The sequence below is a fragment of the Acidobacteriota bacterium genome (genome assembly GCA_009861545.1).
Lineage (GTDB): Bacteria > Acidobacteriota > Vicinamibacteria > Vicinamibacterales > UBA8438 > WTFV01.
Window position 1 is genome coordinate 1 of record VXME01000091.1, and the last position, 57,671, is coordinate 57,671.

At 68.1% G+C, this 57,671-nt stretch carries 41 protein-coding genes (1 of these 41 running past the window's edge); 35 read left to right on the forward strand and 6 right to left on the reverse strand.

Annotated elements, in window-relative coordinates; all coding sequences use genetic code 11:
• From F4X11_14745 to brxL, 16 genes are all read left to right on the forward strand, one after another.
• The coding region (locus F4X11_14745; protein MYN66266.1) for a PQQ-binding-like beta-propeller repeat protein at window positions 1-1,850 on the forward strand (1,850 nt) is incomplete at its 5' end.
• 76 nt (window positions 1,851-1,926) lie between these two features.
• Complete coding sequence (locus F4X11_14750) at window positions 1,927-2,727, forward strand: hypothetical protein (GenBank protein ID MYN66267.1); 801 nt, start codon at window positions 1,927-1,929, stop codon at window positions 2,725-2,727.
• A 3-nt stretch (window positions 2,728-2,730) separates the two neighbouring features.
• A complete protein-coding gene (locus F4X11_14755; protein MYN66268.1) occupies window positions 2,731-3,288 on the forward strand; it encodes a DUF1788 domain-containing protein in 558 nt (185 codons plus the stop codon).
• The gene (brxC, locus tag F4X11_14760) at window positions 2,943-6,794 is read left to right on the forward strand and encodes a BREX system P-loop protein BrxC (protein MYN66269.1); all 3,852 of its coding nucleotides are present in this window, start codon (window positions 2,943-2,945) and stop codon (window positions 6,792-6,794) included. Before F4X11_14755 ends, brxC begins: the two co-directional genes overlap by 346 nt.
• A 28-nt stretch (window positions 6,795-6,822) precedes the next feature.
• Complete coding sequence (locus tag F4X11_14765; protein MYN66270.1) at window positions 6,823-7,932, forward strand: ATP-binding protein; 1,110 nt, start codon at window positions 6,823-6,825, stop codon at window positions 7,930-7,932.
• Window positions 7,932-8,651, forward strand: a complete 720-nt coding sequence (locus tag F4X11_14770) for a hypothetical protein (GenBank protein MYN66271.1) — start codon at window positions 7,932-7,934, stop codon at window positions 8,649-8,651. Before F4X11_14765 ends, F4X11_14770 begins: the two co-directional genes overlap by 1 nt.
• Window positions 8,644-9,936 (forward strand): transcriptional regulator, encoded by a 1,293-nt coding sequence (locus tag F4X11_14775; GenBank protein ID MYN66272.1) that lies wholly within the window; start codon window positions 8,644-8,646, stop codon window positions 9,934-9,936. Before F4X11_14770 ends, F4X11_14775 begins: the two co-directional genes overlap by 8 nt.
• A gap of 102 nt (window positions 9,937-10,038) precedes the next feature.
• The gene (locus tag F4X11_14780; GenBank protein ID MYN66273.1) at window positions 10,039-13,161 is read left to right on the forward strand and encodes an N-6 DNA methylase; all 3,123 of its coding nucleotides are present in this window, start codon (window positions 10,039-10,041) and stop codon (window positions 13,159-13,161) included.
• Entirely contained in the window at window positions 13,158-14,909 is a 1,752-nt protein-coding gene (locus tag F4X11_14785; GenBank protein ID MYN66274.1) for a hypothetical protein, read from the forward strand. The genes F4X11_14780 and F4X11_14785 overlap by 4 nt, the downstream gene beginning before the upstream one ends.
• Window positions 14,909-19,462 (forward strand): hypothetical protein, encoded by a 4,554-nt coding sequence (locus F4X11_14790; GenBank protein ID MYN66275.1) that lies wholly within the window; start codon window positions 14,909-14,911, stop codon window positions 19,460-19,462. Before F4X11_14785 ends, F4X11_14790 begins: the two co-directional genes overlap by 1 nt.
• Window positions 19,463-19,551: 89 nt before the next feature.
• Entirely contained in the window at window positions 19,552-21,258 is a 1,707-nt protein-coding gene (locus F4X11_14795) for a hypothetical protein (protein ID MYN66276.1), read from the forward strand.
• Window positions 21,248-24,055, forward strand: coding sequence for an AAA family ATPase (locus tag F4X11_14800; GenBank protein ID MYN66277.1), 2,808 nt, complete (start codon window positions 21,248-21,250; stop codon window positions 24,053-24,055). The genes F4X11_14795 and F4X11_14800 overlap by 11 nt, the downstream gene beginning before the upstream one ends.
• Window positions 24,056-24,058: 3 nt before the next feature.
• Complete coding sequence (locus F4X11_14805; GenBank protein MYN66278.1) at window positions 24,059-25,324, forward strand: transcriptional regulator; 1,266 nt, start codon at window positions 24,059-24,061, stop codon at window positions 25,322-25,324.
• A 67-nt stretch (window positions 25,325-25,391) separates the two neighbouring features.
• Window positions 25,392-27,170 (forward strand): AAA family ATPase, encoded by a 1,779-nt coding sequence (locus F4X11_14810; protein MYN66279.1) that lies wholly within the window; start codon window positions 25,392-25,394, stop codon window positions 27,168-27,170.
• Window positions 27,171-27,225: 55 nt separating this feature from the next.
• Window positions 27,226-29,580 carry a BREX-1 system phosphatase PglZ type B gene (pglZ, locus tag F4X11_14815; GenBank protein ID MYN66280.1) on the forward strand — a complete coding sequence of 785 codons (2,355 nt, stop codon included), beginning with the start codon at window positions 27,226-27,228 and terminating at the stop codon, window positions 29,578-29,580.
• The gene (brxL, locus tag F4X11_14820; GenBank protein ID MYN66281.1) at window positions 29,577-31,637 is read left to right on the forward strand and encodes a BREX system Lon protease-like protein BrxL; all 2,061 of its coding nucleotides are present in this window, start codon (window positions 29,577-29,579) and stop codon (window positions 31,635-31,637) included. The genes pglZ and brxL overlap by 4 nt, the downstream gene beginning before the upstream one ends.
• Window positions 31,638-31,685: 48 nt before the next feature.
• Here the strand turns inward: brxL and F4X11_14825 are convergent, their stop codons facing one another.
• Both F4X11_14825 and F4X11_14830 read right to left on the reverse strand, forming a co-directional pair.
• Entirely contained in the window at window positions 31,686-33,191 is a 1,506-nt protein-coding gene (locus F4X11_14825; GenBank protein ID MYN66282.1) for a hypothetical protein, read from the reverse strand.
• Window positions 33,192-33,308: 117 nt separating this feature from the next.
• Complete coding sequence (locus F4X11_14830) at window positions 33,309-34,097, reverse strand: hypothetical protein (GenBank protein ID MYN66283.1); 789 nt, start codon at window positions 34,095-34,097, stop codon at window positions 33,309-33,311.
• Window positions 34,098-34,160: 63 nt separating this feature from the next.
• Between F4X11_14830 and F4X11_14835 the strand changes: the two genes are divergently transcribed.
• From F4X11_14835 to F4X11_14855, 5 genes are all read left to right on the forward strand, one after another.
• The gene (locus F4X11_14835) at window positions 34,161-35,372 is read left to right on the forward strand and encodes a hypothetical protein (protein MYN66284.1); all 1,212 of its coding nucleotides are present in this window, start codon (window positions 34,161-34,163) and stop codon (window positions 35,370-35,372) included.
• A gap of 4 nt (window positions 35,373-35,376) precedes the next feature.
• Window positions 35,377-37,011 (forward strand): DUF1592 domain-containing protein, encoded by a 1,635-nt coding sequence (locus tag F4X11_14840; protein MYN66285.1) that lies wholly within the window; start codon window positions 35,377-35,379, stop codon window positions 37,009-37,011.
• A 34-nt stretch (window positions 37,012-37,045) separates the two neighbouring features.
• Complete coding sequence (locus F4X11_14845) at window positions 37,046-38,401, forward strand: DUF1552 domain-containing protein (protein ID MYN66286.1); 1,356 nt, start codon at window positions 37,046-37,048, stop codon at window positions 38,399-38,401.
• A gap of 94 nt (window positions 38,402-38,495) precedes the next feature.
• Window positions 38,496-39,854: a hypothetical protein gene (locus F4X11_14850; GenBank protein ID MYN66287.1), complete on the forward strand. Its 1,359-nt coding sequence runs from the start codon at window positions 38,496-38,498 to the stop codon at window positions 39,852-39,854.
• A gap of 179 nt (window positions 39,855-40,033) precedes the next feature.
• The gene (locus F4X11_14855) at window positions 40,034-42,022 is read left to right on the forward strand and encodes a PQQ-binding-like beta-propeller repeat protein (protein MYN66288.1); all 1,989 of its coding nucleotides are present in this window, start codon (window positions 40,034-40,036) and stop codon (window positions 42,020-42,022) included.
• Between the two features lie 129 nt (window positions 42,023-42,151).
• Here the strand turns inward: F4X11_14855 and F4X11_14860 are convergent, their stop codons facing one another.
• Both F4X11_14860 and F4X11_14865 read right to left on the reverse strand, forming a co-directional pair.
• On the reverse strand, window positions 42,152-42,673 hold the full coding sequence (locus F4X11_14860; GenBank protein MYN66289.1) for a hypothetical protein: 522 nt from the start codon (window positions 42,671-42,673) through the stop codon (window positions 42,152-42,154).
• The gene (locus tag F4X11_14865) at window positions 42,666-43,010 is read right to left on the reverse strand and encodes a helix-turn-helix transcriptional regulator (protein MYN66290.1); all 345 of its coding nucleotides are present in this window, start codon (window positions 43,008-43,010) and stop codon (window positions 42,666-42,668) included. The genes F4X11_14860 and F4X11_14865 overlap by 8 nt, the downstream gene beginning before the upstream one ends.
• Window positions 43,011-43,186: 176 nt before the next feature.
• Here F4X11_14865 and sufB point away from each other — a divergent pair, with 176 nt between their 5' ends.
• The 11 genes from sufB to F4X11_14920 all read left to right on the forward strand — a co-directional run bounded on the left by sufB (window position 43,187) and on the right by F4X11_14920 (window position 54,164).
• Entirely contained in the window at window positions 43,187-44,629 is a 1,443-nt protein-coding gene (gene sufB / locus F4X11_14870; protein MYN66291.1) for a Fe-S cluster assembly protein SufB, read from the forward strand.
• A 114-nt stretch (window positions 44,630-44,743) separates the two neighbouring features.
• The gene (gene sufC, locus F4X11_14875) at window positions 44,744-45,505 is read left to right on the forward strand and encodes a Fe-S cluster assembly ATPase SufC (protein ID MYN66292.1); all 762 of its coding nucleotides are present in this window, start codon (window positions 44,744-44,746) and stop codon (window positions 45,503-45,505) included.
• Between the two features lie 10 nt (window positions 45,506-45,515).
• A complete protein-coding gene (sufD, locus tag F4X11_14880; GenBank protein MYN66293.1) occupies window positions 45,516-46,868 on the forward strand; it encodes a Fe-S cluster assembly protein SufD in 1,353 nt (450 codons plus the stop codon).
• 51 nt (window positions 46,869-46,919) lie between these two features.
• On the forward strand, window positions 46,920-48,245 hold the full coding sequence (locus F4X11_14885) for a cysteine desulfurase (GenBank protein MYN66294.1): 1,326 nt from the start codon (window positions 46,920-46,922) through the stop codon (window positions 48,243-48,245).
• A complete protein-coding gene (locus F4X11_14890; protein MYN66295.1) occupies window positions 48,242-48,691 on the forward strand; it encodes an SUF system NifU family Fe-S cluster assembly protein in 450 nt (149 codons plus the stop codon). The genes F4X11_14885 and F4X11_14890 overlap by 4 nt, the downstream gene beginning before the upstream one ends.
• 436 nt (window positions 48,692-49,127) lie before the next feature.
• A complete protein-coding gene (locus F4X11_14895) occupies window positions 49,128-49,538 on the forward strand; it encodes a DUF59 domain-containing protein (GenBank protein MYN66296.1) in 411 nt (136 codons plus the stop codon).
• A gap of 30 nt (window positions 49,539-49,568) precedes the next feature.
• The gene (locus tag F4X11_14900; GenBank protein ID MYN66297.1) at window positions 49,569-51,116 is read left to right on the forward strand and encodes a BCCT family transporter; all 1,548 of its coding nucleotides are present in this window, start codon (window positions 49,569-49,571) and stop codon (window positions 51,114-51,116) included.
• A gap of 4 nt (window positions 51,117-51,120) precedes the next feature.
• Window positions 51,121-51,636 (forward strand): DinB family protein, encoded by a 516-nt coding sequence (locus F4X11_14905; GenBank protein MYN66298.1) that lies wholly within the window; start codon window positions 51,121-51,123, stop codon window positions 51,634-51,636.
• 3 nt (window positions 51,637-51,639) lie between these two features.
• Window positions 51,640-51,825 (forward strand): hypothetical protein, encoded by a 186-nt coding sequence (locus F4X11_14910; GenBank protein ID MYN66299.1) that lies wholly within the window; start codon window positions 51,640-51,642, stop codon window positions 51,823-51,825.
• A gap of 372 nt (window positions 51,826-52,197) precedes the next feature.
• Complete coding sequence (locus tag F4X11_14915; GenBank protein MYN66300.1) at window positions 52,198-52,980, forward strand: hypothetical protein; 783 nt, start codon at window positions 52,198-52,200, stop codon at window positions 52,978-52,980.
• A gap of 95 nt (window positions 52,981-53,075) precedes the next feature.
• Window positions 53,076-54,164 (forward strand): hypothetical protein, encoded by a 1,089-nt coding sequence (locus F4X11_14920; GenBank protein ID MYN66301.1) that lies wholly within the window; start codon window positions 53,076-53,078, stop codon window positions 54,162-54,164.
• 55 nt (window positions 54,165-54,219) lie between these two features.
• Here F4X11_14920 and F4X11_14925 read toward each other — a convergent pair whose 3' ends face one another.
• A complete protein-coding gene (locus F4X11_14925) occupies window positions 54,220-55,215 on the reverse strand; it encodes a hypothetical protein (GenBank protein MYN66302.1) in 996 nt (331 codons plus the stop codon).
• A 279-nt stretch (window positions 55,216-55,494) separates the two neighbouring features.
• On the opposite strand from F4X11_14925, the gene F4X11_14930 reads away from it, so the two are divergent.
• Window positions 55,495-55,920 (forward strand): glyoxalase, encoded by a 426-nt coding sequence (locus tag F4X11_14930; GenBank protein ID MYN66303.1) that lies wholly within the window; start codon window positions 55,495-55,497, stop codon window positions 55,918-55,920.
• A gap of 40 nt (window positions 55,921-55,960) precedes the next feature.
• On the opposite strand, the gene F4X11_14935 is transcribed toward F4X11_14930, so the two are convergent.
• Window positions 55,961-57,100, reverse strand: a complete 1,140-nt coding sequence (locus tag F4X11_14935; protein ID MYN66304.1) for a hypothetical protein — start codon at window positions 57,098-57,100, stop codon at window positions 55,961-55,963.
• A 170-nt stretch (window positions 57,101-57,270) separates the two neighbouring features.
• Between F4X11_14935 and F4X11_14940 the strand changes: the two genes are divergently transcribed.
• A complete protein-coding gene (locus F4X11_14940) occupies window positions 57,271-57,453 on the forward strand; it encodes a hypothetical protein (GenBank protein ID MYN66305.1) in 183 nt (60 codons plus the stop codon).
• Window positions 57,399-57,671, forward strand: the 5' portion of a protein-coding gene (locus F4X11_14945; GenBank protein MYN66306.1) for a hypothetical protein. The gene runs 183 nt beyond the window's last position; only the first 273 of its 456 coding nucleotides appear in the window; it begins with the start codon at window positions 57,399-57,401; the stop codon falls past the right edge of the window. The genes F4X11_14940 and F4X11_14945 overlap by 55 nt, the downstream gene beginning before the upstream one ends.

Sequence of the window (57,671 nt, forward strand, 5' to 3'; positions counted from 1 at the left end):
CGTGGACTGGCGACCCGTTTCGTGCCGCAAACGTCCTGCGGCGCAGACTCCTAGACCGGATCGACCGGACCAATGTCGCGCGCCTGCGGGTGGCCTGGCGGCGGCCGGCCATCGATGCGTCGTTGACCGAGCCGTTTCCCGAGTTGGAGCCGTCCGGCTACCTGCGGGCCACCCCGATCCTGATCGACGGGGTCCTCTACGCGTCGAATGCCGTCGGCCTCGTCGAGGCGTTCGATCCGGGCACCGGCGAGACCCTCTGGCTGCAGCGGCCGCCGCTCCCGACGCTGGCGGGGGTGGCGGGCCGCGGGGTTCACGGCGTGGCGTTCTGGTCGGAGGGTGCGGACCGGCGCATCTTCTCGTTCCGCAACCGGTTCCTGTATGCACTCGACGCGGAGACGGGGGAGTCGATAGCCGGGTTCGGCAACGGCGGCCGCGTCGATCTGACCCCTGCCGGTGCAACGACCGCCCGCGGCGGGGCGAGCCCGATCGTGGTGGGCGACGTCATCGTGGTGGCGGGTGTGGTGGACGGCGCCGGCGACAGCGGCGTGCGCTGGCGCAACAGCGCGTCGGAGAACGTGCGGGGCTACCACGCGCGGACCGGCGCGCTGCGGTGGACGTTCCACGTGGTGCCGCGTCCGGGCGAGCTCGGCGCCGATACCTGGGGCGCGGGTTCCCTCGGGGCGTCGGGCGACCTCGGGTCGTGGTGCTGCCTCAGCGCCAACCCCGAGCTGGGATACGTCTACGTGCCGCTTACCGCGCCGACCGCCGCCTACTACGGCGGCCACCGGCCCGGCGACAACCTCTTCTCCAACAGCCTGGTCGCGCTCGACGCCGCCACCGGCGAGCGGGTCTGGCACTTCCAGATGGTGCATCACGACCTGTGGGAGTACGACACGGTGGGGCCCCCGACACTGGGGGAGATTACCGTCGACGGCCGCCGCATCCGCGCCGTGATGCAGCCGAGCAAGACCGGATTCCTGTACGTGTTCGACCGGGAGACGGGTGAGCCTGTCTGGCCGATCGAGGAGCGCCCCGTGCTGCCGTCGACCGTGCCGGGCGAGCGGGCGTCGCCGACCCAGCCGTTTCCGACGAAGCCGCCGCCGTTCGCGCACCAGGGCGTCAGCGAGGAGGACCTGATCGACTTCACGTCGGACCTCGAGGAGCAGGCCCGAGCCGTCGCCGACCGTTTCGTCCTCGGACCCCTCTTCACGCCGCCATCGGTCGTCAGCGACGAGCCCGGCGGCGCCGACGGTACTTTGGCCCTCCCCGGCTCGTGGGGATCGGGCAACTGGAACACCGGCGCGTTCGATCCCGAGACCGGCTTCTACTACGCCTTCTCGCACCTCGTCCCGCGCGTCTACCGGCTGGCGGACGCCTCCGGGGAGGAGAACGCCGAGATGGCGTACCACAGCCCGAACCGCGACGCGCCGTACCTGGACGGCATCCCGCTGATCAAGCCGCCCTGGGGCCGAATCTCGGCGTTCGACATGAACCGCGGGGAGCTCATATGGCGGGTGGCCAACGGCCGCGGCCTGCGCGACCATCCGGCGCTGCGCGGTCTGGACTTGCCGCCGCTCGGCATCGCCAGCCGCCCGGTGACGCTGGTGACCGCCACGCTGCTGTTCATCGGGGAGGGCGGCAACGTCTTCGGCGGCATCCAGGAGAACATGTGGGGGCCGACCTTCCGGGCCTACGACAAGGCGACGGGATCGGTGGTCTGGGAGATGGAGCTGCCGGCCGGGACCACGGGCGGGCCGATGACCTACCTGCACGAGGGGCGGCAGTACATCGTGGTCCCCGTCGGCGGACGTGACCGGCCGGCGGAGTGGGTGGCGCTGGCCCTGCCGTAATCTTGGTTGCTTTTCTAGCCGGCAAACTTGCCGGCGCGAATCATGCAATCCTTGACGCTGGTGCGCGTGCTGGGGCATGATGTCCAGGATGCTCCAGCACGTTGAGGATCCGGACATCGAGTCAAGGGCCGCCAGGGCCGGATTGAAGTTCGGGGACAAGAGTGTCCACACGAGCCGCACCATCATGCTCGCGGACCTCGGCGAGCTTCTCGCGGCCGTTCCGCCGGAAGCGGCACGAGCAGACTACGCGGCGGCGATCATCGACGAGAACGTGCTCGGCAAGGCGACCATCGCGACGCGCCGCTGGACGGGACAGCGTCTCGGCGAGCTGTACGCGCTCGACCCGCGCCTGCCGATTTTCAGGGTCGTGCGGCGACTCTGGTCCGTCGACCTGCCGGGACGTCCGCTGCTGGCGATGCTGTGCGCGCTGGCGCGCGATCCCCTGCTGCGCTCGACGGCCTCGGCCGTGCTCGCTCTGCCGGTCGGAACGGAACTCGTCAGATCGCGATTCCTGGATGAGATACGAAAGGTCGTCGGTGCGCGGCTGAACGAGTCGGTGCTCGACAAGGTAGCGCGAAACGCGGCGAGCTCGTGGGCGCAGGCAGGACACCTGCAAGGCCGCATGCGAAAGATACGCACCAGCGTGACGCCGACCCCCGGCTCCGTGGCGATGGCTCTCTGGCTCGGTGCCCTCGAAGGGCTCGGCGGCCCGGCGTTGCTCGATTGCCACTGGACGCAGGTACTCGACCGTGCTGGCCAGGATCTCCTGCCGATGGCGTTCGAGGCGAAGCGACTCGGTCTGATCCACGCGCGCGCCGGGGGGGGCGTCGTCGAGATCAACGCCAGCCGGTTGGATCCCGCGGCAGCCAGGACTTGAGCAATGGGCAAGATCGAAGACCTGGCGGCCGTCTACGAGCGACATGTGAGCGTGCCTTGGCAACGCAGCGTGTCCGGCGCGCAACGGGTGATGCTGGTGGTCTACGACAAGGAGCTCGAACGCACGCTGAGAGACCGAATCGGTGAATTCGAGCAGGCGACGCGCCGTAGCGAGCACGACTGGACGCTCGTCGACTGCACGCGTTGGTTCGCCGAGTGGATGGCGCAGGACGAGTACCGCGAAGCCTGGTTCGAAGATCCGGATCTGCTCGGAATGAAGCTGCAAGGCGAGTTTCGCGAAGCGGTCGCCAGCAGGCTGCGAACCCGACTCGAGGCGGCCGGCGACAACACTGTCGTCGCGTTGCTGGGCGTGGCCTCCCTCTACGGCTTTCTGCGCGTTTCGGAGGTGATTCGTTCGGTGGAGCAGACGATTCACGGACGATTGGTGGTGTTCTTTCCGGGCACCAAGAACGAGAGCAACTATCGGCTGCTCGATGCCCGCGACGGCTGGAACTACCTGGCCCAGGGGATCACGCTGCACGATGGAGGACCGGCGTTGTGAAGATTCACGAGGTGCTCGATCGCGACCCGCGCACCACACGGCTCGCCAACAACGGGCAGGCGCGGATCGTCGACGTCGCCGACGCCCCGGCTCTCGAGGAACTGCGTGCGGAGCTCGAGACGTTCGTTTGCGACGGGCAGTTCGGCGACGCTCTCCAGCGCATTCTCGACCGTTATCTGGCGAACCTCGGGACCCCGAAGCAGGACTCGGCCTGGGTCAGCGGTTTCTTCGGCAGCGGCAAGTCGCACCTCCTGAAAATGCTCACCCACCTGTGGGTGAACACCCCGTTCCCGGATGGGACGACCGCGCGCAGTCTCGTTCGCGGCGGTTTGCCCGATGAAGTGCAGGCGCAGCTTCGCGAGCTGGACACCCACGCGCACCGGGCCGGGCGGTCTCCCGTGGCCGCAGCGGGAACACTGCTCGGCGGCAGCGTCGATCACGTCCGTCACAGCGTGCTGTCCATTCTGCTCCGCGCCCGCGGCCTGCCCGCGCTGTATCCCCTGGCGCGCTTCTGTTTCTGGTTGCGCGAGCAGGGACTGCTCGACGGCGTTCGCGCGGCGGTCGAGGCAGCCGGGAAGGACTGGCTGCGCGAGCTCAACAACCTCTACGTAAGTCCCGTCATTGCCGACGCCATCGTTGCCGCGGATGCCGGCTTCGCAGCGGACGGCAAGGCGGCGCGGCAGCTTCTGACGCGGCAGTTCCCGCCGTTGAGGACCGACATCTCGACCGAGCAGTTCATCGAGGCCGCCCGGCTCGCCCTGTCGGAGAACGGCGAGCTGCCGCACACCGTGCTCGTGCTGGACGAGGTGCAGCAGTACATCAACGAGGCCCAGGATCGCTCGGCCGCCCTCACGGAAGTGGCCGAGGCGGTGCAGACCCAGTTCTACAGCCGGGTCATGCTGGTGGGCGCCGGACAGTCGGCGCTCTCGGCCGGCACCCCGGCGCTGATGTGGCTCCGCGACCGCTTCCGGATCGCCGTGGAGCTCACCGATGCCGACGTCGAGGCGGTGACCCGCAAGGTGCTGCTCCACAAGCGGCCGAGCGCCGGCCCGGCGATCGAGGAGATGTTCGAGCGGCACGCGGGCGAGGTTGCTCGCCACCTGCAGGGCACCCGGGTGGGGTCGCGGCCCGAGGATACGCATATCCGGGTAGCCGACTATCCGCTGCTCTGCACCCGCCGGCGTTTCTGGGAGGCGTGCTTCCAGGCGGCCGATGCCGCCGGAAGCCACAGTCAGCTCCGATCGCAATTGCGCATTCTGCACGACTCGCTCGAGAACGTGGCCCATCGCTCGCTGGGCGCCGCGATTCCGGCGAGCGATCTGTTCAGCGCGCTGGCGCCGAGCCTGGTAAGCACGGGGGTGCTGCCCAACGAGCTCAACACCCGGATCCAGAAGCTCGACGAGGGCAGCAGCAACGGGGGACCGCTTCAGCGAGACCTCTGCGGCCTCGTCTTTTTGATCGGAAAGCTGCCGCGGCAGGAGGGTACGGATCTTGGGGTGCGTGCCAATGCGGGCACGTTGGCCGACCTTGTCATCGACGATATCACCACCGACTCCGGTACCCGACGCCACGAAATCGCCCATACGCTCGAGTTGCTGGTTAAAGACGGCGTACTGATGAAGGTCGGCGAAGAGTATCGACTGCAGACGACCGAAGGCGCCGAGTGGGACCGCGCCTTCCGCGAGCGCCGGCAGGCGCTGACCGAAGTCGAGATCGCCACCCGCCGTGATCAACTCTTCGCCCACGCCGTCCTGGAGGTGCTCGGCGGAATCAAGCCGGTGCAGGGGCAGGCCAAACTGCGCCGCAAATTGGCGATGCATACCGGTACCGAGCCGCCGCCCGCGAATGGCGAGGTCGTCAGTATCTGGCTGCGCGACGGCTGGTCGTGCGGCCGGAACGATGTGGAGAACGAGGCGCGCCGGCTTGGCGCCGACGACCCGACGCTGCACGTTCATCTTCCGAAAAAGAGCGCCGACCTGCTCAGGGGCCACATCCTCGACGTCGAAGCGGCTCGGCAGGTGCTCGATCACTACGGTGTTCCGGCCTCGCCTGAAGGGCGGGAGGCCCGCGAGAGCATGGAGAGCCGTCGCGCCGGCGCTGCCCAGGACCGGGACGCGATCGTCAGCGACGTGCTGCGCGCGGCGACGGTTCTTCAGGGCGGCGGCTCCGAGGTATTCGGGGAAGGCTTGGGCGAGAAGCTCAGGACGGGCGCCGACGCGTCCCTCGCGCGTCTCTTTCCGAGGTTCGACGACGGTGATCATCGCGGGTGGGAGTCGGCGGTCACGCGCGCCAGGCAGGGCTCGGACCAGCCGCTCAAGGTAGTCGGCTGGGATGGGGCGACCGACGGCCACCCGGTCGCCAAGGAGGTGCTCGGCACGGTCGGCGCCGGCGCCCGGGGCACCGCGCTCCACAAGCTGCTCAAGGCCGCCCCCTACGGCTGGCCGCAGGACGCCGTCGACGCCGTGCTCATCGCGCTGCATCGCGCCGGGCATCTGCGCGCGACCCGAAACGGACAGCCGGTGGCCGCGGGCGCTCTCGATCAGGCCGGCATCAAGGCGGCGGAGTTCCGTCCGGAGAAGGTTCGCCTGACCACCGGTCAGCGGATTGCGTTGCGGGGGCTGTTCGGGAAGCTAGGAGTCAACACGAAGAGCGGAGAGGAAGAGAACCGTGCGCCCGAATTCCTCGGCGCACTCGGTGTGCTCGCAGGACGCGCGGGCGGACCGGCGCCGCTGCCGCCCGCTCCGGATACGACGGTCATCGAGGACATGAAGCGGTTGGCCGGTCCCGAGCAGCTCGCGGCGATTCACGCGCGGAAGGGCGAGCTGGAGCGGCGGATCGAGGACTGGAACACGCTCGCCGAGCGCGCCGAGGTCAGGATGCCGGGCTGGAAGCTGGCGCTTGCGTTTCGTCGCCAGGCGGATGGGCTGCCGGTCGCCGCGAGTGTCGGCGCGGACATCGACGCCATCGCTGCGCACCGCTCGTTGTTGACGGGGAACGACCCGGTCGGGCCGATCGTCGCCACGTTGGCCGCCGCTCTGCGCGAAGCACTCGTCGGGAAGCACAAGGACCTCACCGGGGCGATTGAGACCGCCGGCGCAGCGCTCGCCGGCGATGCGACCTGGTTGGGGCTCGACACGACGGCACAGGCCGAGATCCGCCGCCGTCTCGGTCTCGACGCGCCGCCGCCGCTCAACGTCGCGACGGACCGTGATCTGCTGCGCACGCTCGACGCCCGATCGCTCGCGGCGTGGCGGTCCGAAATCGACGCGGTGGATACCCGGGTCGGGCGGGCCCTGCAGGAAGCAGCCGAGCGGATCGATGCGAGCACGCCGCCCGGTGGCACGGATGCGACGGGCGATACGAATCCGCCGACGCCGCCCCGCACGACGACCATCCACGTACGCCGAGGTACGCTGCCGGACGAACCGGCGGTGCGGGAATGGTTGCGGGAGCAGGAACAGAGATTGAACGATGCTGTTCGTCACGGGCCGGTAATCGTGCGCTGACGCTGCTGGGTGGAAACGAGGGCGGCACATGCTTGGCACTCTCCAACTGGAAAAGTTCCGTGGGTTCGAGACGTACGCGTTGACCGATCTCACGCGCGTGAATCTGCTCGTCGGCAAGAACAACTGCGGCAAGACGTCGATTCTCGAGGCGATCCATTTTCTGGTTTCAGGAGGGGATCCGTTCGTTCTCACGGGGACAGCGAATCGGCGCGGTGAAGTGAGCGACACGGGCGCCACAGCGCGAGGATGGCGACCCGATGTCTCCCACTTCTTCTTCGGCCATCGTCTCGAGCCGGGGGCGGCCTTTCGTCTTCTTGGCGACGGCTACGAGCCGGTTTCAGTTGAGGTTCGCCTTGCTGAGGCCGCCGACGACTACGGGTCTCGATACGGCGATGACGATTCGGAGCGCGCCTTCCCGCTCGTTCTTCAGTTGGAGCGAAACGCGCAAAAGAGTGTTCTTCCGCTCAGGGAAAACGGATCCCTGATCGAGTCCCGAATTCGATTTCGATCGCCGCGACGGACTCTTGCCGGTCCGTTACCGCGAAGGCCCGAGGACCTGACGCCGCCGTTCGAATTCGTCACTCCGGACTCGCTCGATCCGGATCGCATGCGAACCATCTGGGACAGGGTCCTGACCGAAGATCGGGAATCGGAGGTCATCGATGCCGTGAAGCTCCTGGACGGCGACCTGAAGTCCATTCGCTTCCTGACGAGCGATGCTTCGCGGGCGCGGTCGGACCGGGCAGGCGTGTTGCTCGGTTTCGAGGGGGGCGGCCCGCGTGTGCCCCTGGGGAGCTACGGCGATGGGATGCGGCGGCTTCTTGCGCTTGCCCTTGCGTTCGTACAAACCGCAGGCGGCGTACTGCTGGTCGACGAGATCGACACGGGGCTGCATTGGACGGTGATGGAAGACATGTGGCGACTGGTCGTCGATACCGCGCGCAAGTCGTCGGTGCAAGTGTTCGCGACGACGCACAGCTACGACTGTATCCGCGGGCTCTCGTCACTCGTTGAATCCCATCCGGATCTCGCCGGCGACGTTTCCATCCACAAGATAGGGCGGTCCATCCGCAAGGCGGTGCACCTCGACGCGGACGATATTCGGGTGGCTGTCGAGCAGAACATCGAGATGCGTTGATGGCGACCGAAACCGCGCGATCCGTCCTTCGTGTGGAGGGGTCCGATGACCTGCATGCGCTCGTGCACCTGCTCCGCCACCATGGCATCGATCATGACCGGTGGGCCTGGTTTCCTTCGATCGTGACTGCCGGCGAGGGCGCGGACGCCCCGGGGGACGGCAGGATCGCGCTCCTGCGGGGCGTTCGGACGGCGGTAAGGCTGAGCGAGGGCAAGGCCGTCGGCTTCGTACTGGATGCGGACGATTCCGTCGAGAATACGTGGCGGGCGATTTCCGACCGCCTCGAGAGAGCCGGGGTGGTACCGCCGCCGGCCATTCCCGTGGAAGGCTTCGTCGGGGAATCCGCCGAGTACAACACCAGGGTCGGCGTATGGCTGATGCCGGACAATCAACAGGAAGGGGTGCGGGGAGAGGGAACGCTCGAGCGCTTTCTTGAAGCTCTCGTTCGGGGGGAGGACCCCTTGCTTCCATATGCTCGGCAAGCCACAACGCAGGCGAAAGCAGTTCATGGAGCGGGCTATCCGGACGGCGACGTCAGGAAGGCGATGCTGCATGCGTGGCTGGCCTGGCAGGAGGAGCCGGGGCTGCCGTACGGCACGGCGATCCGGGCCCGGTACTTTCGTCACGACAATCCGGCAGCCGAGCAATTCGTTGCCTGGTTTCGTCGCGTGTTCGAGGGGGGTTTCGCGCTCGCTGCCGAGGATGCTCGCCATGCTTGACTCGCCTGCAGCACTGCTACGGAGCATCGGGCTCGGAGAGGGCGCGCATCTCGAGCTGAAGGAGGTCGTGTTCGCCGGAGAGCGGGTCAAGGGACCTGGGCGCGAGCAGCTCGCCGACGAACTCGCGGCGTTCGCCAACGGTCACGGCGGCGTGCTTGTGCTCGGCGTCGATGACCGTACGCGGGACATCGTGGGCATTGCGCTGGAGCGGCTCGACGCCGCCGAACAGTACGTGACCGCGATTGTCGACGATTCGATCAAGCCGCCGATCTATCCCTTGATCGAACGGCTTGAGCTGCTGGATTCGGAGGGCGTGGCGCGACCGGTCCTGCGCGTCGAGGTCTCGCCGAGCCTGTTCGTGCACGAGAGCCCCGGCGGGTTTCTGCATCGCGTCGGCAGCGCGAAGCGGAGGATGGAGCCCGACTTCCTGGTCCGTCTCCATCAGCAGCGCAGCCAGTCCCGGCTGATCCGGTTCGACGAACAGCCGCTTCACGATGCGTCATTCGCCGATCTCGATCGCGCGCTGATCGACCGTTTTGCGGTCGACGGCATGGGCGACGACAGGGAGACCCTGGCGTGCAAGCTCGGCATGGCCGCAAGGTCAAGCGCGCGCGGTCCCCTCCCCACCGTCACGGGGATTCTGCTGGGGACCACGGAGCCGATCGAGCGGCTGCCGCATGCCTATGTGCAGGCGGTGGCGTACCGCGGGCGCAGTGTGCCCGAGTCGCTGGAGTCCCCCTGGTACCAGCTCGATGCCGCCGACATTTCGGGGCCGGTCGACCGGCAGATCGCCGGGGCCTGTCTGTTCGTCGCCCGCAACCAGAAGGTGCGTGCAAGAAAGACGATGGGGCGTATCGACCTGCCGCAGTACGATATGGCGGCGGTGTTCGAAGCCGTCGTCAATGCGGTAGCGCACCGCGACTATGCCATGCACGGCGCGCACATCCGCCTGCACCTGTATTCGGACCGCGTCGAATTGTCCTCGCCCGGCGCGCTTCCGAACAGCATGACGGTGGATGATCTTCCATACCGGCAAACGAGCCGCAACGAAACCCTCACGGGCCTGCTCGCGAGGTGTCCCATCCCGACGGGGATTCCAGGGCTGGAGACACCGAGGCAGACGCTGATGGACCGCCGCGGCAATGGGGTTCGGGTCATTCTGGAGAACAGCGAGAAGTTGTCGGGGAAGCGGCCCGTCTACGAGACCTTCGGCGACGAGTTGCGGTTGACGATCTACGCCGCCGACCCGGCCGCCGGAGGGGCGGCAGAGTTGCCGCCGGAGTGAGCGAGAGTGGAACCGCTATCCGTTGACCTCCGAAACCGGCTCGCCTCGACCATCAAGGCCGCGCGGCGCGCGGGCGAATCCGGCGCCCGCAACGCGCTCGGCATGCTCGCGGTCGGCGACGCCCGCGCGCACCCATCGATGTCTTCGGCGGAGCAGGACCTGCGGCGCCGCCTGCGGGCGCACGGGCGTCAACTCGGGGACGGGCGCGATGCCGAAACCGGCGAGCAGAAGATCGACCGCCTCGCCCACGAGGTGGCCTACGAGCACTGGCACCGGATGCTGTTCGCCCGCTTCCTGGCGGAGAACGAGCTCCTCATCGAACAGGAATCGGGCGTCGCCGTGTCGCTGGCGGACTGCGAGGAGCTGGCGCGCGAGCAGGGGCAGGATCGCTGGACGCTGGCCGGCCGCTTCGCCGAGTCGATGCTGCCGCGGATCTTCCGGAGCGACGATCCGGCGCTCGCCGTCAGGCTGGCGCCGGAGACGCGGCAGGAGCTGGAGCGGTTGGTCGAGGCGCTGCCGGCCGAGGTCTTCACCGCGCGCGACGCCCTGGGCTGGACCTATCAGTTCTGGCAGGCGGAGCGGAAGGACGCGGTCAACAAGAGCGGCGTGAAGATCGGCGCCGACGAGCTGCCCGCCGTGACGCAGCTCACCGAGCGCTACATGGTGCTGTTCCTGCTGCACAACACCGTCGGCGCGTGGCGTGCGGTCCGGATCCTGGCCGCGCAACCGGAACGCGCCGCGACCGCCGCGAGCGAGGAGGAGTTGCGGCGGGCCGTGCGCCTGGAAGCGGACGGGGGCTACGACTTCTCGTATCTGCGATTCGTGCGTGAGCCGCGGGACGGCGACGACGCGGAGCAACCGACGGGGCCCTGGCGGCCGGCGGCCGGGCGCTTCGAGGGCTGGCCCCGCACGGCGGCCGACCTCCGCGTGTTCGATCCCTGCTGCGGCAGCGGCCACTTCCTGATCGAATGCCTCGATCTGCTGGTCCGCCTGCGCATGGAGAAGGAACGGCTCGCACCGGGCGCCGCGATCGACGCCGTGTTGCGGGACAACCTGTCCGGTCTGGAGATCGATCCGCGCTGCACGCAGATCGCCGCCTTCAACCTGGCGTTGACCGCGTGGACCTGGCCCGATGCGGGCGGCTATCGGCGCCTGCCGGACCTGAATCTCACCTGTTCCGGATTGGCGCCCAACGCCCCTCGCGACGAGTGGACCCGGTTGTCGGATGATGCGGCCGACGCCGGAGGACTTCCCTCGAAGCGCGACCTGTTCGGCGTCGAGGACACGCTGATGTCCGCGCCGCTCCGCAACAGCCTCGGCGCGCTGCACGACCTCTTCGCCCAAGCGCCGGTGCTCGGCTCGCTCATCGACCCGCGCGCCGTTGAGGCGGATCTCTACCAGCACGACTACGAGGCGGTGCGGGGGTTGCTCGGCGTTCTGCTGGAACGGGAACGTGGCAGCGACGAGCGGACCGAGCGCGCCGTGGCGGCCCAGGGTATGGCGCGCGCCGCGGAACTGCTGGCCGGCCGCTATCACCTGGTCATCACCAACGAGCCCTACCTTGCCCGCCGCAAGCAGAGCGACGAACTGAAGCAGTTCGCCCAGGACCGGCACTCGGCCGCGAAGGGTGATCTGGCCACGCTGTTCGTCTCGCGCATCTTCGGTTGGCTCGACAAGCATGGCGTCCACGCGGTGGTGACGCCGCAGAACTGGCTGTCCCAGACGAGCTACAAGAAGCTCCGGGAGATGCTGCTGAAGCAGCGGACGTGGAACCTGGTCGCGCGGCTGGGGCCGGGCGCGTTCGAGACGATTGGCGGGCATGTGGTGAACGTCGCGTTGAGCGTGCTCTCCACGGACCGGTCGAGACCGGACTCGCGAATGGCGGGCATCGACGTTTCCGGTACCCGGGACCAGAAGTCAGTCCGGGCGGATGAGAAGGCAGTGCTTCTCCGCGGAAGAACGCACGGTGCTGACGTGGGCCACGCATCGAACGGAGCGGTCCACGTGCTTGGGCAACGTAGGCAGCTCGACAATCCGGATTCAATACTCCTGTTCAACAGCGGCGCCAGCAGTGAACACCTCTCCAGAGTTGCCTTGGCATACCAGGGAAAGAAGTACCCGAACGGTCTTCCCGAACCGTACTCCGATGATCCGACGCAGTGGATCTTTCACGGCCACCCGTGCGGAGGTATCGCGTGGGACGAGGACGCCAAGCGGATAGTTCACGGGCCACGGCGAATCGATACGACCGTTCTTCAAGTCGCGGTCGCGCGGCTGCTGGGGTACCGCTGGCCCGCCGAGCAGGATCCCGAGCTTCGGTTGGCGGCTGAAGTACGGGAATGCGTAGCGCAGTGCAGGAACCTTGCCGAGTTCGCCGACGCCGACGGCATCGTCTGTCTGCCTCCGGTTGGCGGCGAGTTCGCAGCGGCTGACCGTCTGCGCCAACTGCTCGTCGCCGCGTACGGCACCGATTGGACCGCGGAGACCGAACGGCGACACCTGGTCGCAGCGGCCGGAAGATCCGAGCCTGTCGATTCCATCGAAGCGTGGCTGCGCGACCGCTTCTTCGAGGAACACTGCCAGCACTTTCTTCAGCGTCCCTTCGTCTGGCACATCTGGGACGGCCGCCGCGACGGTTTCCATGCATTGCTCAACTACCACCGCCTCGCGGGTTCAGACGGCGTGGGCCGCCGCACGCTCGAAGCGTTGACGTACAGCCATCTTGGAGATTGGATGGCGCGTCAGAAAGCGGACCGAGACCAGGGACTTGATGGAGCGGATGGGCGACTTGCGGCTGCACAGGACCTTCAGCACCAGCTCAAGAAGATCATCGCTGGCGAGCCTCCGTGCGACGTCTTCGTCCGCTGGAAGCCTCTTGGCGAACAGCCGATCGGTTGGGAGCCGGACATCAACGACGGTATTCGGATCAACATCCGCCCGTTCATGTCGGCGGATCTGTCGAGGCGAGGCCGGGTCGGCGCTGGCATCCTGCGCGTCAAGCCGAAGATCAAGTGGTCCAAGGACCGGGGGCAGGAGCCAAGAAACTTGCGCTCGCAAGACGAGTACCCGTGGTTCTGGGGCTGCCCTGGCGACCGCACCCAGACCGAGCGTACCGATTTCCGCGGCGGCGCGGATTTCGATGGCAAGCGCTGGAACGATCTGCACTATACGAATGCCGTCAAGCGGGCCGCACGGTCGCGAAGTACGGTCGAGGCGGGCTCATGACGGGTGCGTTGCTGTCGAGGCAGTGTGGGCGACAGCGTCCCGCGGCGCCTGAGGCCAACAGGACACAGGCGCAATTTCCGGTCGTCCCGCCGGCTAAGGCCGGGGGGGCGTTTTTGGCGTTCGCGGCAGGAGACGCGTTGGGCTGGCCGCAGGAGATTCCGCGCAACGTGCGGAGCAGTGCACACGGCGCGTCGCCGCGGATGGAGTTTCAGACGTGGACCCGGCGGACCGGCGGCCGGTTCCGCCCCTACGAAGAGACCATCGGAGCGGGAGAGTACAGCGACGACACACAACTCACGCTTGCCGTGGCGCGCAGTAGGACGAATCACAGCGCCGACTGGTGGAAGGCGTTCATGCGGGTGGAGCTGCCGCGCTGGACGATCTACGAACGCGGCGGTGGCGGCGCGACGAAGCGGGCGGCACAGGCTTGGCTCGCCGGCAGCCCGCCGTGGCAGTCCGGCAAGATGGATGCTGTCCGCCGGTATTTCGATGCCGGTGGCAACGGGGTGGCCATGCGCGTGCTTCCGCACGCCCTGTTTCTCGCGGGCCAGGACGACTCGGCGGTCTTGGTGCATGACGTCGTACGTGACGGGGCGGCAACGCACGGGCATCCACGCGCGCTGGTCGGCGCAACCGCCTGCGCGTACGCGGCATGGTCGCTGGCGCGCCGGCACCGGACGCTCGGCTTCGGAGAACTGCTGGATCTGCTGATTGATGAACACAGCGGATGGGGCGCGTTTCCCGACATGGAGCGCGGCGGCGAGGCTTGGTCCGCCGCCGCGGCTCGGGTGCTCGACGAACCCTACGAGCGTCTCTGGCAGCGCACCGTCGACGAAATGCGGCAATTGCTGGAACAGGCCCGCAACGGAATCCGGGCGGGTGCCCTGGCCGACGATCGCGCGGTGCTCGACGACCTCGGATGCTTCGGACGCTTCAAGGGGGCAGGCACAGTCACTGCTGCTGCTGCTGCGTATCTCGCGGCGAGACATGCCGCGCAGCCTGCCCAGGGCGTACTCCGGGCGGCCTTCGAGCGCGGCACCGACACGGATACGCTCGCGGCAATGACCGGGGGGCTCCTCGGGTGTCTCGCTGGCGACGAGTGGTTGCCGGCGCCCTGGCGTGATGTGCAGGACGCTGCCTACTTGCGTCGCATCGCCGGTCAGGTGGCCCTGGGACCGTCCGGTGCCGAACAGCGGCCGGTGGAGACGCCAGCGGCCACGCAGTCGATCCTGACTGACCTCGCCCGAAACGGGGATCATGAAGTGGCTTTGGGAGAATCGACACGCGTCCAGGCGACGGCGCTACCGGATCTCAAACCGCTCTCGAATTCGATCACTGTGCACGCGTGGCGGCTCCGAACGCCCGAAGGGCAAACCCTGTACGTCACCAGAGTCGAGGAAAACAGGCGGTCACGCCGCGCCGGCCCGCCAAAGGCCGAGCCGTCTTCGGTTCGGCGGCCGTCTTCGGATCCTGCGACTTCCAAGTCCGACCCAGCAACACCCGCGGTCTCGGATTCCGGAGCCGACGTGGCGGTCGATCAAGGTGATGCGCTCTACGCCGAATTCCAACGGCAACTGCGGACACTGTTGAGCAACGGACCGGCGAGGCCCAAGAGAATCGAAGAGGCGCTGGGACTCATTCCCCTCCAAGTTCGCAAGTGGCTGGAACGAATGGAGCATGGCGGGGAAATCGAACGCGCTTCCAGGAATCCGGTGACGTACGCCCTGACGCGGAAGACGCTGCTGTGATGACCACGTTGGCTCCATCGCACTTGGAGGCTCTGAAGTCCTTCCTGCTTGAGTTGCGCGCTACTGGCGACGACGGCTTTGAAGGCCTGATGGCGAGCGTTCTGACAAGTATCACCGGAATATCGTTCAGACTGGCGGCCAGCGGATCGCAATTCGGCAGTGACGGAACTGCCGTCAGAGAGGAAGATGGTGTCTCCTTCGAGTGCAAGCGCTACAAAGACAAGATTCCGAGAAGTAAGATCCTGTCGAAAATCGCTGAACTCTCGCTGAGTACAGCAAGTGTCGATGCCTGGGTTCTCTGCGCTACCTCGAAAGTATCGGCTCAGATAGCCTGCGACGTACGAAAACATGGTCGGGAGTTCGGAATCGGTACGATTGTGCTGGATTGGGCAGGCGTTCTTCCCAGGTTGGCTGTCGCGGTCGCGATGTCGACGGACGCCACGCGACAAGCTCTCGGTGCTGACGCTTCGGTTTCGGCGGCCGTCCAGGCGGTCCGGGCAACCAGTGATTTCAATGCATGCGCCGAGGAACTTCGTCTCGACCTCCGGGAACCGCTGGTCGGAACAGAGGTCGCACGGCAAGCGAACGCCGCTTGGCTGACGGCGGCTCTCGCCAGCCGAGAGCAGGCGATACTCGCCTTCGGCGAGCCATTGTCGCCGCTCGATGAGGCACATGGCACCGCACGCCTGCGAGCGGATCTGGTCGCAAGGGTCCAGCCGTTCATGACCGGCGATGCGGCCGGCACAATCCTGTGCGTGCTCGGTGGAGAGGGAGCGGGAAAGTCCTGGTTGGTTGCACATTGCTGGTCTCGCGTCGACCGAAGGCCGTTGATGGTCGTACTGCGTCCCAGGGACTGCCAGGAAGTCGTCGGGCCCGACGACTGCGAAAGTCTGCTCGCTTCCGAACTCCCCGCACAGGCCGGCGGCCCTGTGAACGACGGCGTCGTATCGGGTTGGCGCCGGAAGCTGGCCCGTTGGCGCAACGGTCGTCGTCCCGACCGTCCTCGCCTGATCGTCGTCATCGATGGTGTGAACCAGCGTCCGCAGGTCGACTGGGCTCGGGTCATCGACGCGTTCGGCGACGCGCTGAACCGACTCGGCGGTCGGCTCATCATAACGGTTCGCACGACCTACTACGAGGCCAGACTCCAACCTCGTTTGGTGGCGCCGGTCGAAGAGTTGAGCGTTCCGGAGTGGACCGCAACTGAACGCGACGAGATCCTCGCCGCGAATGGAATCGACCATACCGTTCTTCACCGCGGCCAGGACGCTCACGCAGCGGTTGGACGTTCACTTCTCAATCCGCGCCTGCTCGGAATAGCCGTCCGCCTTCTGAAGGTAAAGACTGTAGAACATATCGACGAGTTGAGCGTGAATCACCTGCTGTTCGAACACCTCCGAACCCGCGAGCAGGAAAGTCGCAATCCGGAGCCGGCGCACGAGTGCGTGCGTCGTCTTCGAACCCATGCCGAAGCGGTTCTGCGCCGACACCAGAAGGGCCTGAGCGATGACGTCACTGTCTTCGATGCTGAGGATGTACAGAGTGTAGCGGACGGAAGATATTTCGTTCCGGTGGACGGAGATCCGACGCGCTACGCGCTGCACGACGACGGTTTGGTACTCGCATTCGGTCTAGTCGTGCTCGATCGGTTACGCATCGCATTGAGGAACGATCGAGATCTCGCGGCCGAACTGGATGCAGCTATCGATCCCATCGCCGCTCTTGACCAGACGGCAGCCGCACTGATGGGGGCGCTTACGTACGCGTGCATCGACGACGAACAGCCCGACGAAATCGTGGTCGCGCTTCTGCGCGCCTTCGCGGAGCTCCAGAATCCGAACCACGAGGATCTGGAGGCATTCAAGTCGCTTGCCCGCACGAGGTCACCGGCGTTCCTGGAAGCTGCGCGCCGTCTGTGCTTGGCGGGATGGAACCAGCCAAATGTCGATTGGATCGAAGCGGCTTTGGTGTCTTCCAAGGCGCACGACGATGTGCTGCGGAACATCCAGATCGCTGTCGCGGGGTGGCTGCGATGTTTTTCGCTGGAACCCAGCGTGGGCGTCCGCGGGGGAGTGAGCGCCGAAGAGAGAGCCAAGGGAACGGAGAAAATCAACGACGACCTGCGGTCCTTGTCGAGCGCAGAACGACAACTGCTGGAAGGCATGGAGGAGACAGTCGGTGATATCGAGGCTCTCACTCGACTGGCATTCACCCTCATGTCGGGCGGGCCGATCGCACCATTCGCGAAAGGCATTGTTCAGTGGTGTCTTGCGCACATGCTCAACCAGAAGGGATGGCCCTACGACGTACTCGGATACGTCGTCAGGCTCAACCGCGTCGACTGGAGGGCTGCGCGCGCGGGGTTGTTGAAGGAAGGCGCCATCTTCCGTAGAACCGACGTATCCCGACCCGGATCCTGGGCTCTGATCGTGCTGCTGGAGGCGACCGGAGAACCCGGCGACGCGAGGGAGGCGGAGGAGCTGAGGGCCAAAGTCAGCGACTTCGAACCGCGGAGGGGTTGGAGACTCGTGGAGCAATACTGCTCGTCCGACCCCTGCGATCCGTCGGCGTCGAAGCCGATAGGCATAGCAGCTACGGCGGGCCGTTACGAGACGATAGACGTTTCGTCGCTCTACGGTGGCCCATACCGTACCGGAGAAGACCTTTTCTGCGAGATGGCCAGGCCGGGTGTCGTGCGGTTCGAAGCCGAAGTCGGAGTTAGCAAGTATCGGGAATTCGCCGAGGAGGTCTTGAAACGCCGAGGAGCTTCCTTGAAGCGGGGGTTGTTCTTCCTCCGGCCGCACAGTGCTCTTCTGACGAGGGAAATGGCGCTGAAATTGGCAGCGGAGTGCGAGAAGCGTCTCGGGGCGACTTCTGATGTGCCGGAGAGGGATCGATGGTGGATGGCGCAGGACCAGTTGCTTCTCGCGTTTCCGAAGCTGAGCGCGGAGGAACAGGTGAAGGCACTGTTGGGAACGACGGTCGGGAAGGACGTCCTGCGGTCGCTGTTGGGCGTGATGAAGCCGTTGGATGAAACGGTTTTCGACCGCTACTTCGGCGGGGCATGCGACGAAAACAATCCCCGCAGCCAGTATTTCCTTCTAGTATTCGCGAAAGGCAGCGGTACGCTTGTTTCCCGGCGTTCCCGGGACTATATCGCGTTGCTGACGACCTCGCAGTCGGAGCTGGTCCGAATGGCCGCATTGGAGAGGAGCTTTCGCCTCCGGGACGAGAAGCTCATGAGACAGGTGGTTGATTCCGGGTGGCGCGCGGAGAGAGGAGAGGAGAGGAATAGCTACGAGAATGCGTATGGCTCCGCGATTTTGGCGGAAGGGGTGGTGCGCGACTGGATCTCAGTCGATGAAGCATTGGATAAGATGTCTTCGCGACACTACGGCTGGGCTGCAAGATGGCTTGGCTCGACCGCCGCACAAGAAGTTGCGCGACGGATTGACTTTTCTATAGGCGCTGCGCTCGGAGTGCAGGTGGAGAACACGCTGCCGGACGTAGAGTACCGGTGCCGGCAGGAAGGGCAGCCGAACTCGTTTCCGTACTGGGTAACAGAAAGGGAAGGACAATCGGATGTTGTTGCCGAAGCAATGAAGCGTCCACGGAGTGACGAGGCATTCGAAGAGCAGGAGAGGCGGCGGCACGAAGCATTCGAGACGTTCAGGAAGAAGGTGGATCAGGCGAATGCGGGGATCCTGCTCGACGACATCGCCAAGGAGGAATTCGAGGCGATTGTGGATGCAGCTCCAGACGTCGCGGATCGCTGGTACCGCTTGTTTTCGGGACTGAGTGAGTGTGGAAGGCAGCCTGTTCACAACCTGGTTCTGATGCTTGCGTACGCGTTGCGAGAACGATGCCCGAAGCGGGCCGTGGCGCTGCTCAGGGCGGTCTACGGGCAGGTTGGACCCATTCGGTTCACGGTCGGCCGCGCGAGAGTGCCGCTGGCGGCGGCGATTGCGTGGAGTGCGGCAGGGAGTGACGCTGGACGTGAGTGGTGCCATGAGCGGCTGAATCTGGCGAGGAATGATCATGAGCTCGCCGTGGAGGTGTTGGCTGCCTTGTCGAGTCGGGAGGAGGCGGCGTTGTCCGAATTCATTCGCGAGCGGCTGGACAGGGAAGAGCCGGAGGGCATCGCGAGGGCGCTGCTCGTGGCGGGATTCTCGAATCAGGAGGATCGGAACAAGGACGTGCTCTATCGCTACAGAGAAGCAAAGGGGTTCATTGGCGAGGCGTACAGGGCGGCGAAGCATGCACTTGATCGGGACGGATGGGCTCGGTACTGGTTCGAGGAGATGTGCAAGGCGGACCGCCCGACGGAGTTCTGGCGGTATTCCATACTGTTCACCAAGATTGTGGACGGCCGGTTCGCAACATGGCACTCCGAGTACACACGGCAAGAAGAACCGATGCGCCTGTTTTGGCCGAGCTTAGACGGGGAAGTGAACAGGCGGATAGAGAAGTGGCGCAAACACCGGGAAAAGACGCTGTTCGGCGGGAAGAGGCCGGCGGACGTGTTTCTGCCTGTCGGGAAGAGGCCCAGGTGATGCGTGGAAATGCGATGGCGGTGGCGCTCCCGTGGGGTTGCATGTGATGGCGGAGTGCGGACGACCGGTCGGACAGGAGACACCCTGCGATGTCCATCCTTGACGCGTCGTTGCGGAAGACCTGGGAGGCGTTGCGCGCGCAGAAGCAGGTGCAGGACGACTTCCTCGACGAGGTCCGGCTGAAGGGCCTGCGCGGGATTCGCAACCTGCGGGTGGCGTTCGACTACCCGGTGTCGGTGGTCGCAGGCCCGAACAGGTGCGGCAAGTCCACGGTGCTGTTCGCCTGCGCGGCGGCGTATGCGCCGGCCGGTCGGAGCGCTCGCACCCATACACCGGCCGCGTTGTTTCCGGGCTTCTCGGACGGCGGCGAGAGCGGGTTCGTCGACGAGGGGGGCGGGACGGCACTGGAGTTCTACTATCTCGCCGCCGGCGCCCGCTACTCGATGGTGTGGAAGAAAGGCCGGTCGTGGAGCCGGAGCTTCATGGGCCGGAAGGACGTGCGCCAGCCCGAACGAGCGTTGTACCTCCGAACGCTCGCCAACCTGACGAATCCCTCCGAGGTGCGCGGCCTGCTGCAGCTCGGTCGCGGGACCTTCGACGCGGAGGAGATCGCTCCCGATCTGCTGCTGTTCGCCCGCCGCATCCTGCCGCAGAAGTACCACGGCGTCTCGCTGATTCGCGGGCGCAACCGGGACCTCCTGTTCGCCGGGTTGGACCACCATGACGCCGTCCGCTACTCGGAGTTCCACATGTCCGCGGGTGAGCGCGCCATCCTGCGGATGTCCAAGGACGTCTCCAGCCTGAAACACGCTGTCGAGCACGACCGGGCTGTGGGTCGTCACCACCACCTGCAAATCGCAGCAGCAACTCATGCTGGAGCTGCAGCGGATCGCGCCGCCCGAAGGCCGGATCTTCCTCAAGCGGGATGCGGCGACGCTCGACGTCACGCGGCGGCCTGGCTGGCGCGACATCTTCCAGAAGGCCCTGTACGGCCTTCCGCCACCTCGTCCTCGCAGAGGATGGACAAGCGATCCGTCGACTGGGTGATCCTGGGCGTGCTCGACGTGTTGAACTACCGCAACGGCACCCGCCACGACGACTTCGTCATCGGCCGCGATACCGGCAGCGACGAGTTCCGGGGGCACGTTCACGCGTTCGGCAAGTTCGGGAGGCTGGCCGGCTTCGTCTTCGTGCTCGCCGGCGACGCCGAGGACAGGGCGCCCGCCCCTGATCGAGGCGGCGAGCCGGTACGGCCACAAGCTCGACCCCCTGTTCCTGCCCGGCCGCAGCGCGCCGGAAGCGTGGATCTGGAACGCCGTCCGGGACCGGCCGGACGAGTACGCGCGGGAGTACGGACTGACCGTGGCGGACCTGCGCGCACGACTGGCGTCCATCGAACAGACGTTCGCCGGCGACGCGACGACCCGCCGGCAGGACATACCGAAAGCGATGGTGCGGGCGTTGTCGGACGAGTTGACGCGGTCCGTGCCCGAGATTGCGCGGATCGCCGGCAGACTGGAAACCGAGGCGGCCCGTGGAGAGATGGCCGCGTTCAGCGTCGGGCTCACGGAGCAGATCGACGCGTCGCGGCAGGCAGGCGCCCGCTGATGGCAGAGTACCCGTGGTTCTGGAGCTGTCCCGGCGTCGGCTTGCTGGCCGAGCGCACGGATTTTCTCGGCGGCCCCGAGTTCGACGGCAACCGCTGGAACGACCCGCACCATACGAACGCGGTGAAGCGGGCCGCACGGGCGCGCGAGGCGGTCGAGGCGGGCTGGAGGGAAGGCGATGGTCGATGATCGGGATTCACGATGGCGGTATCCCGGCGCACGCTGGTGGAAGTTCGATCTGCACACGCATACGCCGGCCTCGGTCGACTACGGCAAAGGGCCGACGCAGACGTCGCCGAGAGACTGGCTCCTGGACTACATGCGCGCAGGCGTGGACTGCGTGGCGGTGACGGACCACAACTCCGGGGAGTGGATCGACGAGCTGAAGGCGGCTCTGGCGGCGCTGGAACGGGAGGCATCGTCGGACTACCGGCCGCTGTATCTGTTTCCGGGGGTCGAGATCACCGCCAACGGTGGGATACACGTGCTGGCGGTGCTCGATCCCGGCAAGGGGGCGAGCGACGTCGCGACGTTGCTCGGCGCGGCGGGGTATGGGGGCGAGCCGGGGCGCAGTGACGTCGCCGCGAGCAAGGCGCCCATCGGGGTGGTGGAGGCCATCCTGGACGCGGGCGGCATACCGATTCTCGCGCACGTTGACGGCCCCTCGGGAGCTGGAGCATTGCCGGGCAACACCTTGAAGCCGTTGCGGGACGTGGAGGGGCTGCTCGCCGTGGAGGTGGTGGACACCGGCGGCGAGATACCCGGCGCGTACCGGAAGAATCGACCTGCCTGGGCGGAGGTGCTCGGTTCCGACTCCCACCACCCGTCGGGCGCGGACGCGGCGCGCTTCCCGGGATCTCACTACACGTGGGTCAAGATGGCCCGTCCATCGCTCGAAGGGTTGTGCCTGGCGCTGCTCGACGGCGGCGGCTTCTCGATTCGCCGCAGCGACGAGGCGGAAGCGCTGGATCCCTTCGCGAGACCCAGGCATTTCGTCGAAGCCATCGAGATCGGCGAGGCGCGGTACATGGGGCGCGGCGAGCCGTCGAGGCTCGAGTTCCATCCGGCGTTCAATGTCCTCGTGGGCGGGCGCGGCACGGGCAAGTCCACGGTTGTTCACGCACTGCGGATCGCGTCCGGCCGGGAACGAGAACTGCAGAGTCTCGACAAGGCCAGCGACCCGCGCGTGACGTTCGAGCGCTTCAACGGCGTTCCGGCCGACCGCCGCAGCAAGGGGGGGCTGACCGAGAGGACGGTGATTCGGTGGATCGTCATGCGTGACGGCGTTCGGCATCGGGTGATCTGGCGGCGCCAGGGGAACACCGTCAGCGTGCAGGAGGACGCGGGCGATTCGAATTGGAGGGCGGCGCCGGTCCAGGCCGTGACGCCGACGCGGTTTCCCCTGCGGATGTTCGGGCAGGGGCAGATCGCGGCCCTGGCGGGCGAGAACCAGCAGCCGCTGTTGCAAGTGATCGACGACGCGGCCGATGTGGTCGAGCTGCGGCGAGAGCTCAGGGAGGCGTGCCAGGCGTTCTACGCGTCGCGGGCGAGGATCCGGGAAGTCGAAGGCCAGCTCGCTCGTCGTGACGGCCTCGTGGTCGAGCAGCAGGATGTCGGGCGCAAGCTGGCCCGCTTTGAGGACGCCGGGCACCGGGACGTGCTGTCGGCCTACCGGCAGCGCAACCGGCAGCGGCGGGAGCTGGACCGGCAGTTCGAAGCGGCGGCGTCGATGCCTGCACGCATCGAAGTTCTGGCCGGCGAGCTGGTGGCCGATGACCTGCCGGACGGCCTGTTCGTTCCCGATTCGGCGGACGCGCCGGAGGTCCTCGACGTTGTCGGTCGTCTCGCCGCCGGCGTAGACCAGGCGGCGGGCCGGCTGCGGACCGCCGCGGAAGATCTGCGCGACGCCATCGAGACTCAGCGTGCGGCGTTGGAGAAGAGCGCTTGGCATACGGCCGTGGGTGACGCGCGCGCAGACTACGAGAAACTGGTCGGAGCTTTGCGCGCGGAGGGCGTCGACGACCCGAGCGAGTACGGGCGCCTGATGCAGGAGCGCCAGCGGCTCGATGCCGAGATCGAACGGCTGGACTCGTTGCGGGAAGAGCGCGACCGGCTGATCGAGCAATCACGATCGCGGCGGCAGGCGGTTGGGGCAGCGCGCCGGGCGGTGAGCGACGCCCGCGTCGCGTTTCTCGAGAACGCACTGGCCCGGAACCGTTTCGTCCGCATTCGAAGCCGCCTGTACGGGGGCGATCCGCAGGTGGTCGAGAGGTCGCTTCGCGACACGCTGGGCGTCACCGACGACCGTTTCGGCGAGGACATCCTGGTCATGGAGGGGGATCGTGCCCGCAAGGGCGAGGTCGCCGAGCTGCTCGCCGGCCTGCCGGACGATCCGGACCGGCGCCGCGAAGCGATCGAGCAGCGCATCGAGCGGCTGAAGGAACGCATGGTCGCGGCGGCGGCCGGGAACGGTGACTTCGGCGGCCACTTCAACAACTACTTCGAGCGCGAGTGCGGCAAGCGTCCCGAGCTGCTCGACAAGCTGCTCACCTGGTTCCCGGAGGACGGGTTGGATGTCGAGTACAGCCGGCGGGGAGACGGCACGGATTTCCGGCCCATCGGGCAGGCCTCGGCGGGGCAGCGCTCGGCGGCCATGCTGGCTTTCCTGCTGGCGCACGGCGAGGAGCCGCTGGTGCTGGATCAGCCCGAGGACGACCTCGACAATCACCTCATCTACGACCTGGTCGTACGCCAGATCAGGGAGAACAAGGCGAGGCGGCAGATCATCGTGGTGACGCACAACCCGAACGTGGTCGTGAATGGTGACGCGGAGATGCTCCACGTGCTCGACTTCCGTCGGGGGCAGTGCGTGGTGGGCAAGTCGGGGTCGCTGCAGGACAGGGAGTTGCGCGAGGAGGTCTGCCGCGTGGTCGAAGGCGGGCGCGAGGCGTTCGCCAGTCGCTACCGGCGTCTCGGGCGGAGTTGATGCATGTTTGACAGTCGCAAGGAGCTGCTGGACCGCATACGGCTCGGCGAGGCCGCGTTCCTGGAGTTGCAGGAGGTGCGCTTCGCGGGCGGCAAGGTGAAGGGACCTGGGCGCGACGAGCTGGCCGACGAGCTGGCGGCGTTCGCGAACGGTCGTGGTGGCGTGTGTCTGCTGGGCGTCGAGGACAGGCCGCGCGAGATCGTGGGCATTCCCGTCGACCGTCTGGAGGCCGTGGTCGTCTTCGTCCGGGAGATCTGCACGGACTCCATCGATCCGCCGCTCGCGCCGGTCATCGATCCGTTGTGGTTGCCGGCGACGAGCGGCGAAGAGCTCGCCGTCGTCAGGATCGACGTGCCGCGCAGCCTGTTCGTGCACCGGAGCCCGGGGGGATTCCTGCACCGCGTGGGTGACGCCAAGCGCGTGATGTCGTCCGAGTATCTCGGGCGGTTGTTCGAGCAGTGCAGTCGGACGGGCATCATTCGGTTCGACGAACAGAGCGTGGCCAGCGCGAGGATCGAGGACTTGGCGGCGGGCCTGTGGGAGCGATTCCGCACGTCGCGCACCGGAGACGCACGCGACGGACTGTTGACCAAGCTGGGGTTGGCCCGCGGGGACGAGGGTGGGACGCTCCGCCCGACCGTCGCCGGCGTGCTGATGGCCACGGACGATCCGCGGCGGTGGCTGCCCAATGCGTTCATCCAGGCCGTCGCCTACCGGGGGACCCGGATTCAACCCGATCAGTCGGGAGATCCGTATCAGCTCGACGCCGCCGACATCGCCGGTCCGTTGGACGCTCAGGTCGAGCTGGCGTGCCGTTTCGTCGCGAGGAACATGAAGGTCGCGGCGTTCAAGCATCTGGGGCGGGCCGACCGGCCGCAGTTCGACATGGAGGCCGTGTTCGAGGCGGTCGTCAACGCGGTCGCCCATCGGGACTACTCGATTCACGGATCCAAGATTCGGTTGCGTCTCTTCGACGACCGGCTGGAGCTGTTTTCGCCGGGCGGGATTCCCAATGCGATGACCGTCGAAGGCCTTGCACACCTGCAGTCCGCGCGAAACGAGGTCGTCACCAGTCTGCTGGCCAAGTGCCCGGTGCCGGCCGAGATTCCGTGGCTCCGGACGGATCGGGTCACCCTGATGGACAAGCGCGGTGAAGGTGTGCGGATCATCCTGGACAACGGAGAGCGACTGGCAGGCAGGGCGCCCGAGTATCGACTCGTGGACGAGGCGGAGCTCGTGTTGACGATGCATGGAGCGGGCGCCGAGTGATGTCAGAGACCGACCCTGACGGGAAGTGCAGCAGCGCGGGCCGGCCACGGCGACGGAAGGACCGGACATGACGCTTCACGAGTCCCGCTACCCGCGCATTCCCTACGGCCTGGCCAACTTCCGGCGCATCCGCATGGAGCGCCGGCTCTACGTGGACAAGACGCGGTTTCTCCACGCACTGGAGCAGGTGGATCACGCCGTCCTGATTCGGCCGCGGCGCTTCGGCAAGACCTGCTGGGTGTCGGTGCTGGAGCACTACTACGATCGCACCTGGGCCCACGAGTTCGACGCCGTGTTCGGGGGCACCGACATCGGCCGGCAGCCCACCGAGCAGCGTCACCGCTACGTCGTCCTGCGCTTCAACTTCTCGGCGTTCAAGACCGCCCTGGACGGTCTGGAGCACTACTTCGAGGAGTACTGCCAGCTCCGGCTCCGCAACGCGCTGGAGCGGAATCCGGACCTGTTCCCCGAGACGGCGGTGCGGCGCATCCGCGCGCCGGCGTCGGTCAACGGCCAGCTCAACGAGCTGTTCGCGTACGCGAGCGACCACGGCATTCCGCTCTACGCGCTCATCGACGAGTACGACAACTTCACCAACACGGTGCTGGCCCACCACGGCGAGGCGGCGTACCAGAGCTTCACGCACGGCGGCGGCTTCTACCGCAACTTCTTCGCCACCCTCAAGGCCGGCACCGAGGCGGGGAGCGGCGGGCTGGAGCACCTGTTCATCACCGGTGTGTCGCCCGTCACCCTCGACGACGTCACCAGCGGCTTCAACATCGGCGGCAACATCAGCCTGCGGCCGGAGTTCAATGACCTGCTGGGGTTCACCGAGGACGAGGTGCGGGGCCTGCTGGAGCTGTATCGGGACCACGGCGTGCTCGAGCAGGACGTGGACGCCGCCCTGGACGTGATGCGCGAGTGGTACAACGGCTACCGGTTCGCCAGGCGGGCGGAGGGCGATCTCTACAACACGGACATGGTGCTCTACTACCTGTGCGAGTCCGTCCCGAACCGGTCCCTGCCGGACGAGCTGATCGACACCAACGTCCGCATCGACTACGGCAAGCTGCGTCATTTGCTGGTGGTAGGCCGGCAACTCAACGGCAACTTCGATCTGCTGCGGCACGTCATCGGCGACGGAAGGGTGGACGCCCAGGTGCAACCCAACTTTCCGCTGGAGCGGCTGAGCGAGCGGGAGAACTTTCTCTCCCTGTTGTATTTCTTCGGCCTGCTGAGCTTTCGGCACGTCTCCGGCGACACGCCGCGCCTGGGGATTCCCAACCAGACCGTCCGGCGATTGATGTACGGCTATCTGCGCGACGCGTGGCGCGACGTGGACGTGTTCTCCGTCGACGCCTACGACTTCTCGCGCCTCGTGCGCGCCATGGCCTACGAGGGGGCCTGGCGGCCGGCGCTGGAACACCTGCGCGACGCGATTCGCCGACAGACCGGCATTCGCGACTACGTCGACGGCGAAAAGGTGGTGCACGCCTTTCTCGCCGCGCACTTCAGCCTGCTCGACGTGTTCCTGATCCACACGGAGCACGAGCTGAACCAGGGCTACGCCGACCTCTACCTGCAGCCGTTCGTGGCTCGCTACCCCGGCACGGCGTTCGGCTACGTGATGGAGGTGAAGTACCTGAAGCGGCGCGAATCCCTCGACGAGTCCGTGGTGGCGGAGAAGGTGCGGGAGGCCGCTGATCAGGTGCGGCGCTACCTGGCGGACGAGGATCTGCACCGTCGCCATCCGTCCGTGCGGCACGTCGGTCTGGCCGTCGTGTTCCATGGCTGGGAGATGGCGGCCTGCGACGCGGTGGGGGCCTTGGGCGCCCACGAAGAATGAGCAATATGACGCAGCCGCATTACGCACGTAAGCGGCATCAGACGGGACGGCAGTTGTGAATGCCCACGGACAATCCGACGTGCGGACGGTCTCCGACACCGTCCTCGACCGTCTGATCGCCAACCTGCGGTCGAAGGACGCGCCCCTCGACGGCCAGACCCGCCCGGCCGCGATCCTGTGGACGGACCCGAGACGGGAATGGCTGCCGCTGGTCGATCCGCTCCTGCAGCGTGTCGAGGAATACCTGGCCCTGGGCGACTACGCCCCCGCGCGCCGCACCGGTCCGGCCGTGTGGCTGCGCTGCGTCGTGGACGGCGCGCTCGACGAACCGGCACTGCCGGATGACCAGCCGCCGATCATCTACCTGCCGGGCGTTGCGCGGCAGGATCTCCGCGCGGGCGAGGAGTGCCCGGACGGGCTGAAGCCGCTGGTGGAGCTGCTGTTCCGGGGCGCCCTGTGGCACCAGCCGAATGGGACCGACTGGACCGTGAACGCCTTCCTGACCTCCCGGAAGACCCTCGGTTTGGACGTTGCCGGCGACCGCGCCACGTCGGAGGCGCTGCTGCGCGCGCTGGAAGAGGTGGCGCTGACGCCGGTGGCGCAGCTCGCGGGGCGTCACCTGGAGGCGGAAGACTTCGATCGCATGCTGGCCGGGGACGTCATTCGGGATCTCCTGCGGTGGATGGGGGATCCCGACACGGCGCGCAAGCGAATGGGCGAGAAAGGCTGGCACGCGTTCTGCAGTCGCTGCCGGGACGAGTTGGGTTTCGACCCGGAGCAGGAGGCGGACGTCGTCGCCGGAGAACGCATGGCGAAGGGCGAAGGGGCGTGGGCGGCGGTGTGGGAGCGGTTCACCGAGGCGCCGGGCAGCTACGGTGACATCGCCGGTCTCCTGCGGCGCAGCGCACCGGCGGACACGCTGCGATTCGAGGAGCGGGAACGGTGGCCGGACCTGAACGACGAGGACGAGGAGGCCGTGCGGCTCGCGCTGCAAGGGCTTCCGGAGCTCTCGCACGGTGAGGCATGCGAGGCCGTGGCCGGTCTGGAAGAGAAGCATGGGGAACGGCGTGCCTGGGTGTGGGCTCGCCTGGGGCAGGCGCCGATGGCGGGGATCCTGAAGCCGCTCGGGAGTCTGGCGACCGCTGCACAGCAGGCGCTGGGTGGCATCGAGCCTGCCGACGTGGCGGATGCATACCTGGAGCGTGGGTGGCAGGCGGACCTCGGCGCGTGGCAGGCGGTGGCCGCGGCGCCCGTCGCCGACGAAGCGTGCGTGGCGGCGGCGGTACGTCATTTGCTGCAGCCGTGGCTGGAGGATTCGGCTCGGGCGTTTCAGGCGGCGCTCGAACGCTCTCCCCTGCGGGGCGCCGGCGGGCAACCGGCCGTCGAGGCGGAGGACGACGGTTGTCTCGTGTTCGTGGACGGTCTGCGCTTCGATCTGGCGCAACGTCTGGTGGAACGGATGGAAGGCCGCGGGTTTCGCGTCGACCTCCGTCGGCGCTGGGCCGCGCTGCCGACGGTCACCGGCACAGGGAAACCGGCGGTGACACCGGTGGCGGCAGAGATCGAGGGGGACACGCTGGGGCAGGCGTTCGGGGCGCGGATGAAGGTGGACAAGAAGCCAGCCGATGCGGCGACCCTGCGCGCCGCGTTGGAGGTCGCGGGCTACCAGATCCTGGGTGGCGATGGCGCCGACGCGCCACGAACGCATCCGGCGCGGGGGTGGCTGGAAACCGGCGAGTTCGACACGCTCGGCCACCAGCGGGACGCGTTGCTCGCGCGTGACCTCGAACGGGAGCTGGAGCGCGTGGCCGAACGGATCGAGCGCGTGCTGGACGCCGGCTGGACGTCGGTGCGGGTGGTGACGGACCACGGGTGGCTGCTGCTGCCCGGCGGACTCCCGAAGGTGGATCTGCCGAAGCATCTGACCGAGAGCCGCTGGGCGCGCTGTGCGGTGATGGCCGGCGAATCGGCGCCCGACGTCGTCCGCGCCCCCTGGCACTGGAACGGCGCGCAGTGGTTCGCGACCCCGCCCGGCGTGGCCTGCTTCAACCGTTCCGAGGAGTACGCGCACGGCGGCCTCAGCATCCAGGAATGCCTCATCCCGGATCTCGTCGTGACGCGTGCCGAGGGAGGGGAGACGGCCGGCAGCATCACGTCGGTGACGTGGCGCGGCCTCCGCTGTTTCATCGAAGCGGAAGTTCACGGCGGTCCCGTGACGGCCGATCTGCGCCTGGAGCGGCCGACCGGCCAGTCGGTGGCCGCGGCCGTGAAACCGGTCGATGCGGAGGGCGCCGTGAGTCTGGTTCTGGCCGACGACGAGCACGAGGCGGCGGCGCTGGTGCTGGTGCTGGTGGACGAGACGGGCCGCGTGCTCGCCCAGCGGCCGACCCGTGTGGGAGTGGACACATGAGCGAGTCCGTCGCGATGGACCAACTGGACACTCTTGCGGCGGAGGCCTTTCCGGGCTATCTCGTACGCAAGGATTTGGTACGTCGGTATGCGCGGCAGTATCCCGTCCCGACCTACGTGGTCGAGTTCCTGCTGGGGCGCTACTGCGCCAGCGTCGATGATCGCGAGATAGCGGAAGGGCTGGAGATCGTCGAGCGCCAGCTCCGGGGCCGGACCGTGCGGACCAGCGAGCAGGAGATCTTCAAGTCCCGCGCGCGGGAGAACGGATCCGTCAAGCTGATCGACGTGGTTCGCGCGAAGCTGGACGCGAAGAACGACTGCTACGTCGCCGAGCTGCCCAGCCTGAGCCTGAACGACGTGCAGGTGTCGGACGCCATCGTCAAGGACAACGAGCGCATGCTGGGCGACGGGTTCTATGCCGAAGTGACGCTCGGCTACGATCCCGTCGAGTCGCAGGACGCGGCGGGTCGACCGTTCCGCGTCGCGCAGTTGCGTCCCATCCAGATGTCGAAGCCGGACGTGCTCGACGTGCTGGCCCGGGGGCGCCGGGCGTTCACGACCGAACACTGGCGCGACTTTCTCATCCGCTCCGCGGGCCTGGAGCCGGCCAACCTGGACGAGGCGGCCAGGCGCGTCGTGCTGCTGCGCATGGCGCCGTTCGTTGAGCGCAACTACAACCTGGTCGAGCTGGGTCCGCGCGGCACCGGCAAGAGCCACATCTACCAGCAGCTCTCGCCGTATTCCCACCTGCTGTCGGGCGGCAAGGCCACCGTCGCCAAGATGTTCGTGAACATGGCCAGCGGGCAGCGCGGCCTCCTCTGCCAGTACGACGTGGTCTGCTTCGACGAGATCGCCGGGATCTCGTTCGACCAGAAGGACGGCGTCAACATCATGAAGGGCTACATGGCCTCCGGCGAGTTCAGCCGCGGCAAGGAGAGCATTCGCGCCGAGGGCGGCGTCGTCATGGTCGGCAACTTCGAGGTGGACGTCGAGCAGCAGCAGCGGATCGGCCACCTCCTCAGCCCGTTGCCGAAGGAGATGCGGGACGACACGGCGTTCCACGACCGCATCCACGCCTACGCGCCGGGCTGGAACTTCCCGAAGCTGAACCCGACCGATCACCTGACGGATCACTTCGGGCTGGTGAGCGACTTCCTGAGCGAGTGCTGGACGCGTTTGCGACAGACGAGCCGGGTTTCGGTGCTCCAGAACCGGGTGTTCTGGGGCGGCGCCCTGAGCGGACGCGACGTCGAAGCCGTGCACAAGACCTGTTCCGGTCTCGTGAAGCTGCTCTTCCCCGATCCGGACGAGCCCGTATCGGACGACGACCTCGAGTGGGTCGTGCGGCTCGCGCTGGAGTCCCGCCGGCGCGTGAAGGAACAGCAGAAGCGCTGCCTGAAGAGCGAGTTCCGCAACACGCACTTCTCCTTCACGTTGGGGGTCGACGGGATCGAGCAGTTCGTCTCCACGCCGGAGCTGCACAGCGACGAAGCCATCGACGGCGACCCGCTTCCGCCCGGACAGGTATGGGCAATCGGCCCCGGCCGGGGCGAGACCGGCGCGGGTCTCTATCTCATCGAGGTCGCGGCCGGCCCCGGCAGCGGCGCGAAGATCCTGAACCACCCCGTGCCGCCCGCGTTCCGCGAGAGCGTCAAGGTGGGCGAGCAGAACCTCTACGCGCGTGCCAAGGAGCTGATCGGCGATCGGGACCCGCGGGCCCGCGAGTACACCATCCAGCTACGGCCGTTCGACGCCGACACGTCGGGTGCCGGACTCGGGCTGCCCGTTCTGGTGGCCTGCGTGGGCGGGTTGCTGGAGCGCAGCATCCGCGGCGGCACCATCGTCGTCGGGCCGCTGAACCTGGGCGCGTCGCTCGACATGATTCCCAACCCCGTTTCCGTCGCCGAGCTCGCGGTGGACAAGCAGGCCGCCACGCTGCTGATGCCGGTCTCGGCCCGCCGGGCGCTGAACGATTTGCCGGACGACCTGTGGACGAAGATCAACGTCGAGTTCTACAGCGACCCGGCGGACGGGGTGTTCAAGGCGCTGTTGGAGTAGGAGCGGCAGTGCTCTCGTACCTGCACGCCGGCAGAGGATCTTGGCAGTTCAGAACGCGACGTTCGCTCCCATCATGAGCACATGGGAGCGACCGAATCGATCGCTATGCGTTCGGTCGAGCAGTATTTCGCCGTCTTCGTTGCTGATACTGCCGCCGCTGATGAAGTTCAGAGGCGCGTAGCCCTTGACGCGGACGTACTCGGCGAACAGCTTCGCGTTCGCTCGGTGGAACCATGCGATACCCAGAACGAGCTGATCCTGTCTCTCCCAGGGAGCGCCGTCCGGACCGGCGATGAAGCGGCTGAATTCTGCGGAGAAGTCCATCCGTCCCGCGCCGCGTGCATGCCGGTATCTCGCTCCGAGATCGAAGCTGGTTACCCGGCTCGGGGCGAATTGCGGTATGGCGGGGTTGAAGGTTCCGGGCCATTCGTCCGTGGTGCGTGCGAACTCGCCCTTCAGCGTGAAGTTGCGGTAGTCCAGTCTTCCATAGGCGTCGAGGGCCGGGTTGTTGTCCGGGCAGGGTGCGAAGTGAATGACCGGGAATTCCTGACAATAGGCGCTGCCGCGCTGATATGAGCTGCCAAACAGGAGCCGGGCAGCCGAATCCCGCTTCGGGCTGTAGTTCACGTCGACGGCGAAGTTGTTCAGGCTGCTCGGAACGTTCGTCCCGTTGACGGGCGTGTTCGCGGCCCGGAACTGCGCTCCCCCCTGTATGCCCATGATGGATGCGTGCAGACCGTCGTTCGTGTAGCCCAACGTCACGCCGTTGGCCAGTCCGCCGAAGGCATGCCAGACGGTGGAGGCGGTGAATGGATTCAAGGTGTCGGTCAGACCGAAGGGGACCGCCATCTTGCCGAGGCTGACGTAGAAGGGCGAGTCGTCGAGGTTGCCGAGCAACGCATAGGCGCGCCGCACCTGCACCTGGTTCCGCTCGATGGCGGTGTTCGTGCCGTGGCCGAAGCTCTGCTCGGGATCGTACAGGAGCTCCGCGTTGGCCGTGATCCAGCCTCCCATCACGCTCGTGAAGCCAAGCTGCATGGAATGGACCGCTGCCTCCGAGACCGTGGTTCCGACCTGGTTGGCGGCGGTCGGATGGCGCATCAGGTAGCCGAACTTGTCGGCGGTATTGGACGATTGCAGGTTGGCGATAGTGGTGACCGCTCCCTGCACGTGTACCGAGTTCGGCGCGAGCGTCCCATCCTGCTTGCGGTCGAGGATCAGGAGCTGCTTCCGGTTGATGTTCGTGGTCGGGTCGAGGATGTCGTAGCCGTATTGCGAGTCGATGGCGATGTGCCCGGTCGAAGTGCCCGTCGACGTTGGGGAAGCGGGTTGCCCGTTGTTTTCCGCCGCTTCGGGATCCGGTTCGTTGCGCCGGATCTCGCACGGTGGGCCGTGTTCCTCTGCCTGAACGATATGTCCGGCGCATCCACGGTGCGCGTCGTTGCCGGCCAGGTCCACGGTCAGCAACAGCACGGCCGGAACAACGAGGGCGCCCGTGCGGAGCAGGCGTTCTCCATTCGATCTGCGGAACGCGTCGCAGAGGCCGCAAGGCATTGCAGGCTCCGGGGGGGCGTCAATCGTTTGGAACAGTACCGTCCTGCACTATAGCGCCGGGCTGGCGGGCAGCGCAAGCCGCGGAGCCCCGGAAGGCGCCTCGGCCGGATGGATGACTCACTCGAAGCCCAGCTCGACGCGGCCGATCCCCGGGAAGTCCGCGGTCAGCCGCTCCCCCGCCTCGGCGGGATAGATGACGTCGGTGGTGACCCCCGTGGTCACGAAATCGCCGCGCGAGAGGGAGAGCCCGCGGCGCGGCAGCTCGTTGGCCAGCCATGCCATGACCTCGAGCGGGTGGCCGAGGACGTTGCCCCCGGAGCCGGTCAGCCGCTCCTCGCCGTTGACGAGGAGGCGGGTCGGCTGCGCGGCCAGGTCGAGCCCCCGCCAGTCGTCCACCGGCGCGCCGTGGATCCAGGCGCCGTGAATCGCGTTGTCCGCCGCGAACGACTCCGGCGTGAACCGGTCGAGGCCCGCGAAGTGATGCTCGACGAGCTCGATGGCCGGATACAGCGCCCCGATGTGCTCGGCGATGGACCGGCGATTGTGGCCCCCATCGATCACCGGCACGTCGGCCGCCATGCGGAAGGCGATCTCGACCTCGATCAGCCGGATGACGTAGTCGGCGGCGCGCAGGGTGACCCCGGACTCGTGCAGGCGCGCCGTGAACAGGCGGCCGAACACCGGATACGGCACGCCCAGCATGCGCTGCGCGGCGGGATTGGTCAGCGCCACCTTGTAGCCGGCCGTCGTGCCGCCCCAGTGCGCGCACAGCCCGTCGACCAGCGTCGCCTGGGCCTGATAGGCAGCCGCGAGGTCCGGCGGCATGAGCGCCGACGGCAACTCGTCGACGCGTTCGTGCCGGGTGCGCAGTGACTGGAGGTACTGTGCTGTCTCGGTGATGCTCATGGGGCTGTCCGGCGCGCCGGTCTGTCCGACGCCACCAGTATACGGGCACCGGACGCGACGCCGGTGTTGACATCCGCGCACCGTGCGGGCATCGTGGGCGCGATGTATCGAAGGAACTTCCGGGTGGAACTCGCCGGCGCCGGTTTCCTCGCCGGCGCGCTGGCACTGGTCCTCGCCGGTGCGCCGACCGGCGCCTTCGCGGAGACCCGCGGCTACGTGATCTCCATGGTGCACACCGCCACCTACGCGAACACGGATACCTGCCCGGACGGATACAACGGCAGCTTGGCCGATCTGAAGGTGCGGCGCCTCGTCCGCCGGGGCTTCAGTGAAGAAGAGGCCATCGCCATCCTCGCCAACGGCGGCGTGGACCGGGACGGCAACCGCGTCGCGCTCAGGGAGCTGCCCGAACTCGACGGTATCGAGGTGAACCCGGGCAACGTGCCGGTGCTCGTTGCCGATCCGCGGATCCACACGGCCTACGGGAGGTTCGCCTACGGCTTCAATCTGAACGGCCGGGTGGAGCCCGATGCGTTCGAGAATCCCGACAGCGGCGAGCGGGGCGTCGACAACCAGATGTGGCGCGCGCTGGGTTGCTTCGAGGTCTACCAGGTGCGCCGGCCCGTGCGGCCGTACAACGAGGACATCGCCTGGGATACGGCGCTGGACGCGATGCCCGCCTGGCTGATGTCGATCACCGGCGACGATCTGGACAGCGACGGGGAGGTGACGGTCACCTTCGACCGGGGGCTGAACGTCGCCATGCGGGACGCGCGCGGCGGCGTGCTGTCGGGCGCGACCTACGTAGTCGATCCCGATCCGCGCTCGCACAGCGTGTTCGATGGGCGTATCGACGACGGCGTGCTCACCATCGAGCCGGGCGACTTCTCCATCCAGGGCGAGTCGCAGTTCTACGCGATCCTGCGGCTCACCGGGACCCGCCTGTGGCTGAGGATGGCGGAAGACGGCGGCGCGTCGGGCATCATCGGCGGCTACCAGCCCTGGCGCGACTACTTCCACTACCTGGCGATTCGGGGCGAGGAGAGCGCCCAGGTCGATCTGGCCGGCGTGTACTACGCCATGCGGCGTCTCGCCGACGGTGTGCCCGACCCGGAGACCGGGGAGAACACCGCGATCTCGGCCGCCTATTTCCTGGAGGCGGTGCCGGCGTTCCACGCCACCCTCTCCGGCGAGGTCGTGGCCGAGTCGGTGGGGCCCGGCCCGCTGCTCAGCGGCCCCGCGGTGCAGGAGAACGTCACCCTGGACCCGGAGTGAGGATATGGACGGGAGGATGCACATGCGGCGGTTCGGAGGGCTGGCGCTGCTGTTGGCCGGGTTGATCCTCGGCGCGTCGGCGGCAGTGGGCGCGGCGGGCGAGATGACCTTCCTGCGCCTGACGCCGGCGCAGTATCAGCGCGCCATCCACGAGATCTTCGGTTCCGGCATCCAGGTGGACCACGGCACCACGGTGCTCGGCGTCCGCGACCGGGGACTGCTGGCGCTCGGGGCACGGCGGAGCACGCTGAGCGCCGCGGAGATCGAGCGCTTCGAGGCGCTGGCGCAGCAGATCGCCGCGCAGGTGACGGATCCGTCGCGGCGGGCCACGCTCATCGGGTGCCGGCCGAAGGCGGACGACGCGCCCGACGATGCCTGCGCCGCGCGGTTCGTCACGCGGGCGGGACGGTTCCTGTTCCGCCGGCCGCTGACCGTTGACGAGACCGACCTGTACGTCGCGGTGGCGCGCGCGGCCGCACAGACCCTCGGCGACTATTACGGCGGGCTGCGCGCGGCGCTCGCCGGGATGCTCGTGGCCCCTGAGTTCCTGTTCCGCGTGGAACACGGCGAACCCGACCCCGCCGATGCCGGCAAGCTGCGGCTGGACGCCTGGTCGCGCGCGTCGCGGCTCAGCTTCTTCTTGTGGGACAGCGCGCCGGACGGGCTGCTGCTGGACGCGGCCGAGTCGGGCGAGCTGCTGACGCGGGAAGGGCTCGACCGGCAGATCGAACGGCTGCTGGCGTCGCCCCGGGTGGAACAGGGGCTGCGGGCGTTCTTCTCGGACCTGCTGCAGTTCGACCGCTTCGCGACGCTCTCCATCGATTCGGGCCTCTTCCCGCGGTTCACCAAGAACGTCGAGGACGACGCGCGCGAGCAGACCCTGCGGACGGTCGTCGATCACCTGCTGCACCGTAACCGCGACTACCGCGATCTGTTCGTCTCGCGCGACACGTTCCTGACGCCGCCGCTGGCCGCCATCTACGGGGTGCCGCTGGCGCGCTCGCAGGAGTTGGGCGGAGCCGTGCCGTGGGTTCCGTATCGGTTTCCCGAGGGCGACAGCCACGCGGGGTTGCTCGCGCAGGTGAGCTTCCTGGCCCTGCACTCGCATCCGGGGCGGTCGTCGCCGACGCTGCGGGGTCAGGCGGTGCAGGAGATCTTCCTGTGCCGGCGGGTGCCGCCTCCGCCCCCGGACGTCGACTTCAGCCTCTTGCAGGACACCTACAACCCCGACTTCCGGACGACGCGCGACCGTCTCCGCGAGCACCGGGAGAACCCGGCGTGCGCGAGCTGTCACAACCTGACGGATCCCATCGGGCTGACGCTGGAGGTATTCGACGCGTCCGGCGGCTATCGGACCACCGAGAACGGCGCGCCGATCGACGCCAGCGGCGAGCTGAACGGCAGAAGCTACGACGGGCCGCCGGGATTGGGACAGGCGCTGCGGGACGAGCCGCGGGCGGCCTCCTGCTTCGTCGAGCGCGTGTTCTCCTACGGCGCGGCGCGGATGCCGACGGACGACGAGCGGGCCTGGCTCGCCGACGTGCAGACGGAGCTCGCGGACGACGGCCTGCAGTGGCGCGCGCTGATGCGCCGCATCGCAGGGAGTCCGGACTTCTACACGGTAGTGCCGGGAGCGTGACCGGCCGGTTCGGGTAGTAGAGAAGGAAACCGACATGAGTGCTACACGCGAGATCGACCGCCGCACGGTGCTGCGGGGCATGCTTCAGGGCGGCGCCGCCGTCGCCGTCGGGCTGCCGGTGCTGGAGTGTTTCCTGAACACGAGCGGGACCGCCTACGCAGCGACCGCCGGGGCCCCCGCCGCGCCCCTGCCGCCCTGCTTCGGCACCTGGTTCTGGGGCCTCGGCCTGACGCCCAACCACTGGGAGCCGGCGACCACCGGCCCCGACTACGAGTTGCCGGAGCACCTGGCCGGACTGCAGCCCATCAAGTCGAAGATGAACCTGTTCAGCGGCATGCAAGTGTTTCTGGACGGCAAGGTGAACCAGAACCACTATTCCGGCGCCCAGGGGCAGGCCACCGGCATGGTGTCGCGCAACGGCAGCGACTATTCGACGAGCATCGACACCATCGTCGGCGAGCAGATCGGCCGGGGGACGCGGTTTCGCTCCCTGGAGGCGACCTGCGACGGCGACAGCAGCGCGAGCTGGAGCGCGCGCGGCTCCAGCGGCCTGAACCCGTCCGAGACGTCGCCCCTCGCGCTGTACGCGCGCCTCTTCGGCGACGGCTTTCAGGATCCGAACATCGCGGATTTCAGGCCCGACCCGGCGGTGATGGTGCGGCACAGCGTGCTGTCCGCCGTATCCGAGCAGCGCAGGAAGCTGATGTCCGCGGTCTCGGCAGCGGACCGGGCACGGCTGGACGAGTACTTCTCGTCGGTGCGCGATCTGGAGCAGAAGCTGGCGTTCGAGCTCGACCGGCCGGCGCCGCTCCCGGCCTGCACGGTGCCGGGAGAGGGGACCGAGGAGATCGGGGCGCTCGTCGAGCAGGTCGAGCGCACCCACCGGCAGTTCGCGCATCTTCTCGCGCACGCGATGGCGTGCGGCCAGACGCGGATCTTCAATCTCACGATGGGCTCGGCGTTCTCCCGGCTGCGCAGGCCCGGCGAAGTGAACGCCTACCACGCCCTGACCCACGAGGAGCCGATCGATCGGGAGCTCGGGTATCAGCCCACCTGCAAGTGGCTGGGCGAGCGGATGATGGACTTCTTCCGGGAGCTCGTCCAGACGCTGGACGGGATCCGGGAGGGGAACGGCACACTGCTGGATCGCACGGTGATCCTCGCGTTCACGGACCATGGCGAGGCGCGGATGCACTCCATGAAGCGCTACCCGATTCTCACCGCCGGCAGCGGCGGGGGGCGGATGAAGACGGGCCTGCACGTCGCGGCCGAGGGCGACGCGGCGACCCGCGTCGGGTTCACCGTTCAGCAGGCGCTGGGCGTGGTCAGCGGCCGGTGGGGCACCGAGTCCAACCAGGTGTCGCGGCCGTTCGGCGAGGTGCTGGCGTGACGTCTCGCTGGCGCTCGAGAGCAGTCGTCGCGGAGGCGACGCTCGATGCGGGCACGGTCGGTCCGAGGGCGCGTTGGCGGGCTGGAGAGTTGCCATGATGGGTTTGCGATGGAGTCGTCTGGCGGTCTGGTACGGGCTCGTTGCCGCCGCGTTCGCCGTGTTGGCGGGGGGGCCGACCCAGGCGCGGGCGGAGGAGCAGTCGGCGCCCCGGACCGTGCCGCCCGGGGTGACCCTGGTGGAGGTGGTCCGGGAGCTGAACGCGTCGGCGGCGCAGCTGCTCTGGGTGCGACTCGGGGATGCCGATGGCGGGACCCTGCTGTTCCGGGCGGATGGCGGACCCGGCGAGGCGGGGTGCATCGACGAGTGCGCCGAGGAGTTTCCTCCTCTGCTGGCGCCGCCGGATGCCGAGCCCTTCGCCGACTGGTCGCCGGTCCGGCGCCCGGACGGGCGGCTGCAGTGGGCCTACCAGTCGCATCCGCTGCATACGTGGTCCCTCGAGGAGGAGCCGGGCGAAGTCGCCACCAACGTCGGTCTGGCCGAAACGGCGAACATGAAGCTCGCCGAGCGGGCCGCGGCGGGCGGGGCGCTGCGGCCGCCCCCCGAATGGCGGGTCGCCCGCTTCGAGCCCGCCCGGTCCATCGAGGTGCCGGCCGGCATCGAGGCCAGGTTCGTATCGTCGGCGCAGGCGGTCGTGCTGACCGATTTCGAGGGCTTCACGCTGTACGCGCTCGAGGGCGTTGCCGAGAACAACGGTCAGACCTGTTCCGATCACGGCTGCGAGGTGGACTGGCTGCCCGTCCCCGCGCCCGCGCTCGCCCTCGACGTGGGACGGTTCTCGGTCGTGACCCGCAAGGACGGCTCGCGCCAGTGGGCCTGGCGGGGCCGGCCCCTGTACCGGTACCGGGGGGACTTGCTGCCCGGGGACGCGCACGGCCGGGCCGTCGACGAGCGCCGGATCATGGCGGTGCTGACCGAGAACTTCCGGCCGCCGCAGGTGGCGGTGACGGCGCTCGAAGGCTACGGCGACGCCCTGGCGCTCGACGGCATGACGCTGTACACCGGCTCCGCGTTCGAGAAGTACTGGGGCGGGCGCAACCTGCGGGACAGCTTCAAGAACGCCTACGACCGGGGCAAGCGATTGGGCGGCGACGCCTGCGCGGACACCCAGTGCCTGACGATGTGGCGTCCGTTCCGCGCTGCCGCCGATGCGCGGTCGACCGGCTTCTGGGAGGTGTTCACGCGCCGCGACGGTAGCCGGCAGTGGGCCTACAAGGGCTACGCGGTCTACACCTACGCGGGCGACGAGGCGCCCGGCCAGAACCGGGGGCAGGCCACCTACGCCTTCGCCACGCTGGACGGGAGCCCCGAGGAGATCGAGCGGGCGGTGTGGCTGGCCGAGCTCGGCGGCACCTACGGCGGGGCGGGCGTGTACTGGAACGTCGCCAAGCCGTGATCCATGCGTGCGGCCGGTGCAGGCGACTCGGCGATGATGGCTTCGTTGTCGAAGACGCCACCATGTCCATCCGGCAGCCGGCTGATCGATACCCGCGCCGAAGCGGATGACCTTCTGGTCTCGTGTTGCGCCAGTCTGGTGGCGAGCGTGGCCAGACCGCGAAAGGAAATCGCTCGAGGATGCGTGATTTCTCCAGGCTGTTGTTCGCGGCGCTGATGACGGCGGCGGTCGTTCCCGCCGGAGCGCAGACGCCTGAACGGGAATGGTCCTACTTCGGCGCCGACGCGGCGTTCACGCGTTATTCGCCCCTCGACCGAATCGACCACGAGAACGTCGGCGATCTGGAGATAGTCTGGCGCCGGCCGGCGGCCGACCTGGAACTGCAGACGGCGTTTCCCGATCTGGGAGTGAACGCGTACCTGCGCTCGACGCCGATCCTGCTCGACGGCGTGCTCTACGCCCCGAACGCGCACGGGTTGCTGGAGGCGTTCGACCCGGCGACCGGAGAGACCATCTGGCGTCAGCCGCCATTCGCCGCCACCGAAGAGGAGGTCGCCGGCGGCAGCACGCGGGGAGCTGCGTACTGGACGGACGGCGACGCCCGGCGGTTGCTGTTGGTCCGCGGGGGGTACCTCTACGCGCTGGATGCGGAAACCGGCCGGCGGGTGGCGTCGTTCGGACTTGCCGACCAGGGCCGGGTCGACCTGGACTGGGAGCATCCGCTCGCCGGCGAGTTCGACTGGACGGCCGGGCCCCTCGTGGTCGGCGATGTCGTGGTGGTGGCCGGAACAACCGGCGGCTCGGGCGACGGCGGGATCGTGCGGGAGGCGGCCCCGGAGGACGTACGCGGCTTCGACGCGCGGACCGGCGAGCTGCTGTGGACGTTCCACGTGGTGCCCCGGGACGGCGAGTTCGGCGCGGATACCTGGGGCGACGGCTCGGGCGCTTACTCGGGCGACCTGGGTTCCTGGTGCTGCCTGACCGCAGACGAGGAGCTGGGGTACGTCTACGTGCCGCTGTCCGCGCCGACCGGAATGGTCTACGGCGGCCACCGGCCGGGCGACAACCTCTTCTCGGACAGTCTCGTCGCCCTGGACGCCGCGACCGGCGAGCGGGTCTGGCACTTCCAGATGGTGCACCACGACGTCTGGGAGTACGACACCGTTGGGCCGCCTATACTCGGCGACATCACGGTCGACGGCCGTCGCATCCAGGCGGTGATGCAGCCGAGCAAGACCGCGTTCCTGTACGTCTTCGACCGCAGGACCGGCGAGCCGGTGTGGCCGATCGAGGAGCGTGCGGTGCCGCAGTCGACCGTGCCGGGCGAGCGGACCTCGGCGACGCAGCCGTTCCCGACGAAGCCCCCGCCGTTCGACCGCCAGGGTGTCACGGTGGACGACCTCATCGACTTCACGCCGGAACTGCGGGCCGCTGCCCTGGAGGCAGTGGAGTCGCTGGTGCTGGGGCCGCTGTTCACGCCGCCGTGGCCGCGCAGCGGCGAGCCGGGCGGCAAGCTCGGGACGTTGACCGTCCCGGGCGGCTGGGGCGCCGGCAACTGGCACACCGGCGCGTTCGATCCCGAGACCGGCATCTACTACGCGGTGTCCCACACGCAGCCGACGGTCTGGAGCGTTTCCCCGACCACCGCCGAGGACGCCACGCTCGCCTGGGCGACCTCCCGCGGCGAGGAGCTGCGCGTCCCAACTCCCAGGCCGCGCGGGCTGCCGATTACCAAGCCGCCCTACGGCCGCATTACCGCCCTCGATTTGAACCGCGGCGATCTGGCGTGGATGGTCCCCAACGGCGACGGGCCGCGCAACCACCCGCTGCTGAAGGACCTCGATCTGCCGCCGCTCGGCATTCCCAACCGCCCGGCGCCGCTGGTCACCGGCAGCCTGCTGTTCCTCGGCGAGGGCAGCGACGCGATCATGGGCACGATCCGCGGCGAGGGCGACCCGTCCGACCCCGAGCAGGACCAGTCGTGGCGCTGGGGCCGGAAGTTCCGGGCCTACGACAAGGCGACGGGCGAGGCGGTCTGGGAGACCGAGCTGCCGGCCGGTACGACCGGCGGCCCGATGACCTACCTGCACGACGGGCGCCAGTACATCGTGGTCGCCGTCGGCGCCCGCGACGAGGTCCCCGAGTGGGTGGCGCTGTCGCTGCCCTAGTGCGGCACCCGCGGCCTGCACGACGTCATCCCCTTCGGCGGCGGCCGGAGCGTGATCCTGAAGTACAGCCGGATGTTCGACGTGTTCGACTGATGTCCCCTCAGCTCGTTCGGGGCCTGACCGACGGACTCACTCGCTGCGGTCTGCCGAAGTTCGCTCGAGAAGCTCCTGCAGTCGCGGCAGCGCCCGTCGGTCCTTCTCGCGGTCCGCGGCGCTCTTCGACCGGATCACGTCGGCCAGCGACGCCACCAGGATGGTCACGCCTTCGGCGGCATCGAGGGCGACAGCGTCCCGTCTCAAGTCCTTGTAGCCGCCTGTACCCGCCGGCGTGAAGGATACGTCCAGGGCGCCCGCCCGGGTCGTCAGGTTGAGGATGGCGTCCGGTCCGAGATTGCGCAGGAAACCGGCGGAGCAATCGAAGGGGAGACCCTGAGGGACATCGTCGGTGCGAATGCGGGCGGCGAGCGTTTTCAGAGCGGTCGCGAGACACTGCAGATTGTCGGGATCGTTGGCGGGCGCGATGTCGATGTCGACGGTCACGCCGACATCGCCGTGCAGGATCGCGGCCATCCCGCCAATCAGCACGAAGCGCACGTTGGCGTCATGCAGTGCGGCCAACATGACGACCGGATCGAAGGGCTCTTCAGCCACGGACCCGCTTCCGCAACTGACGCTGGCCTCGCAGGACGAACCGCGCGGCGCGGGTGGCGTCGGCCAGACGCTGGGCGGGTGTTCGACGAAGCGTGCGCGAGAACAGCGAGGCGGTCTCCGGGTCGGGTTCGCCGAGCCTGGCACGTACCTCGAATCCAGTTGCCCGGACGAGGCGCTCCACCATGTCCGTGGAGGGAGTACGGGCGCCGGATTCTATGCGGGCAATCGTCGACTGCGGCACGCCGGCTCTGTGCCCCAGCTCCGCCTGCGTGAGCCCGGCACGTCTGCGTGACTCACGAACGAGATTGCGAAGGATCACTTGGCCTGTATAGCCGATTGGCTATGTAGAGTGCAAGCGGGACGACTGGGCCAACGGCGGTTGCGTGAGCACCTGCCGATTCGGTAGAATTCCATATCCGACCATTCTGGTCGGCAATGCGGATCGACCATCGACCGCGACTCTTCGCCGGCCCAGGGCGGCCGGAGGTGTCGCGTGGACCGGGAGCAGGCGTCATGGCGACCTCGACCGACAACATCGAGCAGCTTGCGAATCAGGACTACAAGTACGGCTTCGTCACCGACATCGACGCCGAGGCGGTCCCGCCGGGGTTGAACGAGGAGATCATCCGGATCATCTCGGCCAAGAAGGACGAGCCCGAGTGGCTGCTGGAATGGCGGCTCAACGCGTTCGGCGTCTGGCGGACGATGGCCGAGCCGAAGTGGCACAACGTGCACTTCCCGCCGGTCGACTTCCAGGACATCATCTACTATTCCGCTCCGAAGCAGAAGCCGAAGCTGGAGAGCCTCGACGACCTCGATCCGGAGATCAAGGCGACCTTCGACAAGCTCGGCGTGCCGATCGAGGAGCAGAAGGTGATGGCCGGGGTGGCGGTCGACGCGGTGTTCGACTCGGTGTCGGTCGCGACCACCTTCAAGGACAAGCTGGCCGATCTCGGAATCATCTTCTGTTCGTTCTCCGAGGCGGTGCGGGACCATCCCGAACTGGTCCGCAAGTACCTCGGGTCGGTGGTGCCGGCTTCCGACAACTTCTACGCGGCGCTCAACTCGGCGGTCTTCTCCGACGGCTCGTTCGCCTACATCCCGAAGGGCGTCAAGTGCCCGATGGAGCTGTCCACCTACTTCCGCATCAACGCGGCGCAGACCGGGCAGTTCGAGCGGACGCTGCTGGTGGCCGACGAGGGCGCGACGGTGAGCTACCTGGAAGGCTGCACGGCGCCGATGCGCGACGAGAACCAGCTCCACGCGGCGGTGGTCGAGCTGGTGGCCCTCGACGACGCGACGATCAAGTACTCGACGGTCCAGAACTGGTATCCCGGCGACAAGGACGGCAAGGGCGGCATCTACAACTTCGTCACCAAGCGCGGCAAGGCGTCGACGAACGCCAAGATCACCTGGACGCAGGTGGAGACCGGCTCGGCCATCACCTGGAAGTACCCGAGTTGCATCCTGCAGGGGGACAACTCGGTCGGCGAGTTCTACTCGGTCGCCGTCACCAACAACCGCCAGCAGGCCGACACCGGCACGAAGATGCTCCACCTCGGGAAGAACACCCGCAGCACCATCGTCTCGAAGGGGATCTCGGCCGGCAAGGGCCAGAACACCTACCGCGGCCTCGTGCGGATCGGCAAGAACGCCAAGGGGGCGCGCAACTTCTCGCAGTGCGACTCGCTGCTCATCGGCGACAAGTGCGGCGCGCACACCTTCCCCTACCTGGAGGTGCGCAACACGTCGTCGCAGGTCGAGCACGAGGCGTCGACGTCGAAGATCGGCGAGGACCAGATCTTCTACTGCCGCCAGCGCGGCCTGTCGACCGAGGACGCGGTCAACATGATCGTCAACGGCTTCTGCAAGGAGGTCTTCCGCGAGCTGCCGATGGAGTTCGCGGTGGAGGCGCAGAAGCTGCTCGGCGTCAGCCTCGAAGGCAGCGTCGGATAAGCCCGCAGCGGGTCTGTCGGGTCGGCACGGAGCGGCGCGGTCGGTCGTGCAAGGCCAGCCGGCTGGTTGAAACAAGAGACGCACAGCGCAGGTGCGAAGGGAACGTCAGACAGCATGCTCGAAGTCACGAATCTGCACGCTTCGGTCGCCGGCCGGGGCATTCTGAAAGGCATCGACCTGTCGGTGCGGGCGGGCGAGGTGCACGCCATCATGGGGCCCAACGGTTCCGGCAAGAGCACCCTCGCGGCGGTGCTGGCCGGTCGCGAGGAGTACGAGGTGACGGCCGGGTCCGTTGCCTACGAGGGTCGGGACCTGCTGGAGATGGAGCCGGAGGAGCGCGCGCGGGAAGGCATTTTCCTTGCCTTCCAGTACCCGGTGGAGATCCCCGGGGTGAACAACGCCTATCTCCTGAAGGCGGCGCTCAACGAGGTCCGCAAGCACCGCGGCGAGCTGGAGCTGGACGCGATCGACTTCATGGCGCTGGTCAAGGACAAGATGCAGGTCCTCCACATCGACCAGGACCTGCTGAAGCGCCCCGTCAACGAGGGCTTCTCCGGCGGCGAGAAGAAGCGCAACGAGATCTTCCAGATGGCGGTCCTCGAGCCGAAGCTGGCGATCATGGACGAAACCGATTCGGGTCTCGACATCGACGCGCTGCGGACGGTCTCGGACGGCGTCAACGCGATGCGCAGCTCCGAGCGGGCGACCCTGGTGGTCACCCACTACCAGCGGCTGCTGAACTACATCGTGCCCGACGTCGTGCACGTGCTGTCGGACGGCCGCATCGTCAAGTCGGGGGGCAAGGATCTGGCGCTGGAGCTCGAGGAGAAGGGCTACGGTTGGATCGAGGGCGTCGCCGAGCAGGTCGGGGCGTAGCGGGGTGGCGATGACGACACTCGCACCTGCCGAAGCGTACGCCGACGCGTTCGAGGCGGTCCGCCGCACGGCGCCTGCGCCCGGCGCGGTCGTCGATTTGCGGCGCCGAGCCTTCGAGCGCTTCACCGCGCTCGGTGTGCCGACCACGCGACTGGAGGCGTGGCGCTTCACCAACGTCGCGCCGATCGCGAGCACCGCCTTCGCCCTCGCCGCGCCGGCCGAGCGCGAAGCGGCCAAGGCCGATACCGCGCCGCACGCCCTGCCGGGCATCGGGTCCGGACTGCTGTTCGTCAACGGCCGCCACGTGGCGCTCGCCTCGGACGTGTCCGTGCTGCCCGCCGGCGTCGAAGTGCTGAGCTTGGCGGACGTGCTCGCCTCTGAAGCGAACGAAACCCGGGCGGCGGTCGAGGCGCACCTGGCCTCCGGCGCCGGCATCGAGGACGCGGCGTTCACGGCGCTCAACACCGCGCTGCTCCACGACGGCGCAGTCGTGCGCGTGCCTGCCAACACCGTGGTCGAGCAGCCGATCCAGTTGCTCTTCGTCACGTCCCCGCCTCCGGGCGGCGAGCCGGTGATGACCCATCCGCGCGTGCTGCTCGTCGTCGGCGAGAACGCGCAGGTGCGGGTCGTCGAGAGCTACGGCGGCGGCGATTCCCCGTACCTGACGAACACGATCACGGAGGTCGTCGCCGGGCCGGGCGCCGTGGTCGACCACTACAAGCTGGTGCGCGAGGGCCCCTCCGGCTACCACATCGGCGCGATGCACGTCCGGCTCGGCCGGGCCGCCAACTTCTCGTCGCACGCGGTCACCCTCGGGGGCGCGATCGTGCGCAACGACGCGCAGGCGCTGCTCGCCGGCGAAGGGGTGGAGTGCACGCTCAACGGCCTCTACCTGGCGAACGGGCGCCGACTGGTCGACAACCACACGACGATCCACCACGCGCAGCCGCACTGCTCGAGCCACGAGCTCTACAAGGGAATCCTGGATGGCGAGGCCCGCGCCGTCTTCAACGGCAAGATCATCGTCGCCATCGACGCCCAGAAGACCGACGCCAAGCAGACCAACAAGGCGCTGCTGCTCTCCGAGGACGCGCAGATCAACACGAAGCCGGAGCTGGAGATCTTCGCCGACGACGTGAAGTGCACCCACGGCGCCACGGTGGGGCAGCTCGACGAGGACGCGCTCTTCTACCTGCGCGCCCGCGGGCTCGGAGTGGAGCAGGCGCGGAGCGTCCTCATCCACGCCTTCGCCGGCGACCTGCTGAACCACATCGCCATCAAGCCGATCCGCGATCAGCTCGACGATCTCCTGCTGGCGCAACTGCCCGGATCGGGTGGAGGGTCGTTCCATGTGGACGCGTGACGACGAAACCGGGACCGGACGGTGTTACCGGGCGACCCGTCGACACGAGCATTGCGGATTCCGCTGCGCTCGAGTTGCGGCGGGGCACGGCCGGACCTGTTCGCGGGGGTGTCTGCGGTGAGCGCCCCGCAAGTCGCCGCCGCGACGGCGCCGCCGGGGCTCGACGTCGAGCGCATCCGGCGTGATTTCCCCATCCTCGAGCGGATGGTCCGCGACCACCGCCTCGTCTACCTCGACAACGCCGCCACGACCCAGAAGCCGCGGCCGGTGCTCGACGCGCTGGCCCACTACTACGACAACACCAACGCCAACATCCACCGGGGCGTCTACATGCTGAGCGGGGAGGCGACCGCCGCCTACGACGCCGCGCGCGTCAAGGTGCAGCGATTCCTCAACGCCCGCGCGTCGCGGGAGATCATCTTCACGCGCAACTCCACCGAGAGCATCAACCTGGTGGCGCACAGCTTCGGCCGGCGGCACGTGGGCCCCGGCGACGAGATCGTCATCACCCACATGGAGCACCACTCGAACATCGTGCCGTGGCAGCTCCTGTGCGAGCAGGTCGGGGCGCAGCTCCGGGTGGCGCCCATCGACGACAGCGGCACGCTGCAGCTCGACGAGTTCGAGCGGCTCCTCGGACCGCGCACGAAGCTGGTCTCGGTGGTGCACCTGTCGAACTCGCTCGGCACCATCAACCCGGTGCGCGAGATCGTCGACATGGCGAAGCGCCGCGACGTGCCGGTGCTCATCGACGGCTCGCAGGCGGTCTACCACATGCCGGTGGACGTGCAGGCGCTCGACTGCGACTTCTACGCCTTCACCGGCCACAAGCTGTACGGCCCGACCGGCATCGGCGTCCTGTGGGGGCGCGAGGAATGGCTGGAGCGGATGCCGCCGTACCAGGGCGGCGGCGACATGATTCGCTCGGTCACGTTCGAGAAGACGACCTACGCCGATCTGCCCCACAAGTTCGAGGCGGGCACGCCGCACATCGCCGGGGTGGTCGGCCTCGGCGCGGCCGTCGACTACCTGCAGGGGGTCGGCTTCGATGCCATCGCTCCGCACGAGGCGGACCTGCTGGACTACGGCACGGCGGCGCTCTCCGAGGTCAAGGGGCTGCGGCTCATCGGCACCGCCGCGCACAAGGCGAGCATTCTCGCTTTCGTCATGAAGGGCGCGCACCCGCACGACGTCGGCACCATCGTCGATACCGAGGGGGTCGCCCTGCGCACCGGGCACCACTGCACGCAGCCGATCATGGACCGTTTCGGGGTGCCGGCCACGGCCCGCGCCTCGGTGGCCATGTACAACACGCGCGAAGAGATCGACGCGCTGGTGCGCGCGCTCGAGCGCGTGCGGGAGATGTTCCCCGTATGAACGACTTGCGCGACCTCTACCAGGAGGTCATCCTCGACCACAACCGCCATCCGCACAACTTCGGAGAGCTCGACGGCGCCGACCGGCACGCCGACGGCCACAACCCGCTGTGCGGCGACAAGCTGGCCGTTTACGTCAATCTCGACGGAGAGACCATCAGCGACGTCAGGTTCTCCGGCTCCGGCTGCGCCATCTCGAAGGCGTCGGCGTCGCTGATGACCGACGCCGTCAAGGGCAAGACGCTCGACGAGGCGCACCGGCTCTTCGACCAGTTCCTCGCCCTGGTGACCGACGACGACGCGGTGGTCGACGACGCGCTGCTGGGCAAGCTGGCGGTGCTCGGCGGGGTGCGCGACTACCCGACCCGCGTCAAGTGCGCCAGCCTCGCCTGGCATACCCTGCGGGCGGCGGTCGACGATCGCCACGAGGTCGTGTCGACGGAGTAGGCGGAGCCTGTCACGGCTCGACGACGGTCAGGCCTTTGAAGTAGCGACGGTAAGCACGCCACATCCGTCCCGCCAGGAACAGCGCCCTGTCGTGCGGGGAATCGCGACGAATCCCGGACGGCGCGTGGTATCGTGTTTCCGAAAGACACGCATGGGGATACTGAAAATCGACGACGTGCCGCCGCCGCTCGGCGCCGGCGGGGATGGTGACCGGTCCGCGGCTGCCGGAGGAGTCTCGGAAACCGGTATCGGGCAGGCGACTGCCGGCGCGGCCGGAGCCTCCACGGCTGCCGCGCCGCCCACTGCCGCCACGGCCGAAGGAGGCGCAACGGGCGCGGCACCGCCTGTCATTCCACCGCACGTGGACGGCTCCGCACCGCCGCCGCAGGCGCCGAGGCCACCGTTGCCGGCGCCGGACGGGCCGCCCGCGTCGTCCATGTTCGATACCAGCGCGCTGACGGCCCCCGCCGCGCAGACCGGGCCGTCGGCCGCTTCGCCAAAGGAGCCCGCGCCGCCGATCGAGCCCGACCCGGTCAGGACGCTGGAGCTCAAGCCGCAGATCGTCGAGCAGCTCTCGACGGTGTTCGACCCCGAGATCCCGGTCAACATCTACGAGCTCGGTCTGATCTACGACATCGCCGTCGACAAGGAGGGCCTGGCCGTCATCCAGATGACCTTGACCGCGCCCGGCTGCCCGGCGGCGGTAACCCTGCCGGCCGAGGTGCAGGGAAAGGTCCAGGGAGTCGACGGCGTCAGCGACGCCCGCGTCGACCTGGTCTGGGAGCCGCCGTGGGACAAGGACCGGATGTCCGACGCGGCGAAGCTGCAGCTCGGGATCTTCGACTGAGCCGTCGGCGCGGTCGAGCCGATCCCTCCAATGACCACCATCGCCGCGCGGTCCGACTACCGGATCGGCCGGGACAACATCCGGTTCCTCGGCCTCGACGTCCACAACCCGGTCTTCGTCGTCTCCAGCCTCACCATCATCGCGTTCGTCACCGCGGTGCTGACCTTCCGGGACGCCGCCGCGGGCGTCTTCGACGCGCTGTACGCCTGGCTCACCTCGACGTTCGACTGGGTGTTCATGGGCGCGGGGAACCTCTTCGTCCTGTTCTGCCTGCTCCTGCTGGCGACGCCGGTCGGCCGCGTGCGGCTGGGCGGTCCGGACGCCAGGCCCGACTACTCCGCCTGGTCCTGGGTCGCCATGCTGTTCGCGGCCGGGATCGGCATCGGCCTGATGTTCTTCGGCGTGGCGGAGCCGGTCGACCATTTCCGGAATCCGCCGCTCGGGGTCGACGCCGCGGACACCGCCGCCGCGCACCGGCTCGCCATTGCCTCGGCCATCTATCACTGGGGCGTGCACCCGTGGGCGATGTTCGCGGTCGTGGCGCTCGCGCTCGCCTTCGCGGCCTACAACCTGGGGTTGCCGCTGACCCTGCGGTCGGCCTTCTATCCGGTCCTGGGCGAGAGGGTCTGGGGCCGGTTCGGCCACGTCATCGACGTGCTCGCCGTGTTTGCCGCGCTCTTCGGGCTGGCCACCTCGCTCGGGCTGGGCGCCGAGCAGACAGCGGCTGGGCTGGCCCATCTGTTCGGCGTGCCGGACACCGACACGACCAGGGTGCTGGTCATCGCCGGCATCACGTCCGTCGCGCTGGCGTCAGTGGTCGCCGGGCTGGACAAGGGCGTCAAGCGCCTGAGCCAAGTCAACCTGTTCCTGGCCCTGCTGCTGCTCGCGTTCGTGCTGGCGGTAGGGCCGACCCTCGACCTGTTCGCCGGGTTCGTCGCCAGCATCGGCTACTATCTCGCGGCGATCGGACCGCTCAGCAACTGGGTGGGACGGGACGACTTCGACTTTCTGCACGGATGGACCACCTTCTTCTGGGCGTGGTGGCTCTCGTGGTCGCCCTTCGTCGGCATGTTCATCGCCCGGGTCTCGCGCGGCCGGACCGTGCGCCAGCTGGTCGGCTGCATGCTGGTCGTTCCGGTGTCGCTCTCCGCGCTCTGGATGCACGCCTTCGGGGCGACCGCGCTGTCGCACTACCTCGACGGGGGCCACACCGCGGCGGTCGATGCGGTGCAGGCCGGGCAGCCGGAGATGGCGCTGTTCAGGATGCTGGAGCTGCTGCCGCTCACCGGCGTCACGTCGACCATCGGCATCGTCCTGGTCATCGTCTTCTTCGTCACCTCCTCCGATTCCGGCTCGCTCGTGATCGACACCATCACCGCCGGCGGCAAGCTCAACGCGCCGGTCGCCCAGCGCGTCTTCTGGTGCACGTTCGAAGGGCTCGTCGCCATCACCCTGCTGGTCAGCGGCGGACTGGTGGCCCTGCAGACCGCCTCCCTCCTCACCGGCTTTCCGTTCGCGCTGGTGCTGCTCGGGATGTGCTACAGCATCTGGAAGGGCCTGCGCGCCGCCGCGGCGTAGGAGCCTGCGCCTTCGTCGCCCTTGTCCCTACTACACTGATGAGAGAAGGGAAGGCGAAGTGAACGCGTCGGACGCGCTGAGAGGAATCGTGGAGTCGGTGACGCCCCGCCTCGAGCGGCTGGCGGGCGCGGAGGTCACGGGCAGACCGGCGCCGGGGAAGTGGTCGAAAACCGAGATCCTCGGCCACCTGATCGATTCGGCGGCCAACAACCACCACCGCTTCGTTCGGGCGCAGCTCGTCGACGAGCTCGACTTCCCCAGCTACGAGCAGGACCGTTGGGTCGAGCGGCAGGACTACGCCGGCGCCGACTGGCGCGAGCAGCTGACTCTGTGGCGCGCCTACAACCTGCACCTCGCCAGGGTCATCGAGCGCATCCCGGAAGCCGCCCTGAACAGACGCTGCCGCCTCGGAACCGAAGGCGTCATGACGCTGGACGAGATCGTGGAGGGGTACCTGATCCACCTGCGGCACCACCTCGGACAGTTGCTGCCGGACCTCGAGGCGTCGGCCGAGGACTAACGGGTGTTGCGCGCCGACCTGGAGTCGCCGGACAAGGCGGCGCTGGCGTACCGCGACTTCGTCCGCGCCGCCGTTCGGCGCTGCGTGCTGGAGTGGAAGACGTTTCGGCCGGACGACGTCAGGGCCATGGCCGTGGAGGCCGGTATTCCAGAGGCCGACTGGCAGGGGGGCGTCGACTACGTCGGGTAAGAAATCCGCGGCCTCCACGAAGGCAACGCCATCCGCTACCGGCTACGGCCCGAGGACCTGGCCGGCCTCACCCGCTCCTGAGAAGCCTCGCGGAAACGTGGCACGCCGCACTCGCTGGCGGGCTGGGACATCCCGTGTTCATCCCATGTGCACAGCATGCACTGGCTACTGTGACCTCAACGCGCGCCGCTTGACGCGCCTGGTCACGACGCCGTCCGCGTCCTCTCCGTAAACCCCTGCAATCACAACCGTGGACGGCGCCGGGTTCGGCCTCCCGGAGCGATGGCATTCCGTGTGCAGGAACTCCTCATCAACGGGAGCGTCACGGATCGTCCGCGGGCGTGGCTCTCCACTGCCGAAGGGAGGAGTAGGATGCAGATCGGCGGCATCGTTCGAGGTGGGGTCATTCTGATTTCGGTGGCGGGGTTCCTGGACGGATCCGCCGCCGTCGCGCAGTCGTTGCCGGCCGACGGACCGGCGTCGCCGGCCGCGGGATCGCTGCGTCTCGCCCGCGTCCCGGTCGAACCGCCCGGCGGGCGCATGGAGTCGGGCGCACAGCGTGACCAGGAACCGCAAGCGACCTACTTCGATGGAGGGGGCCTCCATCTCGCCCTTGGCGCTACGTCGTTCTGGCAGCGGCCGACCGCCCAGCCGGAAGCGGCGACATTCCTGTCCGCGGGCCTGCATCTCGGCAGTGCTCTGGCCGTCGTCGGCGAACTGGGAAGGGGGTGGAGGGCGAGCGGCCGCCTGCAGACGCCGGGCGGAGCCGGACCCGCGTCGGCGTGTTCCGACATCCACGCGGGGTTCCACACCTTCATGGGAGGCGTGCAGTACCGCCTGTCGCGCGCCCGGCGCAGCACACGGTTCGTCCAGGTCCTCGCCGGCCGCGCGTCATTCGCCGGAACGGCCGGGGAAGCCGACAACGGCGGCGCGTACTCGCGTTGCTTCGATTCCTTCTCGTCCGGATTGGCCCTGGCCGCTGGCGGCGGGGTGGACTTTCATCTCACCGATCGACTCGCGCTCCGCGTCGCGGCGGCCTACCGGCGCCTCAGCCTTCCATCGCTCGACGGGACGGAGCGCGTTTTCATGAGGAACGACGCGGACCGGCATCTGGGCATGGTGCGGGTCGCGGTGGGGTTCGTCCTCGGCATCTGAGCCGACTTCGTCAGTGGCTGGCTCCGGGGGGACAGACGCGCGGCCACAGTCTCGGGACGGGAGGCGCGCGCAACGATTGCGAAAGGAGGGATGCGGTGATGCTCAGCCCGGATCTGGTTGGCTTCGTCAAGGAAGGTTTGGGGCGGGGACTTTCGCGCGACGAGATCGAGGACATTCTCGTTCGTGCGGGCTGGCCCGCGGATCAGGTCCGGCGGGCGCTGGTCGGATTCGCCGACGTCGAGTCTCCGATCCCGGTTCCGCGACCCGTCGTCTCGACCCGGCCGCGCGAGGCCTTCCTGTATGTCGTGATGTTCATGGCGTTGTTCGTCAGCGCCTTCAACCTGGGGGTGGTGCTGTTCGCACTGGTCGATCTGGCTCTACCCGATCCCGCCGGCGTGCCGTCGGAGGTAATCCGCGCGGCGCTCCGGTTGTCGGTGTCGGCGCTCGTCGTGGCGAGTCCGGTGTTCGCCTGCGTCACCCGGATCGTCCGGCGCGGCGTCGAGGCGCAGCCGAGCGCCCGCACGTCGCGGATCCGGCTGCAGCTCACCTACGTGACGCTGTTCGTCGCCTCCTGCGTGCTGGTGGGCGCGGTCACCGTCCTCCTCTACAGCTTCCTGGGCGGCGAGCTGACGGCGCGATTCGTGCTGAAGGCGCTGACCGTGACCGCGATAGCGGGCGGGGCGTTCAGCTACTACCTCCGCGACCTGCGCGAGGCGGAGCGCGATCCCCGCGACACACGCGTTCCACGCCGTCGCGACCCCCTTCCCGCGATCGGCGCCGCGACGGTGGCCGTCGCGGTAGTCTCCGGGTTGGTCGCACTGGGCTCGCCGGCCGGCCAGCGTCGCGAGCGGCTGGACGCGCGCCGCGCCCAGGACCTGCGGGTGATCGCTCGGGCCGTAGATCGCTACGAGGCGACGCACGAGCGGCTGCCCGCGACGCTCGACGAGCTGCAGCGCGGCTCCGACGTCCAGGTAGCCATCACGGACCCGGTAACGCGCGACCCGTACGGCTACGAGACAGGGGAGGGAACCGCGTACGAGCTGTGCGCGGTCTTCGAGCTGGCTACCACCACCGACGAGCGCGAGTTGCGCAGGGGGCGGCCGTTCTCGAGACACGAGGCGGGCCGGCACTGCTTCCCGCTTCGGGCCGAGCGGGACCGTCTTGATCCGGCCGCCTCGAGATGATTACGGCAGCGCGAACGCCAGCACGGTGCTGCTCGCGATCACCGCGGCAACGGCGTTACGGACGAAGCTCCCGGCCCAACCGCTCCAGCCTGCGGGCGCCGGCGAGGATGCCGTGCAGCCCGTAGTTCCCCTCGTGGCAGGCGTACTCGAAGAGCGGCCCGTCGGTGCGCCGGAACGGCATCATCACCGTGTAGGGCGCGGTGTAGACCGTCAGGTCGTTCACCGTGTACTCGTAGGCCACGGTGTCGGGATCGATCCGCGTCAAGCGCTCGATCAGGTGCATGTTCGTCGATGACAGGCTGCTGCTCCCGCCGGCGAACTGGGCGGTCTCGATGACGAGGGTCTCGCCCTCCCAGTGGGCGCGGGAGACGCCGCTGCGCTGCGGGAACGGCGGCTTGGCGGTGTCGTCGATCGGGATGATCCGGGCGTTGTGCACCATCTCGTTCAGGATCGCCACGTAGCCGGGCGCCTGGAAGATCATCACGTTGTTGTTGTAGGTGCCCGACGTCATCGGCGGGCCCGCGTTGAAGCCCATGATGCAGCGGTCGAACATGCTCCGGTTCTCGTAGGAGTCGTACATGTGCTCGCGCCGGTACGCCGCCCGCTCGCGACCGCGCGCGATGGCCTCCTCCGTGCGGGGCGGCCGCCGTCCGTTCGGCGGATCGACGATCAGCGAGGTCCGCTTGTCGGAGGTCAGCTCGATGCCCCGCTCGTACCAGAACTCGTTGTACGACAGCACGCCGCCCTCGGACCGCGGCCGGTAGAAGAGTGCGCCCTTCTCCGGGTCGAAGAGGTCACGGTTGCGGCGGATGCGCTCCGACGCTTCGAACTGCGCCGCCTCCTCCGCGCCGAGCGTCTCCACGCCCTCGAACTGCTGCGGTCGCTCCAGCGGCGTCAGCGTGCGGAAGGTGAAGATGCCCGAGACGTCCGGCTGGCCGTCGGGCGTGCGCAACGGCATCGTCCGGTCGCCCGTCTGGGCCAGCACGGCCGGCGCGGCCAGGGCGAGGAGGAGCAGCACGGTGCAGAGGGCGGCGAAGGTCTTTCTCGGCATGGTCGGTCTCGTCTTCTCGTGCGTGTCGATGAGGAGCGCGGGATATTGCCGACGGGTTGCCCCGCAGGATCCGAAACAGCTTACATCAGGCGGAAGCCCCCATCGTTGCGGGTCATTCCGCCGCCGGCCTGCGGTCGAAGGCGAAGGACCGGATCGAGCCCGGGAGAGCCTGCGGTGTCGCCGCCGTGTTCGACGCCAATCGAGTCGTCGTCGGAACGAGACACGCCGTGTACCGTATGGCCAATACGTACGTCAGGTCGCGCAAGAGGAAACTGCGGAATGGAACCGATCATCGACCATATCGAGATTACCGTGCGCGACATGCGCGTCGCTGCGCCGTTCTACGACAAGCTGCTTCCGCTCCTGGGCTTCGATCTCAAGAACCGGAACAGCGCCGTGCTGGACGATCACGAGCTGCACGTCGTCGAGTACCTGCACCCGCGGTTGGGGTTCGCCATCAATTCGCCGAGGAGCGCTTTTCGGACCGATGCGGTCAATCGCCGCAGGCCCGGCGCGCTGCATCACCTTGCATTCAGGGCGAAGTCCCGCGCCGAGGTCGATCGGCTGCACCGCGAGGTGTCGACGATCGGAGCCGAGATCGTGAGCCCGCCGCGGGAGTACCCGGAGTACGTGCCGCCGGGCTACTATGCGCTCTTCTTCAAGGACCTCGAGGGCATCAAGTACGAGATCGTCCACACGCCGTAGCGGTCGGGATCCGGGACTGACGCCTCTGCGGCGCAGACTCCTAGCGGGCGCCGCCCCCGCCGGTGGTGGTGTCCAACGAGAACGGATCCGGGCCGCGCCCTTCGGCGAACGCCTGCTCCATCATCCGGTGGCCGATGAACATCGCCGGCAATCCGTAGTTCCCCTCGTGGCACCGCGGCTCGTAGTAGATCCGGTTCTGCAGGTCGCTCTGGCGCCGCAGCTCCTGCCGGACCGTCCACGGCGCCGTCCAGACGGTCGGATCCTCGATGGTCGCCTCGTAGACGAGCGTGTCGGCGTCGACCACGGTGTACCGCTCGACGAGCCTCCGGTTCTCGGACGAGGCGCGATACGGGAACTTCGGGGAGAAGTTGGTGGTCTCGATGACCAGCGTGTCGCCCTCCCAGCGCCCCCGCGAGTCGCCGTGGCGAAGACGGACCCGGCTCGGCGGATGGTCGCCGCCCAGATTGACGACGCGCTGGAAGCCCTGGCCCTGCCCGACGTCGTAGGCGATCGCCAGGGCGCCCTCGCCCTGGGTGATGCGCCGGTGCCCGTTGAAGTCGGGCGTGGCGCCCAGCATGCACCGGTCGCCGAGGCTCTGGTCTTCGGGCCCGTCGTGGCGGTTCATCCGCAGCGTGTTGTAGAAGGGCGGGATGTCGAACCGGCGCGGCGACACCGGCCCGTATTCCCCGCCCTCGCAGCCCGGCGCCTGCTGCTCGCAGGTCGGCGTGTTCCGCATCAGCATCGTCCGCCAGTCGCGCTTGACGTCCTCCTGCCGCTGCGCCTCCGGGGTCAGGGCCGGGATGCGCCCGTTCGGGGGATCGACGACGAGCGACGTGCGCGGACCCGCCGGCTTCGCCGAGCTGAAGACCGCGTTGTAGGCCCCGGACACGTCCTGCGCGCTCCCGCGCGGACCGCGGATGTTGCGCCCCGGGTCGAACCGGCGCGCGTCATCGCGGGCAGCGCGCTCTTCCGCGGTCGCGAATTCCCGATCGCCCAGCTCGGGCGCCCGTTCGAAGGGCGTGTCCCAGACGTCGAGCCAGATCCCATCGAGAGCCGGATGTCCCCACTCGGTCCTGCCGATCTCCTGCCCCGCCACCGGAGCGGCGGCGAGCTGGAAAACCACCAGGACGGCGGCCAGCGCCATCGCGACACGGAATGAATCGAGCAGTCGTCGCTGCATGTCCCGACCTCCTCGAATGCCGCTCGGCAACCCGCGCACTCGACGCGGGCCATGCGGGAAAGTTGACCCGACCATCATAGTGCGCGGCTACTGGTTGGACAACGGCCTTCCGTGTGCGCGGCGCGGTGCGTCCCCTCCGTGGAAAGGCTTGGCGTACACTCGCAGCACCCATGCCGCAGCTCGAGCACATCGACGCCATCGAACGGCGCCTCTGGAGCGCCGCCGACACGCTGCGCGCGAACTCGAAGTACGCGGGTGCTGAGCACCGCCCTCGGTCTTCCATTACGAGTTCGAGTTCATCCATCCCTTCGAGGACGGCAACGGTCGCCTGGGCCGGCTCTGGCAGACGCTGATCCTGACTCGCTGGAAGCCGCTGTTCGCTCATGTGCCCGTCGAGAGCCTCGTCCGTGCCCGCCAGAGCGACTACTACGAAGCCATCCGGCGGAGCTCGGCGGAAGGCGAAAGCACGGCGTTCGTCGCCTTCATGCTGGAGACGATTCTTGCAGCCGTGCGGACCCCCCATGTGGCCCCCCAGGTTGCGCGTCTGCTTTCCGTGCTGGACGGCGAGATG

Coding starts and splice junctions, on each gene's coding strand:
- F4X11_14750 (MYN66267.1), top strand. CDS start 1,927: ATGATGTCCAGGATGCTCCAGCACGTTGAGGATCCGGACATCGAGTCA.
- F4X11_14755 (MYN66268.1), top strand. CDS start 2,731: ATGGGCAAGATCGAAGACCTGGCGGCCGTCTACGAGCGACATGTGAGC.
- F4X11_14765 (MYN66270.1), top strand. CDS start 6,823: ATGCTTGGCACTCTCCAACTGGAAAAGTTCCGTGGGTTCGAGACGTAC.
- F4X11_14770 (MYN66271.1), top strand. CDS start 7,932: ATGGCGACCGAAACCGCGCGATCCGTCCTTCGTGTGGAGGGGTCCGAT.
- F4X11_14775 (MYN66272.1), top strand. CDS start 8,644: ATGCTTGACTCGCCTGCAGCACTGCTACGGAGCATCGGGCTCGGAGAG.
- F4X11_14780 (MYN66273.1), top strand. CDS start 10,039: ATGCTCGCGGTCGGCGACGCCCGCGCGCACCCATCGATGTCTTCGGCG.
- F4X11_14785 (MYN66274.1), top strand. CDS start 13,158: ATGACGGGTGCGTTGCTGTCGAGGCAGTGTGGGCGACAGCGTCCCGCG.
- F4X11_14790 (MYN66275.1), top strand. CDS start 14,909: ATGACCACGTTGGCTCCATCGCACTTGGAGGCTCTGAAGTCCTTCCTG.
- F4X11_14795 (MYN66276.1), top strand. CDS start 19,552: ATGTCCATCCTTGACGCGTCGTTGCGGAAGACCTGGGAGGCGTTGCGC.
- F4X11_14800 (MYN66277.1), top strand. CDS start 21,248: ATGGTCGATGATCGGGATTCACGATGGCGGTATCCCGGCGCACGCTGG.
- F4X11_14805 (MYN66278.1), top strand. CDS start 24,059: ATGTTTGACAGTCGCAAGGAGCTGCTGGACCGCATACGGCTCGGCGAG.
- F4X11_14810 (MYN66279.1), top strand. CDS start 25,392: ATGACGCTTCACGAGTCCCGCTACCCGCGCATTCCCTACGGCCTGGCC.
- brxL (MYN66281.1), top strand. CDS start 29,577: ATGAGCGAGTCCGTCGCGATGGACCAACTGGACACTCTTGCGGCGGAG.
- F4X11_14825 (MYN66282.1), bottom strand. CDS start 33,191: ATGCCTTGCGGCCTCTGCGACGCGTTCCGCAGATCGAATGGAGAACGC.
- F4X11_14830 (MYN66283.1), bottom strand. CDS start 34,097: ATGAGCATCACCGAGACAGCACAGTACCTCCAGTCACTGCGCACCCGG.
- F4X11_14840 (MYN66285.1), top strand. CDS start 35,377: ATGGACGGGAGGATGCACATGCGGCGGTTCGGAGGGCTGGCGCTGCTG.
- F4X11_14845 (MYN66286.1), top strand. CDS start 37,046: ATGAGTGCTACACGCGAGATCGACCGCCGCACGGTGCTGCGGGGCATG.
- F4X11_14850 (MYN66287.1), top strand. CDS start 38,496: ATGATGGGTTTGCGATGGAGTCGTCTGGCGGTCTGGTACGGGCTCGTT.
- F4X11_14855 (MYN66288.1), top strand. CDS start 40,034: ATGCGTGATTTCTCCAGGCTGTTGTTCGCGGCGCTGATGACGGCGGCG.
- sufB (MYN66291.1), top strand. CDS start 43,187: ATGGCGACCTCGACCGACAACATCGAGCAGCTTGCGAATCAGGACTAC.
- sufC (MYN66292.1), top strand. CDS start 44,744: ATGCTCGAAGTCACGAATCTGCACGCTTCGGTCGCCGGCCGGGGCATT.
- sufD (MYN66293.1), top strand. CDS start 45,516: ATGACGACACTCGCACCTGCCGAAGCGTACGCCGACGCGTTCGAGGCG.
- F4X11_14890 (MYN66295.1), top strand. CDS start 48,242: ATGAACGACTTGCGCGACCTCTACCAGGAGGTCATCCTCGACCACAAC.
- F4X11_14895 (MYN66296.1), top strand. CDS start 49,128: ATGTTCGATACCAGCGCGCTGACGGCCCCCGCCGCGCAGACCGGGCCG.
- F4X11_14900 (MYN66297.1), top strand. CDS start 49,569: ATGACCACCATCGCCGCGCGGTCCGACTACCGGATCGGCCGGGACAAC.
- F4X11_14915 (MYN66300.1), top strand. CDS start 52,198: ATGCAGATCGGCGGCATCGTTCGAGGTGGGGTCATTCTGATTTCGGTG.
- F4X11_14925 (MYN66302.1), bottom strand. CDS start 55,215: ATGCCGAGAAAGACCTTCGCCGCCCTCTGCACCGTGCTGCTCCTCCTC.
- F4X11_14930 (MYN66303.1), top strand. CDS start 55,495: ATGGAACCGATCATCGACCATATCGAGATTACCGTGCGCGACATGCGC.
- F4X11_14935 (MYN66304.1), bottom strand. CDS start 57,100: ATGCAGCGACGACTGCTCGATTCATTCCGTGTCGCGATGGCGCTGGCC.
- F4X11_14940 (MYN66305.1), top strand. CDS start 57,271: ATGCCGCAGCTCGAGCACATCGACGCCATCGAACGGCGCCTCTGGAGC.